Source organism: Crenobacter sp. CS_VA4 (assembly GCF_055597485.1).
Genome location: NZ_JBVMAE010000018.1, coordinates 1 through 55664 on the forward strand (window position 1 = coordinate 1; position 55664 = coordinate 55664).

General features: G+C 62.9%; 59 protein-coding genes (1 of these 59 running past the window's edge). 28 read left to right on the forward strand and 31 right to left on the reverse strand.

Features of this window, described 5'->3' with window-relative positions:
* The 3 genes from ACZ2IA_RS16140 to ACZ2IA_RS16150 all read left to right on the forward strand — a co-directional run.
* A partial coding sequence (locus ACZ2IA_RS16140) for a CsgG/HfaB family protein (RefSeq protein WP_470293616.1) occupies nt 1-1432 on the forward strand: 1432 nt, incomplete at its 5' end.
* A gap of 387 nt (nt 1433-1819) precedes the next feature.
* Complete coding sequence (locus ACZ2IA_RS16145; RefSeq protein ID WP_470293617.1) at nt 1820-2365, forward strand: SRPBCC family protein; 546 nt, start codon at nt 1820-1822, stop codon at nt 2363-2365.
* 197 nt (nt 2366-2562) lie between these two features.
* The gene (locus ACZ2IA_RS16150; RefSeq protein WP_470293618.1) at nt 2563-2877 is read left to right on the forward strand and encodes a hypothetical protein; all 315 of its coding nucleotides are present in this window, start codon (nt 2563-2565) and stop codon (nt 2875-2877) included.
* An 82-nt stretch (nt 2878-2959) separates the two neighbouring features.
* On the opposite strand, the gene ACZ2IA_RS16155 is transcribed toward ACZ2IA_RS16150, so the two are convergent.
* The 15 genes from ACZ2IA_RS16155 to ACZ2IA_RS16225 all read right to left on the reverse strand — a co-directional run bounded on the left by ACZ2IA_RS16155 (nt 2960) and on the right by ACZ2IA_RS16225 (nt 12956).
* Nucleotides 2960-3400, reverse strand: a complete 441-nt coding sequence (locus tag ACZ2IA_RS16155) for an anthrone oxygenase family protein (protein ID WP_470293619.1) — start codon at nt 3398-3400, stop codon at nt 2960-2962.
* 77 nt (nt 3401-3477) lie between these two features.
* Nucleotides 3478-4155 (reverse strand): glutathione S-transferase family protein, encoded by a 678-nt coding sequence (locus ACZ2IA_RS16160; RefSeq protein ID WP_470293620.1) that lies wholly within the window; start codon nt 4153-4155, stop codon nt 3478-3480.
* A gap of 541 nt (nt 4156-4696) precedes the next feature.
* Nucleotides 4697-5047, reverse strand: coding sequence for a hypothetical protein (locus ACZ2IA_RS16165; protein ID WP_470293621.1), 351 nt, complete (start codon nt 5045-5047; stop codon nt 4697-4699).
* Nucleotides 5048-5152: 105 nt separating this feature from the next.
* Nucleotides 5153-5596 (reverse strand): VOC family protein, encoded by a 444-nt coding sequence (locus tag ACZ2IA_RS16170; protein ID WP_470293622.1) that lies wholly within the window; start codon nt 5594-5596, stop codon nt 5153-5155.
* A 31-nt stretch (nt 5597-5627) separates the two neighbouring features.
* Nucleotides 5628-6011: a DUF6841 family protein gene (locus ACZ2IA_RS16175; protein ID WP_495849309.1), complete on the reverse strand. Its 384-nt coding sequence runs from the start codon at nt 6009-6011 to the stop codon at nt 5628-5630.
* 121 nt (nt 6012-6132) lie between these two features.
* The gene (locus ACZ2IA_RS16180; RefSeq protein WP_470293624.1) at nt 6133-6846 is read right to left on the reverse strand and encodes a DUF899 family protein; all 714 of its coding nucleotides are present in this window, start codon (nt 6844-6846) and stop codon (nt 6133-6135) included.
* A gap of 140 nt (nt 6847-6986) precedes the next feature.
* Nucleotides 6987-7727 (reverse strand): oxygen-binding di-iron domain-containing protein, encoded by a 741-nt coding sequence (locus tag ACZ2IA_RS16185; protein ID WP_470293625.1) that lies wholly within the window; start codon nt 7725-7727, stop codon nt 6987-6989.
* Nucleotides 7728-7889: 162 nt separating this feature from the next.
* Complete coding sequence (locus tag ACZ2IA_RS16190) at nt 7890-8159, reverse strand: hypothetical protein (protein ID WP_470293626.1); 270 nt, start codon at nt 8157-8159, stop codon at nt 7890-7892.
* Nucleotides 8160-8379: 220 nt separating this feature from the next.
* Entirely contained in the window at nt 8380-8943 is a 564-nt protein-coding gene (locus tag ACZ2IA_RS16195) for a dihydrofolate reductase family protein (protein ID WP_470293627.1), read from the reverse strand.
* A 92-nt stretch (nt 8944-9035) separates the two neighbouring features.
* Nucleotides 9036-9521: an adenosine-specific kinase gene (locus ACZ2IA_RS16200; protein ID WP_470293628.1), complete on the reverse strand. Its 486-nt coding sequence runs from the start codon at nt 9519-9521 to the stop codon at nt 9036-9038.
* A gap of 110 nt (nt 9522-9631) precedes the next feature.
* On the reverse strand, nt 9632-10036 hold the full coding sequence (locus ACZ2IA_RS16205) for a GFA family protein (protein WP_470293629.1): 405 nt from the start codon (nt 10034-10036) through the stop codon (nt 9632-9634).
* 118 nt (nt 10037-10154) lie between these two features.
* Nucleotides 10155-10604: a GNAT family N-acetyltransferase gene (locus ACZ2IA_RS16210; protein ID WP_470293630.1), complete on the reverse strand. Its 450-nt coding sequence runs from the start codon at nt 10602-10604 to the stop codon at nt 10155-10157.
* Between the two features lie 102 nt (nt 10605-10706).
* Nucleotides 10707-11177: a cupin domain-containing protein gene (locus ACZ2IA_RS16215; RefSeq protein ID WP_470293631.1), complete on the reverse strand. Its 471-nt coding sequence runs from the start codon at nt 11175-11177 to the stop codon at nt 10707-10709.
* 51 nt (nt 11178-11228) lie between these two features.
* Nucleotides 11229-11807, reverse strand: a complete 579-nt coding sequence (locus ACZ2IA_RS16220) for a fused DSP-PTPase phosphatase/NAD kinase-like protein (protein ID WP_470293632.1) — start codon at nt 11805-11807, stop codon at nt 11229-11231.
* Nucleotides 11808-11969: 162 nt separating this feature from the next.
* The gene (locus tag ACZ2IA_RS16225) at nt 11970-12956 is read right to left on the reverse strand and encodes an arginine deiminase-related protein (protein WP_470293633.1); all 987 of its coding nucleotides are present in this window, start codon (nt 12954-12956) and stop codon (nt 11970-11972) included.
* A 106-nt stretch (nt 12957-13062) separates the two neighbouring features.
* Here ACZ2IA_RS16225 and ACZ2IA_RS16230 point away from each other — a divergent pair, with 106 nt between their 5' ends.
* The 5 genes from ACZ2IA_RS16230 (at nt 13063) to ACZ2IA_RS16250 (ending at nt 17272) form a co-directional block, all read left to right on the forward strand.
* Complete coding sequence (locus ACZ2IA_RS16230) at nt 13063-13953, forward strand: LysR family transcriptional regulator (protein WP_470293634.1); 891 nt, start codon at nt 13063-13065, stop codon at nt 13951-13953.
* Between the two features lie 255 nt (nt 13954-14208).
* Nucleotides 14209-14970 (forward strand): dimethylarginine dimethylaminohydrolase family protein, encoded by a 762-nt coding sequence (locus ACZ2IA_RS16235; RefSeq protein WP_470293635.1) that lies wholly within the window; start codon nt 14209-14211, stop codon nt 14968-14970.
* A gap of 33 nt (nt 14971-15003) precedes the next feature.
* Complete coding sequence (locus ACZ2IA_RS16240) at nt 15004-15774, forward strand: ABC transporter substrate-binding protein (RefSeq protein ID WP_470293636.1); 771 nt, start codon at nt 15004-15006, stop codon at nt 15772-15774.
* Between the two features lie 87 nt (nt 15775-15861).
* The gene (locus ACZ2IA_RS16245) at nt 15862-16533 is read left to right on the forward strand and encodes an ABC transporter permease (RefSeq protein ID WP_470293637.1); all 672 of its coding nucleotides are present in this window, start codon (nt 15862-15864) and stop codon (nt 16531-16533) included.
* Between the two features lie 10 nt (nt 16534-16543).
* The gene (locus tag ACZ2IA_RS16250) at nt 16544-17272 is read left to right on the forward strand and encodes an ABC transporter permease (RefSeq protein WP_470293638.1); all 729 of its coding nucleotides are present in this window, start codon (nt 16544-16546) and stop codon (nt 17270-17272) included.
* An 11-nt stretch (nt 17273-17283) separates the two neighbouring features.
* On the opposite strand, the gene ACZ2IA_RS16255 is transcribed toward ACZ2IA_RS16250, so the two are convergent.
* A complete protein-coding gene (locus ACZ2IA_RS16255; protein ID WP_470293639.1) occupies nt 17284-17775 on the reverse strand; it encodes an Lrp/AsnC family transcriptional regulator in 492 nt (163 codons plus the stop codon).
* 145 nt (nt 17776-17920) lie between these two features.
* Here ACZ2IA_RS16255 and ACZ2IA_RS16260 point away from each other — a divergent pair, with 145 nt between their 5' ends.
* The 5 genes from ACZ2IA_RS16260 (at nt 17921) to ACZ2IA_RS16280 (ending at nt 21626) form a co-directional block, all read left to right on the forward strand.
* Entirely contained in the window at nt 17921-18073 is a 153-nt protein-coding gene (locus ACZ2IA_RS16260) for a hypothetical protein (RefSeq protein ID WP_470293640.1), read from the forward strand.
* Nucleotides 18064-19044, forward strand: coding sequence for a succinylglutamate desuccinylase/aspartoacylase family protein (locus ACZ2IA_RS16265; protein WP_470293641.1), 981 nt, complete (start codon nt 18064-18066; stop codon nt 19042-19044). The genes ACZ2IA_RS16260 and ACZ2IA_RS16265 overlap by 10 nt, the downstream gene beginning before the upstream one ends.
* 202 nt (nt 19045-19246) lie before the next feature.
* Nucleotides 19247-20062: an ABC transporter ATP-binding protein gene (locus tag ACZ2IA_RS16270; RefSeq protein WP_470293642.1), complete on the forward strand. Its 816-nt coding sequence runs from the start codon at nt 19247-19249 to the stop codon at nt 20060-20062.
* A gap of 1049 nt (nt 20063-21111) precedes the next feature.
* The gene (locus ACZ2IA_RS16275) at nt 21112-21237 is read left to right on the forward strand and encodes a hypothetical protein (protein ID WP_470293643.1); all 126 of its coding nucleotides are present in this window, start codon (nt 21112-21114) and stop codon (nt 21235-21237) included.
* Between the two features lie 77 nt (nt 21238-21314).
* Nucleotides 21315-21626, forward strand: coding sequence for an alpha/beta fold hydrolase (locus tag ACZ2IA_RS16280; protein WP_470293644.1), 312 nt, complete (start codon nt 21315-21317; stop codon nt 21624-21626).
* Between the two features lie 87 nt (nt 21627-21713).
* Here ACZ2IA_RS16280 and ACZ2IA_RS16285 read toward each other — a convergent pair whose 3' ends face one another.
* The 4 genes from ACZ2IA_RS16285 to ACZ2IA_RS16300 all read right to left on the reverse strand — a co-directional run bounded on the left by ACZ2IA_RS16285 (nt 21714) and on the right by ACZ2IA_RS16300 (nt 26648).
* A complete protein-coding gene (locus ACZ2IA_RS16285) occupies nt 21714-23120 on the reverse strand; it encodes a c-type cytochrome (RefSeq protein WP_470293645.1) in 1407 nt (468 codons plus the stop codon).
* Nucleotides 23121-23142: 22 nt separating this feature from the next.
* On the reverse strand, nt 23143-24759 hold the full coding sequence (locus tag ACZ2IA_RS16290; RefSeq protein ID WP_470293646.1) for a GMC family oxidoreductase: 1617 nt from the start codon (nt 24757-24759) through the stop codon (nt 23143-23145).
* Between the two features lie 8 nt (nt 24760-24767).
* Nucleotides 24768-25331, reverse strand: a complete 564-nt coding sequence (locus ACZ2IA_RS16295; protein ID WP_470293647.1) for a sorbitol dehydrogenase family protein — start codon at nt 25329-25331, stop codon at nt 24768-24770.
* Between the two features lie 369 nt (nt 25332-25700).
* Nucleotides 25701-26648, reverse strand: coding sequence for an aldo/keto reductase (locus ACZ2IA_RS16300; RefSeq protein WP_470293648.1), 948 nt, complete (start codon nt 26646-26648; stop codon nt 25701-25703).
* A 479-nt stretch (nt 26649-27127) separates the two neighbouring features.
* Between ACZ2IA_RS16300 and ACZ2IA_RS16305 the strand changes: the two genes are divergently transcribed.
* The 12 genes from ACZ2IA_RS16305 (at nt 27128) to ACZ2IA_RS16360 (ending at nt 41271) form a co-directional block, all read left to right on the forward strand.
* Nucleotides 27128-27703 (forward strand): ANTAR domain-containing response regulator, encoded by a 576-nt coding sequence (locus ACZ2IA_RS16305; protein WP_470293649.1) that lies wholly within the window; start codon nt 27128-27130, stop codon nt 27701-27703.
* An 18-nt stretch (nt 27704-27721) separates the two neighbouring features.
* Entirely contained in the window at nt 27722-28876 is a 1155-nt protein-coding gene (locus tag ACZ2IA_RS16310) for a CmpA/NrtA family ABC transporter substrate-binding protein (RefSeq protein ID WP_470293650.1), read from the forward strand.
* 333 nt (nt 28877-29209) lie between these two features.
* Complete coding sequence (locus tag ACZ2IA_RS16315; protein WP_470293651.1) at nt 29210-30412, forward strand: nitrate/nitrite transporter; 1203 nt, start codon at nt 29210-29212, stop codon at nt 30410-30412.
* Nucleotides 30413-30553: 141 nt separating this feature from the next.
* Nucleotides 30554-32992, forward strand: a complete 2439-nt coding sequence (gene nirB / locus ACZ2IA_RS16320; protein ID WP_470293652.1) for a nitrite reductase large subunit NirB — start codon at nt 30554-30556, stop codon at nt 32990-32992.
* Nucleotides 32993-33148: 156 nt separating this feature from the next.
* On the forward strand, nt 33149-33475 hold the full coding sequence (gene nirD / locus ACZ2IA_RS16325; RefSeq protein WP_470293653.1) for a nitrite reductase small subunit NirD: 327 nt from the start codon (nt 33149-33151) through the stop codon (nt 33473-33475).
* Between the two features lie 10 nt (nt 33476-33485).
* Nucleotides 33486-36197 carry a nitrate reductase gene (locus tag ACZ2IA_RS16330; protein WP_470293654.1) on the forward strand — a complete coding sequence of 904 codons (2712 nt, stop codon included), beginning with the start codon at nt 33486-33488 and terminating at the stop codon, nt 36195-36197.
* A gap of 14 nt (nt 36198-36211) precedes the next feature.
* Nucleotides 36212-36955 (forward strand): uroporphyrinogen-III C-methyltransferase, encoded by a 744-nt coding sequence (gene cobA, locus ACZ2IA_RS16335; protein WP_470293655.1) that lies wholly within the window; start codon nt 36212-36214, stop codon nt 36953-36955.
* 193 nt (nt 36956-37148) lie between these two features.
* A complete protein-coding gene (locus tag ACZ2IA_RS16340) occupies nt 37149-37901 on the forward strand; it encodes a helix-turn-helix domain-containing protein (protein ID WP_470293656.1) in 753 nt (250 codons plus the stop codon).
* 82 nt (nt 37902-37983) lie between these two features.
* Nucleotides 37984-38373 carry a cupin domain-containing protein gene (locus ACZ2IA_RS16345; protein ID WP_470293657.1) on the forward strand — a complete coding sequence of 130 codons (390 nt, stop codon included), beginning with the start codon at nt 37984-37986 and terminating at the stop codon, nt 38371-38373.
* Nucleotides 38370-39776, forward strand: a complete 1407-nt coding sequence (locus tag ACZ2IA_RS16350; protein WP_470293658.1) for an NAD(P)/FAD-dependent oxidoreductase — start codon at nt 38370-38372, stop codon at nt 39774-39776. Before ACZ2IA_RS16345 ends, ACZ2IA_RS16350 begins: the two co-directional genes overlap by 4 nt.
* Nucleotides 39777-40626: 850 nt before the next feature.
* Nucleotides 40627-40908 (forward strand): hypothetical protein, encoded by a 282-nt coding sequence (locus tag ACZ2IA_RS16355; protein ID WP_470293659.1) that lies wholly within the window; start codon nt 40627-40629, stop codon nt 40906-40908.
* 90 nt (nt 40909-40998) lie between these two features.
* On the forward strand, nt 40999-41271 hold the full coding sequence (locus ACZ2IA_RS16360) for a hypothetical protein (RefSeq protein WP_470293660.1): 273 nt from the start codon (nt 40999-41001) through the stop codon (nt 41269-41271).
* Nucleotides 41272-41528: 257 nt separating this feature from the next.
* Here the strand turns inward: ACZ2IA_RS16360 and ACZ2IA_RS16365 are convergent, their stop codons facing one another.
* The 9 genes from ACZ2IA_RS16365 to ACZ2IA_RS16405 all read right to left on the reverse strand — a co-directional run bounded on the left by ACZ2IA_RS16365 (nt 41529) and on the right by ACZ2IA_RS16405 (nt 50777).
* Nucleotides 41529-42062, reverse strand: coding sequence for an NUDIX hydrolase (locus ACZ2IA_RS16365; RefSeq protein ID WP_470293661.1), 534 nt, complete (start codon nt 42060-42062; stop codon nt 41529-41531).
* A gap of 58 nt (nt 42063-42120) precedes the next feature.
* A complete protein-coding gene (locus ACZ2IA_RS16370) occupies nt 42121-42462 on the reverse strand; it encodes a hypothetical protein (RefSeq protein WP_470293662.1) in 342 nt (113 codons plus the stop codon).
* 339 nt (nt 42463-42801) lie between these two features.
* The gene (locus ACZ2IA_RS16375) at nt 42802-43395 is read right to left on the reverse strand and encodes a YdeI/OmpD-associated family protein (protein ID WP_470293663.1); all 594 of its coding nucleotides are present in this window, start codon (nt 43393-43395) and stop codon (nt 42802-42804) included.
* Nucleotides 43396-43506: 111 nt separating this feature from the next.
* Nucleotides 43507-44211: an Abi-alpha family protein gene (locus ACZ2IA_RS16380; RefSeq protein WP_470293664.1), complete on the reverse strand. Its 705-nt coding sequence runs from the start codon at nt 44209-44211 to the stop codon at nt 43507-43509.
* An 82-nt stretch (nt 44212-44293) separates the two neighbouring features.
* The gene (locus ACZ2IA_RS16385; protein ID WP_470293665.1) at nt 44294-44560 is read right to left on the reverse strand and encodes a hypothetical protein; all 267 of its coding nucleotides are present in this window, start codon (nt 44558-44560) and stop codon (nt 44294-44296) included.
* Nucleotides 44561-44751: 191 nt separating this feature from the next.
* Nucleotides 44752-44934 carry a hypothetical protein gene (locus tag ACZ2IA_RS16390; RefSeq protein ID WP_470293666.1) on the reverse strand — a complete coding sequence of 61 codons (183 nt, stop codon included), beginning with the start codon at nt 44932-44934 and terminating at the stop codon, nt 44752-44754.
* Between the two features lie 388 nt (nt 44935-45322).
* A complete protein-coding gene (locus ACZ2IA_RS16395) occupies nt 45323-49636 on the reverse strand; it encodes a DEAD/DEAH box helicase (protein ID WP_470293667.1) in 4314 nt (1437 codons plus the stop codon).
* A gap of 381 nt (nt 49637-50017) precedes the next feature.
* The gene (locus tag ACZ2IA_RS16400; RefSeq protein ID WP_470293668.1) at nt 50018-50305 is read right to left on the reverse strand and encodes a GYD domain-containing protein; all 288 of its coding nucleotides are present in this window, start codon (nt 50303-50305) and stop codon (nt 50018-50020) included.
* Between the two features lie 193 nt (nt 50306-50498).
* Nucleotides 50499-50777, reverse strand: a complete 279-nt coding sequence (locus ACZ2IA_RS16405) for a type II toxin-antitoxin system HicA family toxin (protein WP_470293669.1) — start codon at nt 50775-50777, stop codon at nt 50499-50501.
* Nucleotides 50778-50923: 146 nt separating this feature from the next.
* On the opposite strand from ACZ2IA_RS16405, the gene ACZ2IA_RS16410 reads away from it, so the two are divergent.
* From ACZ2IA_RS16410 to ACZ2IA_RS16420, 3 genes are all read left to right on the forward strand, one after another.
* A complete protein-coding gene (locus tag ACZ2IA_RS16410) occupies nt 50924-52360 on the forward strand; it encodes an IS1182 family transposase (protein ID WP_470293670.1) in 1437 nt (478 codons plus the stop codon).
* Between the two features lie 268 nt (nt 52361-52628).
* Nucleotides 52629-52865 carry an integrase core domain-containing protein gene (locus ACZ2IA_RS16415; protein ID WP_470293671.1) on the forward strand — a complete coding sequence of 79 codons (237 nt, stop codon included), beginning with the start codon at nt 52629-52631 and terminating at the stop codon, nt 52863-52865.
* A 300-nt stretch (nt 52866-53165) separates the two neighbouring features.
* Entirely contained in the window at nt 53166-53999 is an 834-nt protein-coding gene (locus ACZ2IA_RS16420; protein ID WP_470293672.1) for a class II glutamine amidotransferase, read from the forward strand.
* A gap of 172 nt (nt 54000-54171) precedes the next feature.
* Here ACZ2IA_RS16420 and gorA read toward each other — a convergent pair whose 3' ends face one another.
* A complete protein-coding gene (gene gorA / locus ACZ2IA_RS16425) occupies nt 54172-55530 on the reverse strand; it encodes a glutathione-disulfide reductase (protein WP_470293673.1) in 1359 nt (452 codons plus the stop codon).
* Nucleotides 55531-55562: 32 nt separating this feature from the next.
* A protein-coding gene (locus ACZ2IA_RS16430; protein ID WP_470293674.1) for a hypothetical protein crosses the window boundary here: on the reverse strand, nt 55563-55664 show its 3' portion. It continues 30 nt past the right edge of the window; 102 of the gene's 132 nt are visible here — the last part of the coding sequence; its start codon lies beyond the right edge, outside the window; its stop codon occupies nt 55563-55565.

The following is a 55664-nucleotide window of genomic DNA, read 5'->3' on the forward strand; positions in this document are numbered from 1 at the left end:
GATGGTTAGTCACCCTGGTCAATTTTCAATGAGCAAACCCTCGGTTATCTGGTCAATTTTCAGTGAGCGCCAACACTGTATGAAGTTCAGTCGTATTGTTGGGGCTGCCATTACTGTACTGGCAGTCGTTGCCTGCACGAAAAAAGATGATGTGACGAAAAAGGATGCGGCCCCCTCGGTCTCGCAAGCCAGTGCTCCAACGGCAGCACTGCCGGATGCGGGCAAGCTGACCACCGTCAGCACCACCGCGACCGGGATGGGCGGCAGTGCCGCCGAAGCCGTCGACGACGCGATCAAGGTGGCGATCAAACAAGTGAATGGTGTGGCCATCGATATGAGTTCCGAGCAGTTCAAATCGGTACTCAGCGTCGCCGTCGGTCGTGATGCCGCGCAGTTGCAGGCTCAGGAATTTTCCGAATACGTGGCCAAGCAGTCGGGCGGGGTTGTGACCAGTTTCAAAGTGTTGAAACTGGATGGGCCGGATGGCAACGTCTTCAAGGCGAGCATCGAAGCCAATATCGCCAAGTTCAACGCTCCGGCTGACAGTCGAAAGCTGAAGATCGTCGTCGGTCCGATCCGATTCGATAATGCGTCGTTTCAAGTTGCCGGCGTAGCGGTTCCGTCAGAGAAGGTCGCCGAAGAGGTCCGTCAACAAATTCTCGATGCCTTGACTAACACCGGGCGCTTTTCGGTACTCGACCGCGACCTCGGCGACGATGTGCAGCAGGAGCTCGACATGATCAGTTCGGGACAAGCCCCGGCTGCCGAACGCTCGAAAATGAGCCAGGCGATCAGCGCGGATCTGATCTGGACCGGGCAGATCAACGCCTTCTCGTACCACAAGTCCAAAGGTAGCTGGGCCATTTCGCAGCGGGTTATCAATGTGGCGACTCGACAGGTACAACTGTCGAACATCCTCAAGAACGAGGCGGCCAGCATCGGTCAGGTGCAGTACGACAGCCCGGTGGACGCCGATAAGGCAAGGCAAGGGCTGGAGAGCCAACTGGTTCGCAGCGTAGTGAGTGCGATTCTGGCCCGCACCTTCCCGATCACGGTAGCGTCTCGAGATGGCAATAACGTAGTGCTGAGCCAAGGCGGCCAATCGGTGCGGGAAGGCGGCCGCTATCTACTGGTTTCGATGGGGCAGGAAATTAAGGATCCCCAGACTGGCCAGTCGCTGGGGCGAACTGAGTACGATTGCTGCGAAGTAGTCGTCGACCGGGTCGGTCCAACGATCTCGCAAGGCCATCTCGAGAATATCCGGATGCCACTGGAACAGATTCAGCCCGGCGGACTACAGTTGCGGGAGTTGCGAAGCGGCACCAAAGCGAGCGAGGCCTCCGGCGCGTCGGGCACCGTCGCGAAGAACACCCACGCAAAAAAGGCTAAGCCGGTAACCGACGTCTTCGCCAGTGATAAGGATAAATGGTAGCAGCCATTTCTCACTAACTGGTGGCTCAACAAGTACCCATTGCCGGAACTGATGAGCAATGTTTCAAGCCAGTCTGGCAATCGAGTAAAAAGCCCCGAGGAACTCTCGGGGCTTTTCATTTCACGGCAGCGCTTCTACCCCCTTGGCGGGGCCCAGCGTTTTGCTGTCACTCAGTCCTGCATGCTCGGCCCCCTCCCCCGAAGTGTGGAGTGCCTGATCATGCCTACAGCACCGATGCACGGCTGGAGCGCTTTCTCGCCCACGAATTGCAAACGGCCTCAGCATGAGGCCGGCACACTAGGGGATGATAACGACCCTTGCCGGTGCGATGAATCACGGGTGACTACACTGAATCGGCGGGCCGTCCGCCTCTGAGTGTCAATCATCATGAAAAAATGGAAATGGCTGATCACCGTGCTGCTGGTCGTGGCCGGCCTCACCGCCGTGCTGCAGCTCCCCTTGCCGTTCCTGGGCAGCACCCGCATCGACAACGTGGTGTCGATCGAGCAGCCCAACGCGGTCGTGTTCGACTATGTGACGACACCGGCCAACTGGCCACGCTGGCACCCGTCTTCACTGGCGGTGAGCGGCGCGACGGACCATCCACTGGCCGTTGGCGAGCGGGTCACCGAGGAATACCGTGTGGCCGGCCGGCACGGACACGTGCAGTGGACGGTCATCACCCGGAATAGACCCCATGAGTGGGCGATCGAAGGGACGATCGACGGGCGCAAGGCCGGGACGGTGACCTATACCCTGACCGCGACCGCGCACGGGACCCGGTTCGAGCGAGTATTCGTCTACGGGGCGCCGACGCTGTATTTCGCGCTGTTGAACCGGCTCTTGCTGCGCCGACGGGTTGAGGCCGAGTCGGAAGAGGCGCTCGGGCGCCTCAAAGCCGTTCTGGAAGCCAGACCCGCCGCTCTCCCATAACGGATTTCTTGCTGCCGTGGCATCCCGACTGGTCGCTCGGCGTGGCAACGGACCGGACGTGGAGATGACAGAACGGCCGAAGCGCATCGGGCCTAGCGGCGGCCGGGACGCGGACCGGATTCTAGGGAAAAGCGGACTGCCGTGCGGCAGCCATGGTCTAGGCTTCTAGGACGTTATGCACGCGAGGAGGATCGATAATGATCATCGCACGCTGGAGTATCGAATCACGGTTTGGCTACAAACCGATAGTTATCGAGCACATGAAACACTGGCTTCGAGAGATCGGCTCGCAAGTCGGCTGGACAGAGGAGAATGTGAAACTGCTCACCGGCTCGGTAGGCGCCCACGAATCCACCGTTCAATCAGAAATTCAGCTCAAGGACCTCGCCGACCTTAGCGCCGCCTGGGAAAAGCTGGCCAAAATCGACGCGCATAAGGATTGGAGCAAGGAACTGGAGCCCTACATCGTTTCGGGCACGCCCAAGTGGGAAATATTTAGAATTATTGAGTAAGCACCTACACCGTTATTCTTTGGATAACGGTTAACTTGAGAGGGATGCGGCGCATTTTCGCGCATCCCTCTCGAGGGCAAGATCAGATTTTAAGCAACAGGCTCAGATAAATCACCGCCGCCACCAGGCTCAGCACACTACGAACAGCGTGCAGCCGGCCCCACTTCTCCAGTAATGCACGGGTTTGCGCCGACGCAAGGTCCCGCCCCGGGGCCAACAGTTGCTTGTTGGTCGGCATGATCACTATGAACGTGAAGGGCACGACCAAGCCGATCAGCACGGCCCCGACCAGCCACAGGATGCCCCCACCCAGCAGCCAAGCAGACACACCGGCGAGGAAGCTCACGATGGCCAGTGGCGCTTGCATCGCCGTCGCCCGCTTGTAGCTCGGCACCCACACCGTTGCCGCGGTCTTCGTGTCGCACCCCATCCGTGCCGGATGCTCGACCAGATTGATGTAGATCGCCGCCCCGGCAAACAGGCTGCAGCACAGGGTGGCGACAAACTGGGCGACGTCGAGCATGTAAAACCTCCCCGGTGCCTAACGTTGAAGGTGAACTGTGACTAGGTTGCGACGCGCATGCCGGCACAGCCTTTAGATTAGAGGTGCCGGGTCTCGGCCGGTGGCGATTGCCAGTGGCCGGACGGCGCGAGAGCGGACAAAAAGTCCGGGAGCGGACGGCCTTGGGAAACGAGATAGGCCGCCATCGGGCCGACTACCTGTTTCACGGCGGGTCTCGATGTCATCCTGTCCCGCCATTGGAGGAGCCTCGGGGTGGCCTCGGTCATCGCCGCGCTCATCCGGGCGCCAAATAGTTGCGCCATGTAAAAGGCAATATCGGCGAAGGAGTAGGCCCCGGCGAGAAACTCACGATCGGCCAGGAGCTGTTCCATTTCCCGATAGTAGCGGGCGGCCCCGTTGCGTGCGGCAATCGCCACCGGGTCTTCCGGTGTCGCCTGAAGCCCCATCAGTCGAATGATATGGGGAAAGAACACTTCATCGGACTTGAGTTCGAGCAGGCGCGCCTGGGCCCGGGCAAATGAGCCGGTAGGCCACAGCGCCGGATGGGGCCTCAAATCCTCGAAATACTCGAAGATCTGCGTTGAATCGAAGATCTCCAGGCTTCCATCGATCAGAATCGGCACTTGCTGCTTCGGATTGACCCGAACAACCTCGGGGGTGCTTCGGGTCGTAGCCGCGCGTCCCGTCGAAGGGAACCATGACGAGTTCGAAATCCAGCCCTTTCTCGAGAGCGGCGATCTGCGCCTTGGCGCCAAACATGCTCAAAGGACTGGAGAACAAGCGCATCTTGACGGGGCCGGCGCTCATTCCGCTTTCTCCGCCAAGCCCCGCATCCTGACAAGTAGCGGCGACAGGGAGAAAATGCGGCCGAGTGGATCGAAACGTGTTTGCTTCATGATTGCCCTAACTCCTGGGTTAAGGGGCTACCAAAGCGCCAGCTGTTGGCAACCCCGCTTGAACGAACGGTGAGACACATTCCTACGACCGGATGCCGAACAAGACCTGGAACCGCGCTTTTCCGCCAAACAACCTGAACCGTCAGAACCCTGAAACCCCCGCCGGAGCAAACCGCTCAACGCCTGCCCCACCTTCCGCTTAGCAGGCGGATAGCTCCGACGAAAAGCATCAAAACAAGCAATGACAGCTTCGGCCAAGCTGCGGAAACAGCCAAAACACTAAGGTTGGCCGAACCCCATTCTTCCAACCCAAAACCACTTTTTGGCTTAAACGCTAATTGTTGAAGCTAACCGGCCGCCCGCTTTTGGACGATCCGCGTTGAGCGAAATGTTAGCTTGCTCATGTAAGTAATCTGTTCAGCAAATCACCGAAGCCCCAGATGAGTGTGCCAATAAAGCTAACGAGCGGTCCCCACATTCCGACCGCTGTTCTAGTTCGCCGGTCTTCGTGTACCCACTCCGGGATTGGCTCGCCGATCTGTTTGTAGTGCTCGGGATTCAGGTGACTGAGCCCAGTTTCGGCCTCAAAAACATGGGCTCTGATGTCCTCGCGGATCACGCTTGCTCTCGAAAGAAGGGTTATCCCGACAGCCACCACGAGAGCACCAAAGCGAGCAAACCAAGTGAAGTCCTTGAGCAGGTAGCCAAGCAGCAAGCCGCTAAGGGCGAGCAGCATGGCGAGGGTCAACATGGCGCGGGTGTCTCCAAGTAATGTGCGCATCTCGGAGCGACCTAACGTTTGACATGAGCAGACTGACCACAGCGCCGCTGCTGGCCGATCCGCTCGATGGAAGGGTTAGCCCGGTAGTTGGTCCCACCCGTCATGGCGTTCTCGCCTTTCCTGTCGGTAGTTAGTGACTTCAAGACGAATGCCATCGGGATAGGTAAAGAACGTGGCCCAGTAGTCGGGGGCGTAGCCCGGGTGAAGTTTGGGGTCGGTGGCGGCGATGCCCGCGGCGCGCAGACCGGCGGCGACGGAGACAACGTCGGCTACCGAATCTACGCGAAGGCATAGGTGGTGCAACCCTGGCGAGTACGGGTCATGTGCGTTGCTGGACCTCGCCGGGCGCAGGACATACCCAAAATGACGATTGAAGTATTGGATGTGCTCATCACCCCCCAGGGCGAAGGTGTTCTTGCGGAACCCCAGCACCTCCATCGCACGGTCGTAAAACGCTTCGGATCGTGCCATGTCGGACACGGTGATGTAGATATGGTCGATGCCAATGATCTCGGTCATGGTGTGCTCAGCAGCGTTGTGGGTGGGGCGATCACTTGGTTCTGGTGAGCGCGACGCGAATGTAAGGCTGCTCGTCCTCTCCGAACTGCAGGAGATAAAGCGAGCGTTCGCTGGACTTCTCCGCGCCGGATGCGTCGAACGCCGGCCAACGCACGTCAACCGAGGCAAGTTTCTCGCTCAACGCCTCGACGTGCTGAACATCGGGTCTGGTTGAGACGAGCCCTTGCGATCGATACCACGCGGTGGCTTGCGCGAAGAGCTGCTCAATCTGCTGGGTATCGGCGAGCACCGTTGCCCCGTCATCGGAAAGGAACAAGGCGGGGACCGCAAAGCAGTCCGCTGCTCCTTGCAAGTCACCCGTGCTCAACGCCTTGCCGAGGCGATCCAGCAACTGACCAATCTCCGCCGTATTCATCGTCACGCCTTCCTTTCGTGGGATTGCGCGGCACCCGCCAAGGTAACGGGTGCCTGTTGGGCGCCCCACTTGACCGCGAGGTTAGGCTACCGATGAAGCCCCCATGCCGAAGCCGCGACCCTTACGTTTGGTCGTAGGCCAAGCTCGGGTGCCAGTCTGTCCCCCGCCCCTCCGGCGTGAGGTCGAACAGGTTCCACAGCGGCCATATCAAGTCGACATGTCGGGGATCCTCGCCAGGATTGCGCTGCGCGTACAGAAGCTCGGTGCTGTAGAAGTGGTGGATCTGCCCCTGACGGCGCACGAACACATTGAGCGCGGGGATCTGCTGCCCGTCGGGCGTTTCGCCGTGATAGTCGGCGTTGAAGCTGTTGTGTACCGAAGATAAGAGACGGAGATTCTGCCATCCCCGCTGCCGAGCGAACTCGCGAATACGCTGAATCGGCGATTTGGCGATGACGGCAATGTTGACGCGCTGGAGCACGTGAGGCGCGCTGCCGTTCAGCCCGTCAAGAATGGATGTACACGACGGACACGGCCGTTGCATCTCCGGTCCGTACATAAAGCTATAGAGAATGAGGCTATCCTTCCCCTCGCGGAACAGCTCCGACAATCGAACCTGTTCCACGACCTCGAGATCGGCAAGGTCGGGGCCGCCTTCGTCGAAGACGTAGTCCTCCTTCAACGGGCCGCCCAGCGGCAGCTTCCGCCTCAATGTGGCAACCTGTTCCAGTTGCTTGCGCAGATCGAGTTCCGCTTGCAGCAGCTCGTCCCGCGCCGCCCGATACTGGCCACTCTCGCCCGGAAAGCGGATCGAATGTAATGCGTTCGCCATCATTCCTCCTCCTGTTGCTTGGAGCCGCTAGCAAAACGAGGCTTAGCCGAGTTTCTGCGCAGCTAAAACCCTCCCGGCGTTGTTGCTCTGCATTACCGTACGCCTTGTCAGAGGCGAGTTTCGAGGGTCGTCGTTCCCACGTGTCAAGGACCGCCCTCGGGTTTGCTCAGGAGCTCCTTGATCACGGCCGCCAGGTCGAGCATGGCCTTCCCGCCGTCGCCACGGAACGAGGAACCGTGCATCACCGCGAGGCTTTTTGGCTGCAAGGCGGCGAGCCGGTGCAAGGTGCTGTCCGTGTAAGGAGTGTAGGGCATATCCTTCGCCATCGGCCCCGCAATGCTGCCTTTGATGGCCTCTCTCGCACGCTCGACGATGTCGGACTCGATCACCGGCTCGGGATCGCCCGGCTGGAAGAAGAGATCCGAGCAAAACAGGGTCTGCTCGGTCTCGTCGAAGAACAGGCCCGCGTCCCAACAATGCGGTACATGCGGGGTCGACAGAAACCGAAGCCGGTGCCGGCCAATTTGCAGGACTTCGCCATCGGCGAGCGGGCGCGGTGCACGCTCGGCGAAGTCGCCGACATTGATCATCGCCCCCACAACGCTGCAAAGCGCCTGCGCGTGCGGTGCGATCCCCAGCCACTCGTTCAGGGCGCCACACTCGTCGGCTTCAAAGTGGCTGAATCCGATCCAGCGCAGGTTAGCGGGGTCGATGATCGACGCCACGCCCTCGAGCGTGGTTTGAAACATTCCCTTGAAACCCGTATGCATCAGGAAAGGCTCATCATCCTTAATGAGGAATTGGTTGAATTGGATCCCGTAATCTGGATGGAACGTGGAGATCCGATACGTATCGCGAGCGATTTCAGTCACTTTGCTTTGCATACCAATCCTCCTTCCCATAGCGCGGCCGTCTAACGATGCGGCTCACCGGCTGCGAACGTAGTGAGCGTTCCGGTGCAGCTACTTGTTATCCGGAAAATCGTCACCGTGACTTAAGGACCTGATGCTCTCCTGTTCCCCACCTGCCCTCCGCTCCTCGCGCAGCTAGCCGCGAACTGGTGATGGAGCCAAAAGACCCGCTAGAGCGCCTACCGCAGCAGATCCAATCGCAACGAGAACGTCTGGCACCGGCTTGCCGAGTGCAACGAGTAAAATCGCACCGATAAGAGTGATGAGCACTGCACCACCGAGGGAACCGACGACTATCCGATACAGGAACACGTCCGTTTGAAGCGGAGTCGCGAGATTCTGTAGTGCTTTGGCTGGATCCTTCTTGATCAGCTCTGCCAGATCTGGGTTCTCCGCAACCTTCACTGCTAGCTCTTGCACACTTCCGGAGCCAGTCCCGGATCCAGTTCCTGTCCCAAATGTTCGCGCCATTTTGCATACCTCCTTTGGTTCAATCACCAAGAGCAATTTGTTGCCGGATAGCATTGGAATTAAGCGACGGCGTAGCCGTCCGCTTGACTGACTTGTTAGGCGCAGTGCTCTACATTTCTTCCGCCTTTATTTGTCAAGCGCTAGGTTAGGATAGTTATTCTTTTTTGTTAGGCCGATAGTAAAGTATAACGTTACCTGAACTTAGTACCTTTGTTTTAAAAAGCTTCAAATTTAGCTGTTTGTTCAAGCCTTTGAATAAATGTTTACCGTTGCCCAAGACTACAGGATTCACGACAATCCGATATTCGTCAATCAAATCCATTTGGATAAACGTTACTGCCAAGTCGGAACTGCCGAACATGGCAAGGTCTTTGCCTGGCTGCTGCTTTAGTTTCGTGATTTCTTCCGCAATATTTTCTTTAATTAGCCTTGTATTATTCCATTCAGCCTTTTCAAGCGTTTTTGAAAAAACAATTTTTGGCAAGTTATTCATTTTGTCCGTGACGATTGGATCGTCCGTGGTCGCGGACTCGGATGGCCAGTAATCTGCCATGAGTTGGTAAGTCACGCGCCCAAACAAAAGAGTGTCCACCGAATTGAGAAGGTCAATGGCGTAGGCATTAAACTCGTCATCCACGACATGCCAATCTATTTCCTTGTTTGGCCCTTCAAAGAAACCATCAAGCGTGACCATCATTTGAAAAATGATTTTTCTCATTTATTGCTCCTTTCAGCCGAATGTTGATGGTTAATAGTGGATTGGGGATATGCTTCCTAGCACAGCCAAGCAAGGGGATGCCGGCCCCTCACTCATAGCTTGTAGCCGATCTGCCGCAGCAAATTCTTCCGCCACAGGATGTCGTCGTTGCCTTCGATGTCATTAGCACAGAAGCCGTCCACCACGCCAAGGACACCTCGCCCCTGTTCCGTCTCAGCGAGAATCACTTCAGTTGGATTGGCTGTTGCGCAGAAAATGCGGCACACCTCGGGGACCATTTTGACGGTGTTCAACACGTTCAGCGGATAGAAGCCGTCCCCGAGAAAAATGATGAAGCTATGGCCGGCGGCAATGGCTGTCGCATTCTTCTGGGCCAGTTCGATCATGGCGGGATCGGTGCCAGACCATCGCACCAGGCATTTGCCAGAGGCTTCACAAAAGGCCACGCCAAACTTGATACCTGGCACGGCTGCAACCAGCGCTTCGTGGATGTCCTCGACGGACTTGATGAAGTGCGTCTGACCAAAAATGAAGTTCGTCGCTTCCGGCTTATCGATTTTCACAGTGATGAGTTGCATCTCAAACTTCTCCTTTCCCGATATTGTTTAACGGTGCGGAAATCATGAAGTGCTATCACAGGGCTCGAATCAGACTCATCAGATGAGTCGAACAAACCCCCTAACTCTTGTTAGAGGTGGCGGATCTCGTCTGGCGTAGACTGCCAATTATTATTTCGCCCGTCGGCATAGCGAACCGGAGCATTGGCCAGTACAGCTGTATCGATATCATCGAGGCAGGCCAGGTTAACGGAATAGAAATCGCCCCCGAGGACATCGAGATGGCCCCGGCCAAATGACCGAACCCCGCAGCGCGTACAGAACAAATGGTGCATGCTGTGGCTACCGAACTGGTAGTTACTCAGGCTGTCATCCCCGGCGAGCAAACGGAAGGCTTGTGGTTTTACAATGACGTTCCAAGACCTCGTCTTGGTACAAATGGAGCAGTTACACTTCCCGGTGCCAGCACTCAAATCAATGTCTGCCTCAAAGCGAACATTTCCACAATGGCAGCTTCCACGGTATGTCTTATCCATTTCAACCTCCTGTGCTTTGACGAGTCCACTACATCAGAAAAGCATTTTCCATCTGCATGGGAAGGCTTTGTAGCCTGAAATAACTGGCCTGCGTCAGCAGGTCCAGTTGATTGATGTGTTAGATTTTTTTGCGTAGAGCTTTAACAAAAAAATACTCCACCTCATTTACACCTAGATCTAGCGCACCAATTTCGCGCAACCCGGCAGACCGATGCCTAGCTATTTCAATTTCACGGCATGCTGAAACAAGCAGTTGGTCAAAACCAAGAGATTCAAGGTAATGCTCAACTTCAGAAAACAACATAGAACCTACGCCAAGACCTCTGAAGTCTGGTTTGACATACCACCAGCTAAAAAGAGGGATACGAGAAGCATACAGAAAATTTAAAGAAGCATAACCTACTGGAGTTCCGCTGTGCTCTGCCAAAAACACGGAACCAATATCAATGTTAGATTTGATGACTTGCTCATCAATACGAGTAATGCGACCGAATTGATCCAATCGTTCGAATGCCAAACATACATGCAGATCATCTAGTATCGCTTGACGAATTACTAACTGGTGCATCAGTTCACCTGTTTGCATCGGATTGACATCTAACGACTCAAGGTAACCGGCGCATCCTGCACGAGCAGCCAACTACGTGGCAGCGGAAACCACGTGTCGGATTCACGGATGCGGGTGCATAGGATCGACCCAATAGACCTCTTCCGGTGGCTCGCCGGGCTCGACATCCAGATTAATGACAATCGGATCTTGACCGCTGCGGACGACCACGCAACTGAGAACCTCGGTCTTGCTCGCGTTGATCTCTTGATGGGGTACGAACGGCGGAACGTAAATGAAATCGCCAGGTCCTGCCTCTGCGACAAACTCTAGGTGTTCGCCCCATCGCATACGTGCCCGGCCGCTCACAACGTATATGACGCTTTCCAATTCTCCATGATGGTGAGCACCCGTTTTGGCGTTGGCATCGACGGTGACCGTGCCTGCCCAAAGTTTGCTGGCCCCCGTCCCGGCATGTGTGATCGCGGCCGCTCTCGTCATGCCAGGCGTTTGCGGCGTATTGAGATCGAGTTGCGAGCCCGGAATGATCTTGACTCCAAGATCGCGCCAATTTGGCTTTGATTCAGAACTCATTTCATCCTTCCTTAAAGCACTGGGTGTTAGGCGCCGAAGCCGAGTGACAAATCACGGCAAGGTCTTTCCGTCGAAGTCTTCCCAAACATCAACCAGGCCAGGGAACAACGCCCAGTGAAAGTTGTTCTCCCGCATTTCCTTGAACGCCTGTGATTTTGTGAAGTGATCATGCCGGACGCGAAAGAGCCCAACTATCAGACCGGTTCTATCCTGGCCGTGAAGACAATGTACATAGATGGGCCACCGGCTCTCATCTTCCAGTGTCTCAACAGCCAGCCTGATTCGCTCAGGATTCGGAGCCTCGAAGAAATCTTTTAGGTCGGATGGCGGACCTGACGCATCCACCACGGTCATTCCTAACCTTGTGGCCTCCTCGTCAGATCCCTCGGATGGTAAATCAAGCTTTACAACGGTCTTAACGCCTAGTGACTTCAGGTATGACCATCCCTTGGCAGTTGGCTGGCCACCTCGATACACTCCTATGTCCACTGGTTGGAAATTTGGAACCCCGGTTTCTGCACCCTGGCCTTGTGAGGCAGATGATCCTATTGCGCAGCCGACTTCGATTGCTGTTGCGCAAAGCGCCAGAATAACCTGGGCATAACGTATTCGCCTGTTAGCTGTGACCATCGAAATCCTCCTGATGGCGGTATCGCCTTGTTGCTCGATACCCGCCTCGTCACTCCCCCTTTAGGTTAGCCGAACCCGGATAAAACGAGAGCCGCGCAATGCGCGGCTCTCTGCTTAACGGTCTCCCGGACAGGTCCGTCCTGGGCCTACAGGCCTTGTACCCTACTGGCGAGGCAGGAACACCTCGGCCAGCATGCAGCGGCAGCTGCCGCCGCCGACCGCTTCGATGGTGGGGATGGGGTTCACCACCGGCTGACCGTGCTGCTCCAGGCGCCGCTGCTGTTCTGGTGTGAAGCCGTGCCAGGCCTGCTCCGACATCACCATCAGCGGCGTGCCGTCACGCGCGGCCAGCTGCAGGATGTTGCCGCAGAAGTGCTGCTCGACCTGCTCGAAGCTGATGTCGATCACCTCGTGGTGTTCGGCCAACTTGGCCAGCACCTGATCGCGCTCGTCGTCGCGGCACAGGCTCTGCCCGCAGATCACCGCGACCCGCTCGCCAACGCTCATCATCACGTTGGTGTGGTAGATCGGCACGCCGTGGCTGTCGGCGGTGTCGAACAGCACCACGTCGTCCAGACCGCGCAGCCGCGCATAGCGGTACAGGGCCCCCGGGTGGCAGCGGTGCGAGCGCGCAGCGTAGACGCGGCGGCGCGGGTGGTCGAAGATCATCACCCCGGTGCCCTCGAGGATCAGTTCCTCTTCGAGCGGGTGGCCGGCCCAGCTGAGCTGGTCGATGCGGAAGCCGTGGTCGAGCAGCAGCCGGGTCAGCTCGTCGACGCGGCGTTCGCGGCGGCGGTTCGGGGTGTGCATCGGGTAGACGTACACCGAGCCGTCGGGCGTGGTGGAAAACCAGTTGTTCGGGAACACCGCGTCTGGGGTCACATGCTCGTCGTGGCGCTTGTCGAACACCAGCACGTCTAAGCTGTGCGCCTGCAGCCGTTCGACCATCGCGTCGAATTCGGCGAGCGCGCGGCGCGTGACCTCGTGCGGCGCCAGGCCGAGCCGGTGCTGGAACACGTTGTCGGCACCGGTTTCTTCATTGAAGGCGAAGTCGACGGGGCGTACCATCACCACGGCGCGGGCCAGTTGTGGCAAGGGCGTGCGGGTACGCGCGAGTTCGTCTTCCCAAGGTATTTGCAGTTGTCCCATGGTGGGTGGCGGTTCGGTGGGTGGCAGAGCTGCTATAGTAGCGACGCCCCAGATCAAACAAAAAGTTGGATTTGTTTTCCCAAACCATAACAACTCGGAATGGATTGTGAACATCCCCGCCCTGCGCGCCTTCGTCTGCGCTGCCCGTGAATCGTCGTTCTCACGCGCGGCCGACCAACTGCACCTGACCCAGCCGGGTCTGAGCAAGCGGATCGCCGGCCTGGAAGACTCGCTCCGGGTCCAGCTGTTCGACCGCATCGGGCGACGCACCGTGCTGACCGAGGCGGGCCGCACCTTCCTGCCGTTCGCGCTGCGCATCCTCAACGAGGCCGACCAGGCCGGCCAGGCGCTCAAGGCGCTGCTGCCGGCGCAGACCGGCCGGCTGTATCTCGCGACCACCCAGCACATCGGCCTCTACTACCTCAAGCCGCTCTTGGCAGCGTTCGTGCGCCACTATCCCGGCATCGACATCGAGGTGGACTTCAAGACCTCGGTGGAGTCGCACCGGCTGCTGTGCGCCGGCGAGTTGGAGCTCGGCTTCATGTCCGAACCGCCGCTGCACGAGCAGTCGCTGGAATACATCCCGGTGCTCGACGAGCGACTGTGCTTCGCGGTGTCGGCCAACCATGTGCTAGCCCTCCAGCCCGAGGTGACGCTGCACGACCTGACGCTGTACCCGGCGCTGCTGCCCGGCCCGAACACCCGTTTCAGAAGGCTGATCGAGAACCTGTTCAGCGAACAGGGGCTGGCGCTCGACGTGCGCCAGCCGTCCAACTACCTCGAGGCGTTGCGCATGTTGGCCGAAACGGGCCTGGGCTGGAGCGCGCTGCCGCTGGTGATGATCACGCCGGAGCTGGTACGCCTGCCGCTGCAGCAGCACGAGCCGAGCCGCACCATCATGCTCGCCTACCACCGCAAGGTCAGCCTGTCCGGCCCGGCCAGGCTGTTCCTCGACTGGGTGCGCGAGCACGGCCTGGCCCAGCCCGCGGCCGACTGAGCCTCCCGCTTCCCCTCCTGTCCTTGTCCCCCGCCAGGCCCGGCCCGCCAGGGTCGGGACCGATTCGCGCTGTCAGCGCCGCCGATTTCAGCCGCACCTGGCTGTCACGAAACCGTCATACGACAGATGCCGACCGGCACGCCTCCCTAGAATGATTTGCAAGACGACGCTGGCGGCGCCGGTTCTGGCCACAAAACGCCGAGTCTTACCTGCCTCTTCATTGTTCGCTTTGTCTGAAACGGGAGTGTTTGCCGTATGTACTTTACCCATGCCATTACCCGCGTCCCGGCCGATACCGTCGCCCGTGGCCTGACCACTGCCAATGCCGGCGCACCGGACCCGGCACTGACCCGCGCGCAGTTTCGCGACTACGTCGACATCCTGCTGGGGCTCGGCCTGACCGTCACCACGCTGCCGCCGCAGCCGGACTATCCGGATGCGCACTTCGTCGAAGACACCGCGGTGCTGATGCCGGAACTCGCCGTCATCACCAACCCGGGCGCGCCGTCGCGCCGCGGCGAGGTGGACACCATCGCGCCGCTGGTCTCGCGCTTCCGCCACGCGGTGCGGATGGGCGAAGGCGCCCATATGGACGGCGGTGATGTGCTGATGATCGACAAGCGCTTCTTCGTCGGGCTGACCAGCCGCACCAACGAGGCGGGCTTGCGCGAATTCGCCGCCGCGGTCGAGAAGTTCGGCTACACCGTCACCGCGGTCGAGGTCGGCGCGGGCCTGCACCTGAAGTCGATCGTCAACTACGTTGGCCGAAACACCCTGATCCTGTCCGAGGACAGCGTCGACAACCCGGTGTTCAAGGGTTTCAACCAGATCGTTCTGGCCAAGGACGAGGAATACGCCGGCAACACGCTGTGGATCAACGACACGCTGATCACCCCGTCGGGCTACCCGGACACGCTGAAGAAGCTCAAGACGCTGGGCCTGCCGATCATCGAAACCGACACCAGCGAAATCCGCAAGATGGATGGCGGACTCACCTGCATGTCGCTGCGTTTCTGATACCGTGTTTCCCTTTAAGCAAAGGAATCCTGAATGAACAAGATCACCGCATTGTGGCTGGCCGGCGCTCTGGCGTCGGCGTCGGCCCCGCTGTTCGCCAAGGACATCAAGGAAATCCGCTGGGCTGTCGACGGCGGCTACCCGCCGTTCGACGTGCTGTCGCCCAACGGCGAAATCACCGGCTTCGACCCGGACATCGCCAAGGCGATCTGTGCCGACCTGAAGGCGCGCTGTGTGTTCGTGAAGCAGCCGTTCGACAGCATGATCGCGGCGCTCAACGCCAATAAGTACGACGCGGTGATCGCCTCGCTGAACGTCACCTCCGAGCGGCTGAAAGAGGTCGACTTCTCCGACAAGTACTACTCGTCCGCCCCGCGCCTGGTCGCGAAGAAGGGCAACCCGCTGCAGCCGACCGTCCAGTCGCTGGCCGGCAAGACCGTCGGCGTGCAGTCCGGCTCGATCCACGAGACCTACGCCAAGAGCCACTGGGCCGGCCACGGCGTGAAGATCGTCACCTATGCCAACCAGGACAACGTCTTCCTCGACCTGGCCTCGGGCCGGATCGACGCGGCGCTGCAGGACAACATCCAGGCCGAGACCAGCTTCCTGCGCACCGACAAGGGCAAGAACTTCGCCTTTGCCGGGCCGAAGCTCGGCGGCAACGGCACCCCGGTCGCGATCGCGCTGCGCAAGTCCGACCCGGAGCTGAAGGCCGCCATCAACAAGGCGATCGCCCACATCCGCGCCAACGGCACCTACGACAAGATCCAGAAGCAATACTTCGCGTTCGATATCTACAACTGATCGGTCCGAGCCGGTGCGGGCGCCTCTTCGGGGGCGTCCGTACCGAGTCTTTTTAGTCTGTTGTCCGTTTCGTGAGGCGAATCCGAGATGGTGTCCTCGTACTTACCACTGATCCTGTCCGGCGCGCTGCTAAGCTTGCGCGTCGCGCTGGTGTCGCTGCTGCTGGCGCTGCTGTTCGGGCTGCTAAACGCATCGATCAAGCTGTTCGGACCGCGCTGGCTGCGCGTGGTGTCGGTGTCCTACACCACGGTGATCCGCGGTATCCCGGAGCTGGTGATGATGCTGCTGCTGTTCTTCGGTGGCGAGCGGCTGTTCAACCTGGTGCTGACCGCGCTCGACCTGCCGAGCGTCGAGTTCAACAAGTTCATCGCCGGCGTCTTGACCATCGGCTTCATCTTCGGCGCCTATTACACCGAGACCTTCCGCGGCGCCTTCCTGGCGGTGCCGAAGGGCCAACTCGAGGCCGGCCTCGCCTTCGGCATGTCGCCGTGGCGCGTGTTCCGCTCGATCCTGTTCCCGCAGATGCTGCGTTACGCCCTGCCCGGCATCAACAACAACTGGCTGTCGCTGATGAAGTCGGCGGCGCTGGTCTCGCTGATCGGCCTGGAGGACATGGCCTGGTTGGCCGAACAGGCCGGCCGCGCCACACAGAAGCCGTTCCTGTTCTATTTCGTGGTGTGCCTGATCTACCTGGCGATCACCGCCGTCTCCGGCGGGACCTTCCGCTGGCTGAGCCGGCGCTACAACTACTGCGCCTGAGGAGGCCAAGATGGTGATGGATGAGGTGATCAAGGCGCTGCCGGCCTACCTATGGTCGGACGGCACGCAATGGACCGGGCTGGTGGTGACCGCCAAGCTGTTCCTGATGTCCGGGGCGCTCGGCATGCTGTTGGCGATGGGGCTGGCGCTGGCCAAGGTCTACGGGCCGCGGCCGCTGGCTTGGGCGATCGGCGCGTTCAGTTATTTCTTTCGCGGCACGCCGCTGTTTCTGCAGCTGATGCTGATCTATTACGGCGTGTCGCAGTTCGACTGGGTCAGCGACGGCTGGCAGGATGGCAACCGCTTCTGGCTGCTGTTTCGCGACGCGACCTTCTGTGCGGTGCTCGCCTACGTGCTGAACACCGCCGCGTACGCGCTGGAGATCCTGGCAGGTGCCTTGCAGACCTACCCGAAGGAGGAGATCGCCGCGGCCGAGGCGTTCGGCATGTCGCGCAGCCAGCTGATCCGCCGCATCGTGCTGCCCGGCGCGCTGCGCCGGGTGATCCCGGTGTTCAGCAACGAGATGGTGTTCCTGCTGCATGCCACCGCCTTGTCGTCGACGGTGACGCTGATGGACATGACCGGCGTCGCACGCGGGCTGTACGCCGACACCTACTCGCCGTTCTACCCGTTCCTGATGGCCGCGGCGCTGTACCTCTGCTGCACCTTCGCGCTGCTCTATCTGTTCCGCGGTGCCGAGCAGCGCTGGCTGGCGTTCCTTAGGCCGCGCGAATCCTGATCGCCGGCGCCTCAGGCCTCGAGGCTGGCCATACCGGGCAGCGACGAGGCACCGCGCTTGATCTCCTGCAGCTCGGTGGTGGTGATGATCTTGTCGATCTTGAAGGCGCTGCTACCGAGCCAGCGTTCGGCCAACTCGCGGTACTGGTTGATGTCCTTGCAGCCGATCCGTATCAGGAAGTCGAAGGTGCCGCTGACCAGCCAGCAGTCGAGCACCGCCGGAGTGTTGAGCAGTTCGCGGGTGAACGCCTGCTGCGAGACGACGTGATCGGCCAGTGCCACCTGCGCCAGCACCACCACCGCATGGCGCGGCTCGGGTAGCTCGACGATGGCGGTGTAGCCCTTGATGACCCCGGCCTTCTCCAGCCGCCGGACCCGCTCGAGACAGGGGCGCGGCGTCAGGTTGACCTGCTCGGACAGGCGCTGGAAGGGAATGCGGCCGTCCTGCTGCAGGGCCGCCAGGATCTTCAGATCGATCCGGTCGAGGGTAGCGTTCTTGTCCATTCGGTGGGGGTGGAAAGCCTTGGGCAATACGGGGTTGCAAGAGATTTTGATTGGAGCTTCCGCCCCTGCATTTGTCAAGGTGTCTGACAAATGGTGGCGAGCTCGCTTCAACTATTCAGATGGCTGTTTTTTGCAAGGAAACACTATGGTCTCGCAAGTACGACATCACTCGCTGCTGTCGCGCAGCATCGGCACCCATCGTGAGCTGATCAGCCTGCACTACGGGGAGGCGGAAAGCGGCCCGAAAGCCTATCTGCAGGCGACCTACACGCCGACGAACTGCCGGGCATGCTGGTGATGCATCATCTGCGCCAGCTGCTCGACCGGGCGGACGAGGAAGGCCGCATCCGCGGCGAAATCGTGCTGGTGCCGCTCGCCAATCCGATCGGCCTTGCACAGCGCTTGCTGCACGAGTCATCCGGCCGGTACGAGCTCGCCAGCGGCGAGAATTTCAATCGCACCTTCCCGGACTTCCACGCGCAGATCCGGCAAACGGTCGAACCGCAACTGGGCGACGACCCCGCCGGCAACCTCGCCATCGTTCGTGCGGCGATCAGGGAGGCACTCGCCACGGTGCAACCCTCGACCGAGCTCGGCTCCTTGCGCCACACGCTCAGCACGCTGGCGCAGGACAGCGATCTGGTGCTCGACCTGCACTGCGACCGTGAGGCGGTGCTGCATCTTTACACCGACGAGCCGTTCTGGCCGGACTGCGAGCCGCTGGCCCGCTACCTCGGCGTCGACGTGACCGTACTCGGGTGCGGCGTGGGTGGCACCACCTTCGAAGAGTCGTGCGGACAGGTCTGGTGGCGCTTGGCCGAAGAGTTCGCCGCCGACCGGCCGGTGCCGCTCGGCTGCGTCTCCGCCACCGTCGAGCTGCGCGGTCAGCGCGACCTGAACCATGCGCAGGCCAGCCGGGACGCGCTGGCGATCTACGCCTTCCTGCAACGGCGCGGCCATCTCGCTGGCACACCGCCCGAGCTGCCGCCCGCGGTCGGCGCCCCCCTGTATTGGGACGGCATGGCCAGCGTCACCGCCCCGCACGCCGGCCTGGTCGTCTACGCCCGCGAGGTCGGCGAGCGGGTCGAGGCCGGCGGCCTTGTCGCGGAAATCATCGACCCGTTCAGCAACCGGGCTACTCCCGTCTGCAGCGAGATCGCCGGCGTGATGTACGCCCGCCATCTGCAACGCTACGTCCAGCCGGGCAACGAGTTGTGCCGGGTCGTCGGCCAGGCGGTGACCGGCGCGGATCGCGTCGTGCTGCCGTAGCGCCACTAACAGAAACCCCCTGACGTTGTTGTACCGCCTTGCCGTACGCCTTGTACTGTCTGCGGCGGCACGCCTAGTCAGGGACGCTGCACTGATTTTTAGCTTCGCAGAAACTCGGCAAAGCCTCGTTTTGTTAGCGGCGCTTAAGCCAGCTTCGGCCAAGTTGCCGCAACAGAACGACATTAAGAAAGAAGGACAGAGGATGAAACTGAGCGAGCTCCCCACCGAACTGACCACCGGCAAAGCCGCCGCCGTGAAGCTGCGGGTCGAGGATATCCACAAGCGCTACGGCGACAATGAAGTCCTCAAGGGGGTATCGCTGACCGCGCACGCCGGCGACGTGATCAGCATCATCGGCTCCTCCGGCTCGGGCAAGAGCACCTTTCTGCGCTGTATCAACCTGCTCGAACAGCCGGACAGCGGGCGCATCCTCGTGGGCGAGGAAGAGCTGCGCCTGGTGCCCGACCGGAGGAACGGCGCCCTGCACGCCGCGGATCAGCGGCAGCTGGCACGCATCCGCACCAAGCTCGCGATGGTGTTCCAGCACTTCAACCTGTGGGCGCACCTGACCGCGCTCGAGAACATCATCGAGGCACCGGTGAAGGTGCTCGGGCTGTCGCGCGACGAGGCGGTCGTCCGAGCTCGCCATTATCTGGAAAAGGTCGGGCTGAAAGGGATGGAGGACAAGTTTCCGTCGCACCTGTCCGGCGGTCAGCAGCAGCGCGTCGCGATCGCCCGCGCACTGGCGATGGAGCCGGAAGTAATGCTGTTCGACGAGCCCACCTCGGCGCTCGACCCGGAGCTGGTCGGTGAAGTGCTGAAGGTGATGCGGGACCTGGCGCGGGAGGGACGAACGATGGTGGTCGTCACCCACGAAATGGGCTTCGCCCGCGAGGTATCCAACCACGTCATATTCCTGCATAAGGGCTGCATCGAAGAGGCGGGCGACCCGCAGGAGGTGCTGACCAGGTGCCGCAGCGAACGGCTGGCGCAGTTCCTGTCCGGCCGGCTCAAGTAAGCGTCGATCTGGCGGCTGGCCGAGCCTGTTCTCATCGCTCCCGTAGGAAAGGGAGGGGGTGTGCCATAGGACATGTTTCTGCTAGCGGGGGTTTTGTCGGTCTCGCCCGACCGGCGAGTTCCTTTTCTTGTCTCGCCAAGAAAAGGAACCAAAAGAAGGCGACCCCAATGCGCTGGCCTTCGGCTTCCCTCGCGCCTGCCAAGCGGCCAGGCGCCGCCGAACTCGCGGGCGGCTAACGTCCGCCCACTCGAACATGCGGCGGCTTAAGACCTGGCCGCTTGACGATCGCTCGGCAGCGCAAAGGGGGAATGGCAGGACGACTGTAGCCTATCTGGGAATTGAAGATTTAATGCTGTAGAGAGGGCTCGATTGAGCATTTCTCACGTTGGCCGATTCCTGTCATTCGGCCAACCCTTTACTGCAATCGGCAAGAGCAAGAGATGTCAGCTTACTGCTCTACTCCTCCCCCAGTCCCCGCTCATCACCGCTTTTCCTAACAGTTTCAACGTTTGTTACCAACGAGCCCCTTTCCCCATCGACGCCGCCGAGGACGGACGTGGACAATGGGGGTAGTCGGCGAGCACTGTCCGAGTGACGGCGTAGCCGGCGCGAGTTGCGCAGCCGCCCATTGGCCGCGTCCGCCCGCAGGGCAGCCCGCGATAGCGGGCCGGCGTCGTCGGGGTCGCCTTTCTTTGGGCCCTTTCTTTGGCGAGACAAAGAAAGGGCCTCGCCAGTCGGGCGAGACCGACAAAGCCCCACTCTCCTGCAACGTTGGCCGAAACCCTTCCCCCCGGCCGAGTAGCAAATAGATGGGTGAAGCGCAGCGCAACCCATCAAACCATCACACGACAGCGATTTGATGGGTTACGGCGTAAACGCCTTCCCCCATCCTACTTGCTGGTCGGTGCATTGGTGATCATCCCGATCATCCTGGCCTACACTACGTTGGGCTACTGGGTGTTCCGCGGCAAGGTGCGCGAGAGCGACTGCGGCTATCACTGACCCTCCCTGCCCGGCCCGTCGGGCAGTCAACGACGCGAGATCGCATCATGAGCACCGACAAGACGAGCAAATCCGGGCAATGGCGCTGGTTCATCGGCCTGTGGCTGGCCGGCGTGGCGGCGGTAGCGCTGGTTGCGTCACTGCTCCACCTGCTGATCGACCTGGTGCGCTAGCCCCCCGGGCGGTCGGCGTCCTCCGGTTTCATCGGGTGGCAGCCCTCGTCCTTGCTGCCGGGGAAAGGAGACTGGCCATGGCCAAGCTGAACATCGTGCTCGTGCACGGCGCCTGGGGCGATGCCTCGCACTGGCGGCACGTCATCCCCCTGCTGCACGCCAAGGGCTACCACGTCGCCGTGGTGCAGAACCCGCTCACCAGCCTGGCCGACGACGTCGAACGCACCAGCAAGCTCGCGCTGGCGCAAGGCGGCCCCACCCTGCTGGTCGGCCACTCCGACGGCGGTGCGGTGATCACCGGCGCGGGGCATGCGCCCAATGTGGTCGGACTGGTCTATATCGCCGCGTTCGCGCCCGACGAGGCCGCCCGCTCTCTGGCACAGGACTGATCCCGTTCGGCCAACGTTGGCCGAACACGGCCGCCAACAAAAATGCCGCACCCCGAGGGGAGCGGCATCGTCTTGTCGCACAGCGGATCAGGCCTTGCGGCGGCGGCCGATCAGCCAGCCAATCAGGCCGATGATCACCACCGCCGCGCCGACCAGCCACGGCAGCAGTTTGGGCAACTTGGCCAACAGCGGCGGCTCGCCGCCCTCGCGCGCCACCGCCACGTCGTGGGTGCTCACCTGCAGCGCCGGGTTGCCGTACTGCTTCAGCGTGTAGTTGGCCACCGCGGCGATCTGCTCGTCGGAGAGCGAGCTCACTTGGCTGTCGGCGCCGAAGCCCGGCATGAACACCTGCTTGCCGTCGGTATTGCGCGCGACCCCGTGCAGGATCACCGCGATCAGGTTGCTGGCGCTGCCGCGCCCGAGCGTGGTGTTATGGCTCAGCGACGGGTAGTACTGGTCGGCGGTGCCGCTGCCGGCCGGCTGGTGGCAGCTCGCGCACACCGCGCTGAACAGTTCGGCGCCGGCGGTGACATTGCCGGCCGACACGCCGGCCACGCCGCGCAGCGTCGCCTCGTCACTGTTGGCCGAACCGAAGGCGTGGCCCGGCCGCTGGTCGCCCGGGTCGCGGATCGCCGGGATGTCCTTCACGTACACCGCGATCGCTTTCAGGTCGGCATCGCTCAGGTGCTGCAGGCTGTGCTCGACCGCCTCGGCCATCGACCCGGCCGCCTGCGCCTTGCCGACCGCCCGGCCGGTCTTCAGGTATTGGATGATTTCCGCCTCGCTCCAGCCGCCCAGGCCACTGACCGGGTCGGAGGTGATGTTCGGCGCGTACCAGGCCCCGAGCGCGCCGCCGGCGTAGGCCTGGCCGCTTTTCTCGGCCATCAGCGCGTTGCGCGGCGTGTGGCAGGACGAGCAGTGCTCGAGCGCCTCGGCAAGATACGCGCCGCGGTTCCACTCGACGCTCTTGCCCGGGTCGGGCTGGAACGGCGCCTTGTCGAAGAACAACAGGTTCCAGCCGCCCATCGCCAGACGCACGTTGAACGGGAACGGCAGCTTCGTCGCCCTGGCCGCGCCATCCACCGGCACCACCGCCTGCATGAAGTAGCTATACAGCGCCTTCACGTCGTCCGGCACCAGCTTGACGTAGGCGGTATACGGCATCGCCGGATACAGGTGCGCGCCGTCGGCACGGATGCCATGACGCAACGCGCGGTCGAACTCCTCTTCGGTGTAGCCGCCGATGCCGCCGTTCTTCGACGGGGTGATATTGGTCGAGTAGATGGCGCCCAGCGGCGACTCGATGGCGTAGCCGCCGACAAACGGCTTGCCGCCCGGCGCGGTGTGGCAGGCGGCGCAGTCGGCGGCGCGGGCGAGGTACTCGCCGCGCTTGATCTGATCGGCACCGGCGTCTTGGGCGTGGGCGGCGCCGGCGCACAGCAGCGCCACTAGGGCGAGCGCGCGAACGCGGCTGAACAGGTAGGCAGGATTCATGGCGTCTGGGTCTCCGCTAGGCTCAGGACGCCTTGCCCAAGACGCGTTTCAGGGTGTCGGCGATGCGTAGCGACAGCGCGGCGATGGTCAGCGTGCAGTTGACGCTGCCGGCCGACGCCATCACGCCGCTGGTCGCCATATACAGGTTGGCGTGGTCGTGCGCACGGCACTGGCCGTCCACCACCGAGTCGCGCGGGTCGGTGCCCATGATCAGCGAGCCCATCAGGTGGTTGTTCGGCGCGAATTCGTCGCTGAACTCGATCTCCCGGCAGCCGAACAGCTCCGCGATCTTGGCGTAGGCTTCGCGGGTGTGCGCCGCGCTCTTCTTGGTGTAGTCGCCGATCTTGTAGGTGATCTCAGGCTGGGGCAGGCCCAGCGCGTCCTTCTGGTCGGACAGGCGCATGCGGTTGTCCGGGTCGGGCAGGATGTCGTGGAAGCTGTTGATGTTGACCGTGTGCGCGCTGCGGTAGCGGATTTCCCCTTCCAGCCCCTTGCCGGTCAGGCCCATCGCCAGCGCCCTCAGCGTGGCGTGACGGGTCTGCACCTGGTTGTTGAGGTGCAGCTTCTTCGACGCCCACTCGCGGCGGAACTCGCCGTCGCGGTGGTCGACGATCGAGGTCATCTCCATCGGGCCGCGGCCCGGCCAGAGCGGCTCGTCGGCGAGGAAGGTGACGCCGGTGCCCGGATGGTCCATCAGGTTTCGGCCGACCTGGTCGGAGCTATTCGCGAGACCGTTCTTCCACTTGTCGGTGACCGACATCAACAGGATCTTCACCGATTCGAGCGCGTTGGCGGCCAGCACGAAATACTGGCCGGTCACCCGGTGCGAGTTGCCGTCCGCCTCCTTGTAGTGGGCGGCAACGATGCGGTCCTGCGCGTCCACCTCGAGCCGGTACACCACCGCATTGCTCAGCAGCCTGGCGCCGGCGCGTTCGGCCTTGTCGACGTGGATGATGCCGCTGTACATCGCGGCGATCGGGCAGATCGGCATGCAGTTGTTGTTGCCGCAACAGGTCGGCCGCCGGTCGTAGGGGCGACTGTTACGGGCCACCGGCTCGGACACCAGCTTGAAGCCGTTGGCGTTGAGCACGTCGTAGAAGCGCCGGTCGTTGTACGAGAGCAGCAGCTGGTCCATCGGATACGGTTGCTTGCGCGGCGAACCGAGGTCGGTGCCGTCGTTCGGGCCGGACACGCCGAGCTCGACTTCGGCGCGGTAGTACCAGGGCTCCAGCTCGTCGTAGCCGATCCCCCAGTCGCGGCCGACCCCGTAGCTCGTCTTCATCGTGAAGTCGCTCGGCAGGTAGCGCCAGGCCGACGCGGCCCAGTGCCAGGTGGTGCCGCCGACCACGCGCAGGTATTGCGAGGAGTAGGACTTGGCGTCCGGCCCCTTCAGGATCAGGTAGTGGTTGTCCGGCGCGTATTCCGGATGCGGCGCGTGCCTGGCCGCCGGGTACGGGCGCTGGAAGTCGTCCTTGTCCGCCTGGTTGCGGAAGTTTTCGACGATGCGGCCGCGTTCCAGGCGCGGGCCGGCCTCGAGCATCAGCACCGAGGCGCCGGCCGTAGCCAACTGGTGGGCAACCAGCGCGCCGGCCACGCCGGAACCGATGACGACGACGTCGGCAGACAGGTTTTCGCTCATGGGAGACCTCAGGCCATCGGTGGTTTGGCGACCCAGTAATTGGGCGCGGCTTGGCAATAGCTGGGCGGCATCAGCACGTCACCGACCGGCCGGAACATCAGCGCGTCGGCGTAGGCGATCACCCCCCGGGCGTTCGGGCCGTCACCGACCACGCCGGTATACCAGGCGGTCACGATGCGGCGCAGCAGCTTGGCCTGCTCGACACCCTGCGCGTCCAGCACCGCGGTCAGCGCTTCCACGTCGGTGAAGCCGCGGTCCCTGGCGAAGGCGGCCAGCGACGCCATCTGCTCGGCAAAGCGGTGATCTTCGGCCGACAGCGCCGCGTACAGCCGTCCGCCGACGCGCGGGTCGAGCCGGGCCTTGCCGGTCAAGAAGTGGGACAGCGCCAGGAAGTTGGCGCTCTGCGCGGCATCGGCGCCGGCGGCGCTCTGCGCCAGCGCGGTACGCACCCATCTGCCCGACAGCGCCAGCGTGCCGGCGGCCAGCCCGGTGGCGATCAACCAGCGGCGGCGCTCCGGCAGCGAGGGCGACTGCCCTGTCACGCGGGCGTCGTCTCGACCATGAGTGGACATAGTGACTCCTTGACGGCGCGGCCCGATCACGCGGCGCGCGCCGTGACTGTAGGTGTGTCACGGGCAACTTCATTCGTTATAGGGATCGTGTTTTTGATTTGTCTTCCGGCTGCGTCGATGACGCCTCACTGCCCGGTACCGGCGGCGGCATTCGGCGATGAATGGCATGCCACCAGGCAGTAAAACCGCCTTGAAAATGGCAAGGTCCACCCTGCCCCGAGCGTGCGGCAAGACAGGGGGTACGGCATGGCGTTAACCGGCCATGGCCAGAAGGAAGCTGGGGAACGGGGAATGACGACAAGGGCAGATGGGCAATGCTCGGGTTTCGATGAGGGCGGCAGGACCCCGCCGCCCTCGCCTACCGTTCGGTCAGGCGCTCGCTTCGGTCAGATAGTCCATATCCGCTTGGGACAGCCTAAGCTCGGTGGCCGAGATCAACGCTTTCAACTGCGGGACCGATGTGGCGCTGGCGATCGGCGCGGTCACCCCCGGGCGGTTCATCAGCCAGGCCAGCGCGACACTGGCCGGCGTGCTGCTGATCGCGTGCGCCACGTTGTCGAGGGCGCCCAGGATACGCAGGCCACGCTCATCCAGATACCTGCCGACCATGCCGGCGCGGGCGCTGCCGGCAAGGTCGGCCGAAGAGCGGTACTTGCCGGTCAGGAAGCCACTGGCCAGGGAGAAGTAGCTGATCACCGCGATGCCTTTTTCCTGGCAGGTCTGCGCCAGATCCGTTTCAAACTCGGCACGGTCGTACAGGTTGTACAGCGGCTGGAGGGTGGCGTAGCTTGCCAGCGCGTTGGCCTCGCTGATCGCCAACGCCTCGCTCAGCCGGTCGGCGCTGTAATTCGACGCGCCGATGGCGCGGACCTTGCCGTCCCGGATCAAGCGATCGAAGGCGGACAGGCTCTCTTCCAGCGGCGTGTCGGCGTCGTCCACATGGGCCTGGTACAGATCGATGTAATCGGTCTGCAAGCGACGCAACGACGCCTCGACGGCTTTCATGATGTAGGCCTTCGACAAGCCTTTCTGATTGGGCCCCATCTCGGAGCCGACCTTGGTCGCCAGGATGACCTGCTTGCGCTTGCCGCCCTTCTTGAACCAGCGCCCGAGTATCGTCTCGGATTCGCCGCCACGGTTGCCGGGGACCCAGCTGGAGTAGACGTCGGCGGTGTCGATGAAGTTGAGCCCCTTCTCGGCCATCTCGTCCAGAAGACGGAACGACGCGGTTTCGTCCAGCGTCCAGCCAAACACATTTCCGCCGAAAGCCAGCGGCGCAACGTCCAGGCCGGTCTTGCCAAGTTTGCGATGATTCATCGTGCATTCCTCATCAGGTATGACAACTCGGTCCAGACCGACACTGGCCCCGACCGAATAATCCATGATCCGCCGCCCCCAGGCCGGGGCCGGCATTCATCCGCTCCCAGACGCAGCAGGGAGCCTCTAAAAACCGACGCGAGCGGCACGCAGGCGAGGCGGACGGAGCGCAGAAACCGGAATGGACTCAATGTCCATGAGGATTTCGAGCACCGCCCAACGAAGCATCCGTGCTACGCAGCAGGTTTTTAGAGATTCCCAGCAGGGCCAGTCAGTCCCATAGGGGCGCCTCGCCGCGGCTAGCATCGTCGATGTGATAAACAAAGCCCAGATCCCGGCGGATATCCAGCCTGTTTTTGAGGCGGCGAAGCGAATCAGCACGGCCGACCGGCACGCAACTTGCTTGAATTAAGAGGCGCCCCCTTGCCATCCTAGCGACGGCACGAGAGGGGTCAGCGACTCTTAACCTGGTTCGGCCCATGCTACGCATCCTTCTCGTCAACGATACCGACAAGCCCATCGGCGAACTGCGCGAGGCCTTGTCGTGCGCCGGCTATTCGGTGGTCGCCGAGGTCGACGGCGCCGCCGCGCTGCTGCGTGCGGTCGAAGAGCTGAGCCCAGACGTGGTGATCATCGATACTGAGTCGCCATCGCGCGATACGCTCGAGCAGCTCGCGGTGATGGGCCAGGCCGCGCCGCGGCCGGTGGTGATGTTCGCCGAGCGCAGCGAGCCGCAGGCGATCCGCGATGCGGTCGGCGCCGGCGTAACCGCCTACGTCGTCGATCATGTGACGGCGGAGAGGCTCGCGCCGATCATCGACGTGGCGCTAGCGCGTTTCGAGGAAGAGGCGCGCCTGAAGAAGCGGCTGGCCGACGCTGAGCAGCGGCTCGCCGACCGCAAGCTGATCGACCGCGCCAAGGGCATCCTGATGAACAAACGCGGCCTCACCGAGGCCGAGGCCTACGAGGCACTGCGCAGCCAGGCGATGCGACAGGGCGAACGGATCGCCGAGGTGGCACGGCAGTTGATCGCGATGGCGAACCTGCTCGGCTGAGTACGAGGAAAGAATCTTATGTCGCACCTGTTCACCCACCAGCCCGGCGACCGGATCACCGGCTCGGATGCGCCGGAAAAAACCACCCTCAGGCTCGGCTTCGTGTCCCTGACCGACTGCGCGCCGCTGGTCGTCGCCAAGCAGCTCGACCTCGGTCGCCGCCACGGCATCACGATCGAGCTTTATCGCCAGCCATCGTGGGCGGCGGTGCGCGACAAGCTGCTCTCGGGCGAGCTCGACGCGGCGCACGCGCTGTACGGCCTCGTCTACGGGGTCGAGCTCGGCCTCGGCGGCCCCAAGGCCCCGATGGCGCTGCTGATGACGCTCAACCGCAACGGCCAGGCGATCACGCTGTCCACCCGGCTCGCGGCGGAACTCGACGCCGGTCGCCCGCTGCGCGAGCTGTTGGCCGCCGAGCCGCGCCGGCCGGTGTTCGCGCAGACCTTTCCGACCGGCACACACGCGATGTGGCTGTACTACTGGCTGGCGGCGCAGGGCATCGATCCGCTCGCCGAGGTGAAGAGCGTGGTGATTCCGCCGCCGCAGATGAGCGACGCGCTGGCGTCGGGCGTGCTCGACGGCTTCTGCGCCGGCGAGCCTTGGAACGCGGTCGCCGAGGCCGACGGGGTTGGCCGAACGGTGATCCGCAGCGGCGAGATCTGGCCCGAGCACCCGGAGAAGGTGCTCGCCTGCCGGCGCGACTTCGTCACCCGCCATCCGAACGCCGCGCGGGCGCTGACGATGACGCTGCTCGAGGCGTGCCGCTGGCTCGACGACGCCGAGCACCGCTTTGACGCGGCCGGCTGGCTGGCCGGCCCGGCCTGCATCGGCCGCGCCCGGGCGCTGATCCTGCCGCGCCTGCTCGGCGACGACAGGCCGTCGATCCGCTTCTTCGGCGACGGCGAGGTCAACTACCCGTACCTGTCGGACGGCCTGTGGTTCCTGAGCCAGTACCGGCGCTGGGGGCTGCTCGACGATTCGGCCGACCTGCCGGCCGTCGCCGCCGCGATCAACCAGACCGTGCTGTACCGCGAGGTGGCGGAGGCGCTCGGCGTCGCGGTGCCGGCGAGCGAGTACCGCACGAGCGTGCTGATCGACGGCGTGGCCTGGGACGGCCGCGATCCGGAGGGCTACGCGGAGCGCTTCGCGATCCGCGCGAAGGTGCCGGCCTAGCGCTGCCCGGTTCGTGTTGCGACGCACAATGCTTGTGCGTACGCAGCAAAATCGCACCGATGCGGTGCGAAAAACCCGGCCTCAGCATCAACCACTCACCGTGAGAAGGCGCTTTCGCGTCGATATCCGCCCTGGCACAGCCCTTGCTAAACAATCAGTGACCGGCGCAACGGCGTGCCGGCCAGACGAAATACAGGGTGGAGGCCAACGGCGGCCTTCGCCCGCAAGGACAACGGCGTCCCCTCGTGCGACTAAAAGCGCGAGCGGACGCCGTTTTATTTTGGGCCGAGCACGCCCTACACCGCCCAGGTTGCGGCAACCAGGAGATGCAAGATGGACCGTTCGTTCTGGCAGGCAGGACACAAGCCCACGCTGTTTTCGGCCTTTCTCTATTTCGATCTCAGCTTCATGGTCTGGTACCTGCTCGGGCCGTTGCAGGTGCAGATCGCCGGCGACCTAGGCTTGAGCACCCAAGAGCGCGGCCTGATGGTCGCCACGCCCATCCTGGCCGGCGCGCTGCTGCGCCTGGCGATGGGCGTGCTGGTCGACCGCATCGGCGCCAAGCGCGCCGGGCTGATCGGCCAGGTTATCGTGATCGCCGCACTCTTGACCGCGTGGCGGGTCGGCTTCACCAGCCTCGCCGGCGCCCTGGCGCTCGGCGCCTTCCTCGGCGTGGCCGGCGCGTCGTTCGCGGTCGCGCTGCCGCTGGCGTCGCGCTGGTACCCGCCGCAGCACCAGGGCACCGCGATGGGCATCGCTGGCGCCGGCAACTCGGGCACCGTGCTCGCCGCCTTGTTCGCGCCGGCTCTCGCCATGGCGTTCGGCTGGCAGAACGTGTTCGGCCTCGCGTGCATTCCGCTCGTGCTCACGCTGCTGATCTACGCGAAGGCCGCGCAGGACGCGCCGGGCGCCGCGCCGAAGAAGCGCCTGGCCGACTACGCGGCGGTGCTCGGCGCGAAGGACGCCTGGCTGTTCATGTTCTTCTACGCGATCACCTTCGGCGGCTTCTCGGGCTTCGCCAGTTCCCTGCCCGGCTACTTCCACGACCAGTTCGGCTTCGACGCCAAGACCGCCGGCCTCTACACCGCCGCCTGCGTGTTCGCCGGTTCGGTAATGCGCCCGCTCGGCGGCGTGCTCGCCGACCGGATCGGCGGCACTCGCTCGCTGCTCGCCGTCTACGCCGCGACCGCCTGCCTGATCGCCGCGGCCGGCTTCGGCCTCGGCGGCGCAAGCGGCGCGGTGACGCTGTTCATCCTGGCGATGCTCTGCCTCGGCGCCGGCAACGGCGCGGTGTTCCAGCTGGTGCCGCAACGCTTCGGCCAGGAGATCGGCGTGATGACCGGCCTGATCGGCATGGCCGGCGGCGTCGGCGGCTTCGCGCTGGCGGCGAGCCTCGGAGCGATCAAGCAGGCGACCGGCGGCTACGCGAGCGGCCTGTGGCTGTTCGCCTGCCTGGCCGCCTTGGGCTGGGCGAGCCTCGCCGGGGTGAAGCAGCGGTGGCGCAGCAGCTGGTCCGCCGCGGCAGCACGAGTCTGAATCTGCTGCGCAGGCGATATGCGGCGTCACGCGCTCCTCGAGATCCTCATGGACTCCATGTCCATTCCGGTCTCTGCGGTGCGGGTTCCTTGCCTCTCGCCTGCTCGCGACGATTCACAAGGTTAATGAAGAGGTCTTGAGATGAAGAAGCTCAAACTGGTGGTGGTCGGCAACGGCATGGCCGGCATCCGCACCGTCGAGGAACTGCTGGCGCTGGCGCCGGAGCTGTACGAGATCACCGTGTTCGGCGCAGAGCCGCACCCGAACTACAACCGCATCCTGCTCTCGCCGGTGCTGGCGGGCGAGCAGGAGTTCGAGGACATCGTCCTCAACCCGCTCTCGTGGTATTCCGACAACGGCATCCGCCTGCACCTCGGAAAGGCGGTGACGCAGATCGACCGCGTGCGCCGCGTGGTGATCGCCGACGACGGGACTCCAGAAGGCATAACAGAACCGTACGACCGGCTGCTGCTCGCGACCGGCTCGACGCCGTTCATCCTGCCGGTGCCGGGCAAGGACCTCGCGGGCGTGATCAGCTACCGCGACATCTACGACACCGAGGCGATGATCGACGCCGCCAAGACCAAGAAAAGCGCGGTGGTGATCGGCGGCGGCCTGTTGGGGCTGGAAGCGGCCAACGGCCTGAAGCTGCGCGGCATGGACGTGACCGTCGTGCACCTGGGCGACTGGCTGCTCGAGCGCCAGCTCGACGAGACCGCCGGCCGGCTGCTGCAGAAGTCGCTGGAGGAACGCGGCCTCGCCTTCCTGCTCGGCAAGCAGACCGCCGAGCTCGTCGGCGACGACGCCGTCACCGCGGTGCGCTTCAAGGACGGCGGCGAGGTGAAGGCGGACCTGGTGGTGATGGCGGTCGGCATCCGCCCGAACAGCACGTTGGCCGAATCGGCCGGCCTCTACTGCAACCGCGGCATCGTCGTCAGCGACGCGCTGCAGTCGTTCGACCCGCGCATCTACGCGGTCGGCGAGTGCGTCAGCCACCGCGGCGTCGCCTACGGCCTGGTCGCCCCGCTGTTCGAGCAGGCCAAGGTCTGCGCCAATCACCTGGCGCAGCTGGGCATCGGCCAGTACAAGGGCTCGGTGCTGTCGACCAAACTCAAGGTCACCGGCATCGACCTGTTCTCCGCCGGCGACTTCATCGGCGGCGACGGCACCGAGGACATCGTGCTGTCCGACCCGGCCGGCGGCGTCTACAAGAAGCTGGTGATCAAGGACGACAAGCTGGTCGGCGCCTGCCTGTACGGCGACACCGCCGACGGCGCCTGGTACTTCAAGCTGCTGCGCGAGGGCCGCACGATCGCCGACCTGCGCGACACGCTGATGTTCGGCGAATCGGCGATCGGCGACGCCGGCGTGCAAGGCCAGAGCCGTGCCGCGGCGATGCAGGACAGCGACGAGGTGTGCGGCTGCAACGGCGTGTGCAAGGGCGCGATCGTCAAGGCGATCAAGGACAAGGGCCTGTTCACCGTCGACGACGTGAAGAAGCACACCAAGGCGGCGAGCTCGTGTGGCTCGTGCACCGGCCTCGTCGAGCAGATCCTGATGAGCACGGTGGGCTCGAGCTTCCAGGAGACGCCGAAGACCAAGGCGGTGTGCGGCTGTACCGACCACACGCACGCCGAGCTGCGCCGCGCGATCCGCGAGCACCACCTGCTGACCCACAAGGCGGTCTACGACTTCCTCGAATGGCGCACGCCGAACGGCTGTGCGACCTGTAGGCCGGCGGTGAACTACTACCTGCTGTCGACCTGGCCGCACGAGGCGGTCGACGACCCGCAGAGCCGCTTCGTCAACGAGCGCGTGCACGCCAACATCCAGAAGGACGGCACCTTCTCGGTGATCCCGCAGATGAAGGGCGGCGTCACCAACTCGGCCGAGCTGCGCCGCATCGCCGACGTCGCCGACAAGTACCACGTGCCGATGGTCAAGGTCACCGGCGGCCAGCGCATCGACCTGCTCGGGGTGAAGAAGGAGGACCTGGTCGACGTCTGGAAGGATCTGGGCATGCAGTCGGGCCACGCCTACGGCAAGTCGATCCGCACGGTGAAGACCTGCGTCGGCAGCGAGTTCTGCCGCTTCGGCACGCAGAACAGCACGCAGATGGGCATCGACCTCGAGACCATGCTGGCGAACATGTGGTCGCCCCACAAGGTGAAGCTCGCCGTGTCCGGCTGCCCGCGCAACTGCGCCGAGGCCGGCATCAAGGACGTCGGCGTGATCGCGGTCGACAGCGGCTGGGAGCTGTACGTCGGCGGCAACGGCGGCATCAAGACCGAGGTCGCGCAGTTCCTCTGCAAGGTGAAGACCGCCGACGAGGTGAAGGAATGCAGCGGCGCGTTCCTGCAGCTGTACCGCGAAGAGGCGTACTACCTCGACCGCACCGTCCACTACATCGCCCGCGTCGGCCTCGACTACATCAAGGCGAAGGTCGTCGACGACGCGGCCAACCGCCAGGCGCTGTACGAGCGACTGCTGTACTCGCTCGAAGGCCTGCCCGACCCGTGGGCGGCGCGCATCGCCGGCGCGCAGAAGAATGAATTTATCCCGATCAAGGTCATCGCATGAGCGCCGGTTCAGAGTCTTGCTGCGCAGCCCTGATCGGGGCTCATGCGCTGCTCGAAATCCTCATGGACATCAAGTCCATTCCGGTTTCTGCGCTGCTCTTCACCCCGCTGAGGGCCGCTCGCGACAGACTCTGAGCCGGCTAGAAGGAGAAACATGATGAATATGCCCGTAGAAAAACCCTGGCTGCGCGTCTGCGCGGTCGACGACATCCCGATGCTCGGCAGCCGCTTGATCGAACGCGACGCCGGCAATATCGCGGTGTTCCGCACCGCCGCCGACACGGTGTTCGCGCTGCTCGACCGCTGCCCGCACAAGGCGGGTCCCTTGAGCCAGGGCATCGTCCACGGCGAGACGGTGACCTGCCCGCTGCACAGCTGGAACATCGACCTTACGAGCGGCGAGGCGAAGGCGCCGGACGTCGGCTGTGCGAGGCGGTTCCCTGTCCGTGTAGAGAACGGCGACGTGTTTCTCGCCTTGAGCTGAGGGTCGGACCATGAGCAAAACCGTCACCAAGTCCACGTGTTGCTACTGCGGCGTAGGTTGCGGCGTGCTCATTGAAAGTGAGAACGGCCGCATCACCGGCATAGCGGGCGACCCGGACCACCCGGCCAATCACGGCCGGCTGTGCACCAAGGGCATGAACCTGCCGGCGACCGCCGCGAGCCTAACCGGCCGCGCGCTCTACCCCGAGATGCGGCTGACCCGCGACGCGGAACGGCGCCGCGTCGACTGGGACGCCGCGCTCGACACGGTCGCCGAGCGCTTCGCCGACATCGTCCGCCGCCACGGCCCGGATGCGGTGGCGTTCTACGTGTCGGGTCAGCTGTTGACCGAGGACTACTACGTGTTCAACAAGCTCGCGAAGGGGCTGATCGGCACCAACAACATCGACACCAACTCGCGGCTGTGCATGTCGAGCGCGGTGACCGCGTACAAGCTGGCGCTCGGCGCCGACGGCCCGCCAAACTGCTACGAGGACCTGGAGCTCGCCGACTGCGTGCTGTTCGCCGGCAGCAATATGGCGTACGCGCACCCGGTGCTGTTCCGCCGCCTCGAGGCCGCCCGTTCGGCCAACCCGGCGGTCAAGTGGATCGTCATCGACCCGCGCCGCACCGACACCGCGGCGATGGCCGACCTGCACCTGCAGATCCAGCCCGGCACCGACGTGGCGCTGTTCAACGGCATGCTGCACCACCTGATCTGGGAGGGGCTGATCGACCCGGACTACATCGCGGCGCATACCGACGGTTTCGCCGAACTGAAGGCGCTGGTGCGCGACTACACGCCGAAGATGGCGGCCGAGCTGTGCGGCATCCTCGAGGCCGACCTGATCACCGCCGCCGAATGGTTCGGCCGCGGTGGTGCCAACAAAGGCGGGGCCAGCCTGTCTCTCTATTGCATGGGCCTTAACCAGTCGAGCCGCGGCACCGACAAGAATCTGGCGCTGATCAATCTGCACCTGGCGACCCGCCAGATCGGTAAGCCCGGCGCCGGACCGTTCTCACTGACCGGCCAGCCGAACGCGATGGGCGGCCGCGAGGTCGGTGGTATGGCGACGATGCTCGCCGCGCACCGCGACATCGGCAATGCAGCGCACCGCAGCGAGGTCGCCGAAGCCTGGGGCGTGCCGGTAGAGCGGCTGTCGGCCGAAACGGGCCTGCCTGCTGTGGCGATGTTCGATGCGCTGCGCGACGGCCGGATCAAGGCGGTCTGGATCGCCTGCACCAACCCGGCGCACTCGCTGCCCGACCTAGGCAAGGTCGCCGAGGCGTTGCAGACCGCCGAGTTCGTCGTCGTGCAGGAGGCGTACACCAACACCGACACCGTGCCGTTCGCCGACGTGCTATTGCCGGCTTCTACCTGGGGCGAGAAGAGCGGCACGGTGACCAATTCCGAGCGGCGCATCTCGCGGGTGCGCGCCGCCGTCGCCGCGCCCGGCGAGGCGAAGCCGGACTGGTGGATCGCCACCGAGATCGCGCGCCGCATCGAGGAGAGGCTCTCCCCCGAATCCGCCTCGCTGTTCCCGTACCAGAGCCCGGCCGAGCTGTTCGACGAGCACGCTGGGCTGACCATCGGCCGCGACCTCGACATCGGTGGCCTCGACTACGCTCGGCTCGACGCAGACGGCCCGCAGCAATGGCCGCTACCGGCCGGGGCGAACACCGGCCAGGCTCGCCGCTACGTCGACGGTGTATTCGCGACACAAGACGGCCGGGCGCGCTTTCACGCGACGCCGTATAAGCCGGTCGCCGAGCCGACCAACGCGCACTACCCGTTCCATCTGCTGACCGGCCGGCTGCGCGACCAGTGGCACGGCATGAGCCGCACCGGCCGCGTGCCGCAGCTGTTTTCTCATACGCCGGAACCATCGCTGACGATGCACCCGAACGACACCGAACGGCGCGGCCTGAAAGCCGGCGAGTTGGTGCGCGTGACGAGCAAGCGTGGCGGCCTGGTGCTGCCGCTGGCGGTATCGGACGAGGTCCAAAGCGGTAGCGTATTCGCCGCGATGCACTGGAGCGGCCAGTTCCTCAACTCGGGCGGCATCAACGCGGCGAGCACCTCCAAGACCGACGGCCGCTCACACCAGCCGGAACTGAAGCACGCGGCGGTGCGCGTCGAACGCGCCGAGCTGCCGTGGCGCGCCCTCGCCGCCTGCCGTTCGGCCGACCTGCTCGCGCTGCACGCGGCGGTGCAGCCCTTGCTCGCCGACTGCGACTACGCCGCGATCAGCCTGCAGGGGGAAAACACGCTGGTGCTGCGCGCCGCGTGCAAGACGGCGCCGGAAGGCTGGCTAGCACGCCTGTTCGCCGCGCTCGACCTGCAGCCGGGGCCGGACGTGCTCGAATACCGCGACGCCCGGCGCGGCGTGGTCAAGCGGGTCGGCTGGAACGACGACGCGCTCTCCGGCTTCGTGTTCGCCGGTGACGCGGCCGGCGCCGACGCGCTGCTCGACAAGCTGCTCGCCGGCGATCCTTGGCAGGGCCCGCGGCTGGCGGTGTTCTCGCCGAAGTTAATAGCGGCCGCGCCGCGCGATCGCATCGTCTGCAACTGCAAGCAGGTCGGCGAAGCGCAGATCCGCGCCGCTGTTGAGCACGGCGCCGATGTAAACGAACTCAAGAGCACGCTCGGCTGCGGCACCGTCTGCGGCTCGTGCGTACCGGAACTGAAACGCTTGTGCGCAACCGTGCCGCAAGCAGCGTGATGGGGAGAGACACAATGAAAACAGGCAAAGTCATCCTGCTCGGCGCGGGTCCGGGCGATCTGGACCTGCTGACGCTGAAGGCGGTGAAGGCGCTGGCTGCGGCCGACGTGCTGCTGCTCGACGACCTGGCCAACCCCGAGATCGTCACGCTCGCGCCGCAGGCGCGGGTGATCGGCGTCGGCAAGCGCGGCGGCTGCAAATCGACGCCGCAGGCGTTCATCCAGCGGCTGATGCGCCGCTACGCGCTGCAGGGCAAGACGGTGGTGCGGGTGAAGGGCGGCGAGGTGCTGCTGTTCGGCCGCGCCGGCGAGGAGATCGCCTACCTCGAGGCAGCCGGCGTAACGGTCGAGATCGTCAACGGCATCAGCTCCGGCCTCGCCGCTGCTGCCAGCCTCGGCGTGTCGCTGACGCATCGCGAGCACTGCCGCGGCGTCACCTTCGTCACCGCGCACGCGCAGGACGACTCCGAGCCCGACTGGGATGCGCTCGCCGCGACCGGCACCACCTTGGTGATCTACATGGGCATGAGCCGGATCGCCAGCGTCGCCGCCGGACTCGGGCGCACCCTGCCCGCGTCCACCCCGGCCGCGGTGGTGCAGTGGGCGAGCACTTCTCGAGAGCAGCGGCTGGTGACGACGCTCGGGCGCCTGGCCACTGACGCGCACTCGGCCGGCTTGGGCAGCCCGGCGATCATCCTGGTCGGCGAGGCGCTCGGCGGCTTGCTCGATGCCAGCACTCGCCAGCCTATCGCCGCCTAGCGTCGCTCAGCAAGGTGCTCTCGATAGGAGCCCATCACCGCCCAATGCAAGCCAGCGGGCTCGGCCTGCCGCGTGAGACGCTGATCTCTCCACTCGGCATCAACGAGGCCGTTTCCCCAGCGACGGCCGATCTTGAAAGCCGGGAGCCCGGTGATAAGATCGACAGACATTTCATGCGCCCCCCGGGAAACAGATGGACGAGGTCAGTCGCCAGACGCTGGAAACGGTTCAGCGCTACCACCTTTGCTGGAAAGCCCTGGATATCGACGGTGTCATGGCCCTGTACCACCCGGATGTGGAGTACTTCGACTTCTACCGAAAACGGGTGTTGCGCCACGCCGACTTGCCGGCCTACCTGGCCGAAAGCATGCCCAGCGGCACCAACGAGTCGCTGCAGCATACCGACCGGATCCGCGTCGATGGCGATACCGCGTTCATCCAGTACTGCTACGTGGTCCGCCTGGCGTCCAGCGGCAAGCTGGTGAGCTTTCGCGGCAGCGAAGCCATTCGGGTGAGCGAGGGCAAGATCATCGCCGTCAACGAGTACTGCGCGCCGGTCAGCCTGTCGGGCCAGCAACCGGCGGATCGCATCGGCCTGTCGAGCCAGCGCCTGACACGCCTGATCGCCGACGTACAGGACTACTTCGCCGCGGGCCAGCCCTTTCTCGACAGCGAGCTCGACCTCGCCCAGGTGGCCCGGGATACCGGCTATACCCGCAACCAGATCTCCTTTGCCCTCAACCGCGAGCTGGGCATCACCTTCTACGCCTTCATCAACGAGCTGCGCATCCGTCACCTGCTGGCCATGCCGCCCGGCCAGCGCCCTGCCAGCATCGCCGACATGGCGCTGGCCGTGGGCTTCAATTCCACCTCCACCTTTTACAAGGCGTTTCGCCAGGTCACCGGCACCACACCGCAGAAGCACTTTGCCCGCCGAGATTCCTAACGGTCCCGCGCATACGACAGCGCCCTCCGCCGCCCATTAAGGTAGCGCCATGTTTTTATCCCATGCTTGCGGAAGGAAAATCATGGAGAACCTCCAGCATGTCGTCGTTCCCCGGGTGAACTACGAGGGCTATCGCGATGACCCGGCGCTGCAGCTGTCCGGCAATCCGCTCTTGCACCTCGCCCCGCTGTTCAGTGCGGCGGGTCTCGCGGCCGGACTATGGGCCTCGGAGAGCTACCGCAAGATCAAGCAGCTGGACCAGTACGAGTTCTGCCTGATCCTGAGCGGCCGGGTCCACCTGGTGGACCGGGACGGTGCGCAGGCCGAGTTCGGCCCGGGCGCGGCGTTTCTGATCGAACCCGGCTTCGACGGTGAATGGCACTCGGAAGGCAGCGTGCGCAAGTTCTACCTGATGCTGGATGCCGACCGCCAGGCCAGCGTCGCCGCACCCACCGCAGGAGGTGCCGCATGAACGCCTACCACGACGCGAGCTTCTGGTTCGACCGCCTGCCCGCCCCGCTCACGCCACGCCCCGCGCTGCACGGTTCGTCCGCCTGCGACGTGGCCATCATCGGTGGCGGCTACACCGGGCTGTGGACGGCCTACTACCTCAAGCGCGCCTGTCCGGCACTGGATATCGCCGTACTCGAAGCCGAGGTCTGCGGCTTTGGCGCCTCGGGCCGCAACGGCGGCTGGCTGGTCGGCGGCCTGGCCAACCAGGACCGTCTGCTGGCCCGCCTGGCCGAACCGGAGCGCAGCGCCGCCCGCCGCTTGCTGTACGGCATCGTCGACGAGGTCCGCTCGGTACTGGAGCGCGAGGGGATCGATTGCGAGCTGGCCCACGGCGGGGTGGTGTATGGCGCGGCCCGCTACCCGGAGCAGGAGCAACTGGCCCGCAGCTGGCTGGAACAGCTGCATGCCGTCGGCCACGGCGAAGGCGATTTCCGCTGGCTCGACAAGGCCGAACTCGACCGGGAAGTGCGGCTGGCCGGGGCCATGGGCGGGATCTACTCGCCCCACTGCGCCACCATCAACCCGGCGCGGCTGGTGCGCGGCCTGGCCGATGCGGTAGAGCGGCTGGGCGTCCGCGTCTACGAACAGACCCGCGCGCGGGACTTCGCCCCCGGGGCGGTGCGGCTGGACGACGGCGAGCTGAAGGCCAGGGTGATCGTACCGGCGGTGGAGGGTTCGGCCAACCTGCTGGCGCCGCTCAAGGGACAGCTCCTGCCGGTCCAGAGCCTGATCATCGCCACCGAACCGCTGTCCGACACCTGCTGGGCGGAGATCGGCCTGGCACGCCGTCCGGCGTTCGGCGACGTCAGCCGCATGGTGACCTACGGCCAGCGCAGCGCCGACGGGCGGCTGATCTTCGGCGCCCGCGGCGGCTACAGCTTTGCCGGCAAGGTACGCTGGCGTTTCGACCCGGACAGCGCCGAATTCCGCTTGCGTGAAACGCTGATGACCCAGCTCTTTCCCTGCTTGCAGGGCACACCGATCAGCCACCGCTGGGGCGGCACCCTGGGCGTCGCCCGCCGCTTTGCCCCGCATGCGCTCTACGACCGCGCCGCCGGCATCGCCATCGCGGGCGGCTACGGCGGCGAGGGCGTGGGTGCGGCCAACCTGATGGGGCGCACGCTGGCGGCCTTCATCCTGGAACAGGACAGCCCCCTGCTGGCGATGCCGTGGGTCATGCGCGAGGGAAGCCTGAGCGCGTTGCGGCACTGGGAACCGGAGCCGCTGCGCTGGCTGGGTTACCACGCGATCCGCGGCAGCTTCAGCCTGGAGGACCGGCTCTGCTCGAACCCACATACCCCCCGCTGGCGTCGCCGACTGGCCAGCCGGCTGGCCGGCTCGCTGGAAGGGCTGATGGGCTGACCTCCACTCGGCCCCTCACACCGATTCCGTCGCAACGCAAGCCGCGGCCATCACCCGCAAAGGAGCAACGCCGATGAAGTGGAAAACCTGGAGTGTGAATCACCCCGACGAAGGTAGACACTTCTGACCGGCCGCTGAGCAAGGTCTTGTTTGGCCCTAAATTTTAAAACCTGCTCTTTTGCAACTTTCAAATTTATTTTGAAAGGACCAGAATTAGCACCATGAGCTTGCAGTTTTACGATGAAGCCCTCTTTGTCCCATTCAAGAACAATTTCTGGAAAATTTGAGAACGTAAACAAATTTACACGTAAATCATGAAGTAAAGCGGAGGCTACAACCCACTAACCTCTCAACTGCTAATTTTCAGACTGGTGAAATAGGCACTTATTGCCAGGTCCTGTATTTTCTAACGCCTGAGTTAATGGGCCTGCGCCAGCAGGTCCCAGCGCCCGAAGGGCGCGCCTTCAACGACGGGTTCGACTGCCTGCCAAAAGCAAACAGCCCAAACATACTGCCAAAGCCAAAAACTACTTACCAGCAGTACCGAAGCCCTTACCACTTTTCCCACCGACCTAAGCTAAAACCACTCTCCAGCGGCACCACAAAATTTAATTTTTTGACCAAACCGCTGAATTACGAAACCATAAGAACTGAATGATGTAAAAGGTATTTACTGACGGTCATTCGGCACGCCGATTTAAGAGGCCTGCGGGGCTACGCAATTCGCCTTGAATCGCAAACTGGAGTACCTATACTTAGGTCCCAGTTGAGAGCCGGGATCAAAAAATACCGTTCCCGTTCCCCAGGGGATTGGTGTTTGATCTTTGATCAGGTAAGGAAGGAGATAGTTATGACAACGCAAACGACAAATGTTTCGGCTGAACCGCAACACAGAACGCGGCTGATGGAAGTGGCGTGGCAGGACATTCCTGAACCAGGCGCGTACGTGGAAATTGGATCGGGTGATTTGTATCGTTTTCCGAAGGAAGCGCTATTGCAAGGGGCGTCCCCGCTGATTCGCAAGGAAAGCTCCGGGGCGTCCGTTCTCGTGCAAGTCAGCAAGAACCCGTTCATCACGACGCTCGAGGCGCGCATGATCTGCTGTGAACACAATATCGTACCGAATTTCTAGTGACTCAACCGAGTCACGCGGAAGCGGGCCGAGGCAATAGTTCAGGAACTTTCAAGCAAGATTGATGTGTGGATATCCGAGGAGGACGTTATGTCCATCAATGTCTCGATCGAACCGCAACACAGAACACGCCTGCTCGAGGTGTGTTGGCAGGATGTGGACCAGCCGGGCGCGTACGTGGAACTTGGCTCCGGCGACTTGTATCGCGTGCCGAAGGAAGCACTGATGCAAGGGGCATCCCCCCTGATTCGCAAGGAAAGCTCAGGGGCCTCGATCCTGGTGCAAGTCAGTAAGAACCCCTTCGTGACGACGCTCGAAGCGCGCATGATCTGCGCCGAGCACAATATCGTGCCGAAATTCTGATGCCTGAAGCGGCCCGCTAACTATAGGGCCAGCCCTTCAGCGATTAGGCGCGCTTAGCAGAGTTGACGCCCCTTTATGAAGGGGCGTTTTTTGTGCAACGCAAGAGCATCGTCGTGAGGTGGGGTCTGAGGGAAGCGCATAGCAGCGCCATGACCTGGCACACAGAAACCAGATATGTAACGTCTAACGCCTGAGTTAAGGGGCGACCAAAAGCGCCAGCTTTTGGTGGTCCCGCTTAAATGAAATGTTAGGCTTCCCTATTCCGGCTTTCCGGTACCGGAGCTTTGCCCATCAGGAGAATTCGCCGCCAGTTTGGAATCCGGCGTGGTGTGGCCTACAAGCTTTTGCAACTCTTCCAGAAACGGACGCTGCCCCGGCAACAGCTTCTGCCACGCAGCAGGGATAGTGAACCATTCGCCTTTATCGACTTCTGGGAATTCTTGCGTGATACCAGAACGAGGCGGCCACTCGATGGAAAACAAATTGCTCTTCACCGTGGTCGCGTCGATGTCCCCCTCCGCGGCCCAAGCGTGAACCACTTTGCCACTGGGCTGTTTCAGCGGTGTGAGTGGACGAAACTCCGCCGCAATGGGTGAGCCAGTTTCCTCGAAGAACTCACGCTTCGCCGTTGCCAATGGATCGTCGCCCTGCTCGAACTCACCTTTCGGGATGGACCACGCGCCGTCGTCTTTCTTTGCCCAATAGGGCCCGCCCGGGTGAACAAGGAAAACCTCGAGCTCGCCTTGCCGGACACGGTACAACACTATTCCAGCGCTCGATTTCTTTGCCATGTCTCATCTCGTGAAAGTGCGGCGCTCTCGCCGGTAATGTGATACGCCCCGTTCCGACTCAGTGGCGTTGGCGCCGGAAGCGCGACACGGCTAGGCCAAATGCTACGCCCAAGAGCAGGCCTGCGCCGCCCATCAGAAGGCCGTCGGTCATGAAAGGTTGGTGTGGAAGTGCTGTTTCACGAGACATCAAGATACCCCTCCATTCGGCAGGCGTGATCTGCGTCATTTTTGTTGTGTCGTTCAGCCCGTAGACGCAAATCTCGCCTCCTGGCAACTTGCAGAACCGGTCGCTGGGGCAGGTGGTGAGTATCACCTGGGGCGCACCCTCCGCACACTTGGCACCCGAACTGCGCAGGACCTGCAGGGTAACCTCTGGATATTTGGTGAGTTGCTCAGGCATCGCAAGCTCCGTCGGATAAGGCACACGGGCCGTAGCGTAGGGTAAGAGCCGCTAACAAAACCCTCCCAGTTTTGTTGCTCTGCCTTGCCGTACTACCTGTACTGTCAGCGGCAGAGCGCCTAGCTGGAATCGCTCCACAGGGTTTTGTTAGCGGCTCTAAGACAGGATTGTCTTCATCGTCAGCGGTCCAACGCTTGAACTAAGAGTCGCTAACAAAACCCTCCCACCGTTGTTGCGCTGCCTTGCCGTACTACTTGTACTGTCTGCGGCAGCGCGGCGAGCTGGACCGCTTCGTTCGGGTTTTGTTAGCGACTCTTACCCCGCAGCGATGCAAGATGGCTACGGGTACAATTTTTCATGCTTCTCAAGCATGAGTATGAACTGAGTGATCCGTTTTTGGCGGGTGTCCGCCTTCTTGGCGGTTTGTATTCTGAATAGAATGGCGTACCGGTTTTGGCTATTCAACGTCGCAAAGAAGGCCTTCGCGCTGGGGCTTAGCTCCAGCGCTGCCTGAAAGTCGCTTGGCGGTGTTGCCGTGCTGTGTGAATCATAGGCGGTATCCCAACGCCCATTTTCCTTGGCTTGCCTGATTGCCGCGAGGCCGGACGGTTGCATTCGTCCTTGCTCGATCAGTGCTAGGGCTTTTTCTCGATTGATCTTGGACCAGATGCTTTTTGGTCCACGCGGTGTGAACTTCTGTAACCAAGATTCTTCGTCGAAGCTTTTCTTCTGGCCGTCTATCCATCCGTGGCATAGCGCGACGTCGATGGCTTCCTGATAGGAAAGGGATACAAGGTTGGCTGATTTCTTGGCCAACCTTAGCCATAGGCCTAGCGATGAGCCGGAATGCTCGACCAGCCAAGCGTCCCAAGCCTTATGGCTCTGGAACAGAATCACTGGTAGATCCTTGTCGGATTTTTCTGCTGCGTTCACTTGGTCTGCCGTCCTTTCTGTCCTGGCGCTCGATCGATGACTATAAGCCGCCTAACGTTGGAGTTCAGCGGCTGCCGTAGGCAGCCAGCTGGAACGAAAGGTTAGATTTGTTCACGTGACCTGAAGCGTGCATGCCTCGACAAAGCTCTTTCCAAGAAGCGTTGGATTCACCTCCTTAAAGATTTCCCCTCCACCCCACGACTTCTGAATTGAAATGCAACCAAGGCGTGCAAGATTCGCAAGAGCAAGCCTTACATCCTCTGACGGCTCAGAAAGACTATCCTCCTTTCCGTCGTCTTTCCCGATATCGACTGAGTCGGGCAAGTTAGCCACTACAACGCCATCATGACGCGTCCTTTCGTACGGGAGCGAATAGATCTTCTGGAGAATCACCGCCTCGAATGGTGTGAGTTGCTCTAGAACAGCGATATACGCTCTTTGCAAGCTCACGTGACTATTCCCATTTGCTGCATTGACAAGCAGCCGCGCCCACAAGTCCTGTAGGTAGTCATCGTCCTCCAAAGAAGCCGCTTCCAGCAGCGGAATGGCTAACTTGAGTGGAATTGCTCGTGTTGGCTTACTCAAGCCAGCTTCCTGAAGGAGCTGTTCCGCACGTTGCATCAGCCGAATCTGACGTTCCCATCGCATGTACTTGAGTTTGTCTTCAAATATTCCCATGCCCTGCTCAATGGAACCAGCGATGTAGCGCGATATGAAGCCGCCGAACCTCTGGCCGGCGTCAATAGCCTTCCCGGTCGCCTTAGCGACCTCTTGAACAGCCTTTGCCGTTTCAGAGACTGGGTCTTCGTTGCTCATAAATGCTCCAAGAATATAATGAATGAATTAATCTGCCGGCGTTAGCCAGTCTAGGTTGAACGAAGTATTAAGCGCAGTTTGTTTATCCATTTCGCACCCAATTAAATAATGGCTCTACTGTCTTGTGATAAGCAAACGAGAACAAAAAGCCGGGAAGCGCTAAATAGAAGCCAGCTATGATTGTAGGGTAACTAAAATCGGAAAATGTAATGTGCTCTATCACAATACCTATTAATCTAGTTGTTACCCAATACTCCAAACCTGTCTGAGTTACACCGACCAGGAAAATAAAAGTGCCAACACAAAATATGATGGCTGATGCCCTCATGAAAGGTTTATCTAATTTCATGCATGTTTCTCCAAGCCGCTGTAGCGCTGGTAAATCCTAACGCCCAAGTTAAGCCGCCGCTTTGACGCCCGAAGGGCGGCAAAGATGTCAGCTTGAACGCCTTGTTGGGTGGCTGTTGAAACCCCCATTGTTCGACGCGCTTCTAAAAAACTACAGCTGATAAAGGCGATTTGAACACCTCAACTCGACGCTCACTGTCCGGCTTTTTTGTACCGAAAACCGATTAGCGTTACAGAGGCTGTACCCAGGGTGCCGGCATCCTGCGCCTGTATGTAAACGTTGTTTTCCCCACATTCACAAGCTTTGTCTTTGTGTTTTTGCACTGCAGTTGCCACGGTGTGGGAGAAGCTGCCGGAACTGGTACCTGTGATCATGCACAGTTCCTCAATATCTCCATTCGCCTTGGCTGCCTCCAAGGAGCTAAAGACCTTTGCATTGCAATTTTGCAATGGCGCCGCCGAGCTGCTGCCAAGTGGCTGTACCGATGCGCATGCCGAGACCAAAAGAACGCCGCTAAGTAGAGCAACATATCGCATGACTATCCCCCCATTTTTATGGCGTACAAATAGAATTAGAAGTCCTAAAAGACGTATTTTTGCGTTACTGACCCAATGGTCACTGCCAAGCCTTGTGCTGCCTAGCATCCCAGTGCCAAATATTCATCAATCATAAACAATATACATCACCTCCCACCAGAGTCGGGGAGCGGTTGAAAGCCCGCTTCAGGACGTCCTGAGACATCGATCGGGCTGCCCGCAGGCTTCAGGAAAAATCGACCAGCATCGGCGGCACGTGGCGGCGCAGCAGCGCGTTGCGCGCGCTCCATTGCTCCTGCGCTTCCAGCGTCTCGAGAAAGCGCACCTCGCCGGCGGCGAACAAGGCGATCGGCAGGCCGTCGCGGTAGAGCACGCGGTTGCCGGTGAGCGCCGCGAGCTTAGCCCCCGGGGTGAGGATGCCGACCAGGTTCAGCGGGTCGGCGCCGGACAGCGACAGCCATGCGCCCGTGTGCGGTTTGCGCCGGACCTCGCGCAGCAGCCCGACCGCCTCGGGCAGCGCGAACTGTTCGCCGGAAAAGCCGACGACGAAGCGGCCACCGCGGATTTCGCCGCGCGCTTCGAGCCGGCGGTAGACGCGCAGCAGATCGCGCCACGGCGGCAACCAGTCGGCCTCGCGTTCGAGCAGGCGCCAGAACACCACGCCGTAGCGGCGCAGCAGCGTGCGCGCGACGTGCTCGAGCGCTTCCGTCTCGTTGGCCGAAGCGCCGGCGCGGCGCGCCAGCGCCCAGCGCCCGGCGTCTTCCATGCCGAACATCGCGGTGCGGTGGTGTCGTCGGCGGGGGCCGCCGCTGGGCCGTCGTCGGTCGGACGGCACCAAGAGCGCGCGCAGGCCGCCGAAGCTGTCGGAGTTCACTAAGCCCACCGCCACCAGTTCGGCCAGCGCCTCTTCGACCTGGACGCCCAACAGTCGGCTGCCGTCGACCAGTTCGTCGAAGAACGAGGCGCCGTGCTGGCGGATGCAGTCGGCCACCGCTTGCGCGCGTACGCTGAGATGCACCGGCTCTGGCGAGGCCGCGAGCAGCGTCCACAGCTGGGCGTTGCGGCGGGCGAACAGGGTGATCGGCGTGGTGCGAATCGGCCCCGCGCCCTTGCTTGGCTTATCTGGGTTAACGGTGCGCGGCGTCAGGCGCGCCCAGGAGAGGCGCCCGGCCAGGCACAGGTCATCGAGCCAGGACGGCTCGTAGGCGGGGATGCGCAAGGGCAGGATCTCGGTCTCCCAGGCGCCGGCCGGCGCCTCGTAGCCTTCGAGCTGGGCGGCCACCGCCGCCACCGCGTCCGGCCCCTCCATGCGTGCATCGGGCGCGGCGTGTTGCCAGTCGAACAGGAAGCGCAGGAAATCGCGCGCCGCCACCGGCTCGATCTGTTCGCGCAGCTGCTTGACCGTGTAGCGATGGATGCGCGCCAAGAGGCGCCGTTCGCACCATTCGTCCTCTGGAGCGTCGTCGCTGAAGCGGCCGCGCAGCGCGAAGCCTTCGTTCTCGAGCGCAGCGAGCGCGAACTCTATTTCGCCCGCTTCAGCGCCGAGCGCCGTGGCACACGCTTGCAAGGTGACCGGGCCGAGGCCTTCGAGCCGGCCGCGTACGATCTCGACCAGGGCGGCTTCGCTCGACCAGTCCCGCGTCGCCTCGTTTTCCGGCGCGGCGATCATGGGTACCGGCTTGAGCTGCGGCCACAGCGCCCGGAACTGGCTCAGCCGCTCGACGGCGATCCACAGCATCGCGCCCCGGTTTTGCACCCGCGCCACCCGCCGTTGCTTGGCGAGCGCCGAGAGCCACTCGCCCCAGTTCGGCTGCGCCGCGACTTCCGCCTCGGTCACAAAGCTCAGCCAGACCAGCGCGTCGTGCAGCTCGTCGGCGTTGGCCGCGTCCGGCCAGGCTTCCTCGCGGACCCGCGCGATCGCGGCGGGATCGAGCCGCCCGAGGTCGGCGGCGGTTTCCGGGTCCAGCCAGCGCCGGCTCATCACCGCCTGGGTGCGGCGCTCCTCCAGCGGCGCGTCGTCGAGGAAGGCGTAGGGCTTGGCGGTCAACACCTCAAGCGCCAGCGGCGACGGCTCGGTCAGGTCGCGCGTCACGACGCGGATAGCGCCCGATTCCAGGCCGGCCAGCAGCCGCTCGAAACCGGCCATGTCCATCGCGTCGGTCAGGCAATCGGTGAGGGTCTGCTGAACCAGCGGGTGGTCCGGGATCTCGCGCTCGCCGACCAGGTTCTCGGCGCAGGCGAGCTGGTCCGGAAAGATCGCCGCGATCAGATCCTCCGCGTCCATCCGCATCAGCTGCGGCGGCACCTTCTTGCCGCTGCGAAAACGCGGCAGCGCGAGCGCGACCGACGCGACCCAGCGCCAGCGCGTGATGAACATCGGCGCGTCGAGCAGCGCCTGGATCAACACCAGCCGCGCGTTGGCCGAATGGAGATAGTTCTGCACCTCGGTGAGATCAAAGCTGTGCGCTGTGGTCAGCGACAGCACGATGTTGTCCTCGGTCGCGGCGGCCTGCAGCTCGAAGTTGAACTTGCGACAGAAGCGCTTGCGCAAGCTGAGCCCCCACGCGCGGTTGATGCGGCTGCCGTACGGCGAATGGATCACCAATTGCATGCCGCCGATCGCATCGAAGAAGCGTTCAAATATCAGGATATCCAGCGTCGGCAGGCCGCCGAGCGCCGCATGCGCCGCCGCCAGGTAGTCGACCAATTGGCGCGCGGCCGGCTCGGCGACGCCGATCTCGTCGGCCAACCAGCGCAACGCGCCCTCCCCGGCCGGATCTTGCTCGAGCCGCGCGGCGATCTCGGCGCGCAGCCGCGCGACCGATAGCGACAGCTCGTCGCTGCGGCCGGGTGCCTCGCCGAACCAGAACGGAATCGAGGGCGGCAGGCCGTGTGCGTCTTCGACCCGCACCGTGCCGCGCTCGATGCGCAGGATGCGGTACGAGTTGTTGCCGAGCTGGAAGATGTCGCCGGCGGTGCTCTCGACCGCGAAGTCCTCGTTCACGGTGCCGATGAACTGGTTCTCCGGCTCCAGCACCACCTGGTAGTCGGCGTTGTCCGGGATGGTGCCGCCGCTGGTGAGCGCGGTCAGCCTGGCGCCGCGCCGGCCGTGCAGCAGCTTGTTGATTGTGTCGTGGTGGATCAGCGCACCGTGGCGGCCACGCCGGGTGCTGTAGCCTTCGGCCAACATCGCGAGCACGGCGGCGAAATCGTCGCGCGCCAGCGCGCGGTATGGCCACGCGCGGCGCAGGCGTTGATACAGCTCGTCCTCGCCCCAGTCGCGCGCGGTGACCTCGGCGACGATCTGCTGCGCCAGCACGTCGAGCGGCTGAGGCGGGATGGTTAGTCTATCCAGCTCGCCGCGGTGCACGCTGTCGAGCAGCGCCGTACATTCCACTAAATCATCGCGCGACAGCGGAAACAGCCTGCCCTTCGGCGTGCCGCTGACCGCATGGCCGGAGCGGCCTACTCTTTGTAAAAAGGCCGCGATCGAGCGCGGCGAGCCGAGCTGGCACACCAGATCGACGTCGCCGATGTCGATGCCGAGCTCGAGCGAGGCGGTCGCGACCAGCGCGCGCAGTTCGCCGCGCTTGAGCCGCTGTTCGGCATTGAGCCGCGCCTCCTTCGCGAGGCTGCCGTGGTGCGCGGCCACCTCGGTCTCGCCGAGGCGGTCGGACAGGTGGCGCGTCACCCGTTCGGCCAACCTACGCGTATTGACGAAGATCAGCGTGGTGCGATGAAGCAGGATCAGCTCGGCGAGCCGCCCATAGCTCTGTTCCCACACCTCGTTCGACATCACCGCCTCGAGCGGCGAGGCCGGCACCTCGAGCGCGAGGTCGCGCTCGCGCACATGGCCGGTGTCGATGACGGTGCAGTCGGCGTCCGGGCCGACCAGGAAGCGCGCCACCTCGGCGATCGGCTTCTGCGTCGCCGACAGGCCGACCCGCACCAGCCGGTCGCCGGTCAGCGCCGCCAGCCGTTCGAGCGACAGCGCAAGGTGCGAGCCGCGCTTGTTCGGCGCCAGCGCATGGATCTCGTCGACAATCACGGTGCGGGTGGTCGCCAGCATCTTGCGGCCGGATTCGGAGCCGAGCAGCACATAGAGCGACTCCGGCGTGGTGACCACGATGTGCGGCGGGCGGCGGCGCATGCGCTCGCGTTCCGCCTGCGGCGTGTCGCCGGTGCGCACCAGCGTGCGGATGTCCACATCGGGCAGCCCCAGTGCCTTCAACTCGTCGCGGATGCCGGCGAGCGGCGCCTCCAGGTTGCGCTGGATGTCGTTGGACAGCGCCTTGAGCGGCGAGACGTAGACGATCTGGGTTTCATCCGGCAGCCCGCCGCTCAGCCCCTCCCGCACCAGCATATCGATCGCCGCGAGGAAGGCCGCCAGCGTCTTGCCGGAACCGGTCGGCGCGGCGATCAGCACATGCCGGCCGGACTGGATTTGCGGCCAGGCCTGGGCCTGCGCTGCGGTGGGGGTGGCGAAGGTATCGACGAACCACTGCGCCACCGCCGGATGGAAGAAGGGAACCGGATTCACTAGTCAAATCGATGCACGGGGATGATGCATTCACAATAGTGCAGCCGGTTGAGGGATTAGCGCCCAAGGCGCCCCGGCATTCGGCCGATCCGAGACAGTTGGCGACGCGCGGTATCGTACCGAGTGGCGGATTTCGATTGGAAAGGCGGGTGGGTTTGGCTCGGGAATCACCGGCGATTTTGATCGGAATACGCCGGCGGCAAGGGTCGGACGCCGGGTTTCACCCGGCGTCGCCTCAGGATACGGGGTAGGGGTCCGGCCCTGCCGTGGAAGGCGATCACGGTTGGTGCTCCGGCGTACTTCTTGCGCTCCAAGCGGGGGCACGACATGCCCCCTCCCTCAAGCGCCGCTACCGTGTTGTGGAAGACGGATCACTGCCTACTACAAGGTAGCCAGAAACTCCTTCCATGGTGTGCCTGGCAGGGTTTCGGTCGTCGAATGCCCGTAAGCGCGGATGAGCATGGCCGCTTTCTCGACCTGCTTGACGTCACCCGCCTCCACGATATCGACCACATCGAACCGCCCGAGCGTGGCGTAACTTTCCTTCCAAGTGACCTCGGGGCATTCGCTCCTGATCTTTTCCGCCACGGTGGCGGCCAGTTGTTTGAAGTCGTTTGGATCTCGGAATGCGTCGGGGGAAAAACGGCTGAGAATCACGTACGTTGCCATGGAACACCTCCATTCGGCTAAGGAACGTGGGAACGTGCATCGTCGGGACCGAGCGCACGGAAGGGGCGAATCTGCTGGCGAAGGGCGATGCCTTCCCACCTCACATTTTATTGTAACCGTTGCGGGAATGATGCACCGCACACCCCTTTCAGCCGCCAACCTCGCCGAGCCTTGCTTGCAAGCAGACGAGTCCTCATCCGTTCTTCTCGTCGTAGCTCGACGGGGTCACTCCAGCGACGGCGAGACACTCTCGGAGGTGCTTGATTTCCTGTTTGGTGCACACGTTACTGTGGTGCGGATGGTGTACATAGAACTCGCGTTGATTCAACACGACACGGAAACGGGCGCCCTGGGTCGGTTCGACCGTTGCGCCGAGGTGATGCAGCAACGATTCGACCTCGCGCCAGTGGATGTTGCTGCTCAATGGGTCCTGGAAAATCGTGTACAGGAGACTCTGGTGTTTGTGGCTCATGGCTCGGTTTCTTATCGACGGTCGCAATATTTATAGGATAACCCTCGCTGCGGGTGTCCATCCGTCAATGGCCGCTTACGCCCCAGGCTGTGTGGAAACGCGATCGCTGACTACACTGATGCCATCGGGGTAAGCAGGGCCACGGCATGAAACGCTTTATCGAAGGCGAAGATCGAACGCAGATCACCTTGCTACCTGAGTGCTTGGATGACTACGTTGCCGAAGATAATCCGGTTCGTGTCGTCGAGGTCTTCGTCGAAGGGCTCGAGCTGGGCCCCCTTGGCTTCACAGGGGTTGCGCCTGCGGCGACGGGGCGACCGTCGTATCACCCGTCGGTGCTGCTAAAGATTTACCTCTATGGCTACCTCAACCGCCTCCAGTCCAGCCGGCGGCTGGAACGCGAGAGCCAGCGCAACGTCGAACTGATGTGGCTCACCGGCCGCCTGACGCCGGACTTCAAGACCATTGCCGACTTCCGCCGTGACAACGGCCCGGCAATCCGCAACGTGTGTCGTCAGTTCGTGGTCCTGTGTCGCCAGCTCGATCTGTTCTCGCAGGCCATCGTGGCCATCGACGGCAGCAAGTTCAAGGCGGTGAACAACCGCGACCGCAACTTCACCAGCGGCAAGCTCCGGGCGCGCATGGAGCAAATCGAGCAAAGCATCGACCGCTATCTGGCGGCGATGGACACCGCCGATCGTACCCAGCCTGAGGTGGCTGAAGCCAAGACAGTTCGGCTCAAGGACAAGATCGAAATCCTGAAGCAGCAGATGCAAGCGCTCAAGGAGATGGAGACGCGGCTGCGTGACGCGCCGGATGGCCAAGTCTCCCTGACCGATCCGGATGCACGTTCCATGGCCACCAGTGGCCGTGGCACCGGCCTCGTTGGTTACAACGTGCAGACTGCAGTCGACCACAAGCACCATCTGATCGTCGCGCACGAGGTAACCAATGTTGGCAATGATCGTAGTCAGCTATTCACGATGGCGCAGCAAGCGCGCGATGCCACAGGGATCGAAGAGCTTACCGTCGTTGCGGACCGTGGTTACTTCAAGGGCGAAGAGATCCTGGCCTGTGAGCAGGCCGGCATTACCGCCTACGTGCCCAAGCCACTGACCTCAGGCAGCAAGGCTGAGGGACGTTTCGGCAAGCAGGACTTCATCTACCTGGCCAACGTTGACGAGTTCCGCTGCCCGGCAGGACAGCGGCTGATCAAGCACTACTCAACCATTGAGCATGGCATGCTGCTGCACGGCTACTGGTGCTCGGTCTGCCAGACCTGTCCTATGAAGGAGCAATGCACCACCGGCACCGAACGGCGTGTCAAACGCTGGGAGCACGAGGCTGTGCTTGATCAGATGCAGCGGCGACTGGATCGTGAACCTGACAAGATGCGCCTACGACGGCAGACGGTTGAGCACCCGTTCGGCACGATCAAGTCCTGGATGGGGTCGACGCACTTCTTGACGAAGACGCTCGCGCGGGTGAGTACGGAGATGAGCCTTCACGTGCTTGCCTACAACCTCAAGCGATTGATTGCGCTGCTGGGTGTTGCAGGAGCGGTAGAAGCGATGATGGCCTGAGGGGGTACCCTCTTGCGCGCCCCAATGCTCGAATCACGCCGCTTGGAGCATCTGGATCAATGGCTAAGTTGGACGCCTTCTGGATCGGGTAAGCAGCCTCAACAGCAATGTTGGCTACTTCACCTCAACGATGTGCAACTGAGCACAGCGCCCAAATGGTTTCCACACAGCCCGGCCCCTTTTCAGCCACGAGAAAATGGCCAACGGCTGACCGTGGTGGATCGGTTCAGCGGGAGTCACCGGCCATCGTCTGGGCGCGGAGCATGCCGTGTCGACGCTGAATCAGCATGGCTCGTTCCGGGATGAATGCCTGAACCTGCACGGGTCCGCCTCATTGGCCGAGGCCAGGCAACTCATCGAGGCGTGGCGGCAGGACTACAATGAGAGTCGACCTCACAGGGCCTTGGGCAATCAGGCAGCGGCCGCCTATGCCCGCCAGTCGGCCCTTCGGAGGGCATCCGATTGGGCCGGCTTACGCCGAAGACTAACGCTGAACCCTGTCTAGAAAATCAAAGCAGATCACGGTGGCGGTTACCACACCGACTCGCCGGTCGCGCTGGCACCAGCGCTGCGCGCAGCAAGGGTTCGTGGAGAGCAGTTCGCTGGCGGTCGACGTGCTCGGGATTGCAGATCCATCAGATCCATCCCGATGCGGCGTGTGTTTCAAGCGGTGAGTGCGCATGCGGGCAGCGGGATCAAGGCCGCGCATCGCGGTGTGTCGCGATACGCGGGTCGCACTGACGCCCGCAGAGCATGGCATCCGCTTTGTCACGCCGGCGAAAGCGCGCATATCAGGAGGCGGATCATGTGTCGTTGGCTTGCTTACACGGGAAATCCCATTCAACTCGAAGCGGTCCTGTTCCGGGCCGAACACTCGCTGATCGATCAGAGTCTGCATTCGCGAATGGGACACACGACAACCAACGGCGACGGTTTCGGCATAGGTTGGTATGGGGCGTCGACGGATATCCCGTTTCGGTTTCGCAGCGTGCAACCCGCCTGGAGCGACAGAAACCTGCGCGAAGCGGCCCGAGCCGTCAAAGCGCCGCTGTTTCTGGCCCATATTCGTGCGGCGACAGACACGCCGGCACAGGAAACGAATTGCCATCCGTTTCGCTACGGACGCTGGCTGTTCGTTCATAACGGCCTGGTGCGGGACTATCACACCATCAGACGCGACTTGATGATCGCCGTCGACCCGGAGCTGTTTTCTTCGATCGAAGGTTCCACTGACTCGGAAGTGATGTTTTTTCTCGCGCTGACGTTCGGACTCGAACACGAGCCGGTGAAAGCGCTGGAACGGATGGCGGCCGTTGTCGAGGAGACCGGCCGGCGTCGCAACGTCGCGCAGCCCCTGAACATGACCGTCTGTGCGACAGACGGCGAGCAGATCGTCGCCGTGCGTTATTCCAGCGAGACGCAGTCGCGGTCGCTGTTTCACAGCACCTCTTTCCGTCACTTGCGCGAACTTTACCCCGACGACGCCCGCATCGAGGCGGTCGGAGATGATGCCTATCTGGTGCTGTCCGAACCGCTAGTGGACCTCCCCGGCGTATGGGAGGAAGTGCCGGAGCGAACAGCCATTGTCACCAGAGGCGCCGTTATTGAACGATACCCGTTTAATCCGACCTTGCCTTGACCGCTGTCATCGACAGGCGACACTTGGCGGAGCAGAGCCAACGCATCGTTAGCGCTCATGCCCACCGTGCCCCTGAACGCGTCGGCACCAACCCTCGTGCTGCGGTTCGGAATCGACCTGAAGCCGGCGGGGAGTCCGGGTTCGGTGGTCAGCTTGCCGACTGGGCCGAGATTCACCTGTCGACGGGTGCCCTCAAAGTGACGAACTCTTCCGCCGCGGTGGGATGGATACCGAGGGTGTCGTCGAACACCGCCTTGGTGGCGCCCGCTTTCAAGGCCACGGCGATGCCCTGCAGGATCTCCCCCGCATCGGGGCCGACCATGTGACAGCCGAGCACCTTGTCGGTGTCGGCGTCCACCACCAATTTGATCAGGGTCTTCTCCTGGGATTCGGTCAGGGCCAGCTTCATCGGGCGGAAGCGGCTTTCAAACACCTTGACCCTGTGCCCGGCGCTGAGCGCTCCCTCCTCGGAGAGGCCGACCGTGCCGATGTTCGGCAGGCTGAACACGGCGGTGGGAATCAGCGCGTAATCCAGCGGACGGTATTCTTCCGGGCGGAACAGCCGGCGAGCCACCGCCATGCCTTCGGCCAGCGCCACCGGGGTGAGCTGCACCCGGCCGATCACATCGCCGAGGGCGAGGATCGACGGCTCGGTAGTGCGGTATTCGTCATCCACCTTGATGAAGCCGTGCTCATCCAGTTCGACGGCGGTGTTCTCCAGGCCCAGCTTGTCCAGCATGGGCCGGCGCCCGGTGGCGTAGAACACACAGTCGGCTTCCAACACGCGGCCATCCTTCAGCGTGGCCGCCAGGCTGCCGTCAGCCTGCTTGTCGAGGCGGGCGATGTCGGCGTTGAACTGCAAGTCCAGGCCCTTCTTCAGCAGCTCCTCACGCAGATGTTCTCGCACGCTACGGTCGAAGCCGCGCAGGAACAGCTCCCGACGGTACAGCTGGGTCGTCTGCGCGCCCAGTCCATGGAAGATCGAGGCGAATTCGACGGCGATGTAGCCGCCGCCGACCACCAGCACGCGGCGGGGCAGCTCCTTGAGGAAAAACGCCTCGTTGGAGGTGATCGCCAGTTCCTTGCCCGGGATGTCCGGCACCTGCGGCCAGCTGCCGGTGGCCAGCAGGATGTGCGCGGCGCGAAAACGCTGCCCGTCGACCTCCACGGTATGCGCATCGCAGAGCCTGGCGTGTCCTTCCAGCAGGGTCACGCCGCTATTCACCAGCAGGTTGCGGTAGATGCCGTTGAGGCGATGAATTTCCCAGTTCTTGTTGGCGATCAGGGTGGGCCAGTCAAACTTCGGCTGACCGGCCGCCCAGCCGAAACCGGAGGCCTGCTCGAAGTCGTCGTTGAAATGCGCCCCGTAGACCAGCAGCTTCTTGGGCACGCAGCCGACATTGACGCAGGTGCCCCCCAGATAGCGGCTCTCGGCCACCGCCACGCGGGCACCGAAACCGGCGGCGAAACGCGCGGCACGCACGCCGCCGGACCCCGCGCCGATCACGAATAAGTCGAAATCGAAAGACATCGTTGCCCTCCAGGGCCATGGCTAGGCACCGATTACAGCCCGGTGAATACGTCAATATAGTCGCGGCGCTCTGCCATGACGTTGTGCATCCCGGAACTGACAAGGCTGTCGCTTTCAGGGGTTACGCGACCGAA

Bases quoted from the DNA above. Each gene is read 5' to 3' on its own strand.
- ACZ2IA_RS16170 (WP_470293622.1), bottom strand. From the start codon at position 5,596: ATGACCGAGATCATTGGCATCGACCATATCTACATCACCGTGTCCGAC.
- ACZ2IA_RS16180 (WP_470293624.1), bottom strand. From the start codon at position 6,846: ATGATGGCGAACGCATTACATTCGATCCGCTTTCCGGGCGAGAGTGGC.
- ACZ2IA_RS16215 (WP_470293631.1), bottom strand. From the start codon at position 11,177: ATGAGTTCTGAATCAAAGCCAAATTGGCGCGATCTTGGAGTCAAGATC.
- ACZ2IA_RS16270 (WP_470293642.1), top strand. From the start codon at position 19,247: ATGAAACTGAGCGAGCTCCCCACCGAACTGACCACCGGCAAAGCCGCC.
- ACZ2IA_RS16345 (WP_470293657.1), top strand. From the start codon at position 37,984: ATGGAGAACCTCCAGCATGTCGTCGTTCCCCGGGTGAACTACGAGGGC.
- ACZ2IA_RS16235 (WP_470293635.1), top strand. From the start codon at position 14,209: ATGTACTTTACCCATGCCATTACCCGCGTCCCGGCCGATACCGTCGCC.
- ACZ2IA_RS16210 (WP_470293630.1), bottom strand. From the start codon at position 10,604: ATGCACCAGTTAGTAATTCGTCAAGCGATACTAGATGATCTGCATGTA.
- ACZ2IA_RS16400 (WP_470293668.1), bottom strand. From the start codon at position 50,305: ATGGCAACGTACGTGATTCTCAGCCGTTTTTCCCCCGACGCATTCCGA.
- ACZ2IA_RS16255 (WP_470293639.1), bottom strand. From the start codon at position 17,775: ATGGACAAGAACGCTACCCTCGACCGGATCGATCTGAAGATCCTGGCG.
- ACZ2IA_RS16220 (WP_470293632.1), bottom strand. From the start codon at position 11,807: ATGGTCACAGCTAACAGGCGAATACGTTATGCCCAGGTTATTCTGGCG.
- ACZ2IA_RS16360 (WP_470293660.1), top strand. From the start codon at position 40,999: ATGTCCATCAATGTCTCGATCGAACCGCAACACAGAACACGCCTGCTC.
- ACZ2IA_RS16295 (WP_470293647.1), bottom strand. From the start codon at position 25,331: ATGTCCACTCATGGTCGAGACGACGCCCGCGTGACAGGGCAGTCGCCC.
- ACZ2IA_RS16265 (WP_470293641.1), top strand. From the start codon at position 18,064: ATGCTGGTGATGCATCATCTGCGCCAGCTGCTCGACCGGGCGGACGAG.
- ACZ2IA_RS16245 (WP_470293637.1), top strand. From the start codon at position 15,862: ATGGTGTCCTCGTACTTACCACTGATCCTGTCCGGCGCGCTGCTAAGC.
- ACZ2IA_RS16355 (WP_470293659.1), top strand. From the start codon at position 40,627: ATGACAACGCAAACGACAAATGTTTCGGCTGAACCGCAACACAGAACG.
- ACZ2IA_RS16370 (WP_470293662.1), bottom strand. From the start codon at position 42,462: ATGCCTGAGCAACTCACCAAATATCCAGAGGTTACCCTGCAGGTCCTG.
- ACZ2IA_RS16330 (WP_470293654.1), top strand. From the start codon at position 33,486: ATGAGCAAAACCGTCACCAAGTCCACGTGTTGCTACTGCGGCGTAGGT.
- ACZ2IA_RS16350 (WP_470293658.1), top strand. From the start codon at position 38,370: ATGAACGCCTACCACGACGCGAGCTTCTGGTTCGACCGCCTGCCCGCC.
- ACZ2IA_RS16290 (WP_470293646.1), bottom strand. From the start codon at position 24,759: ATGAGCGAAAACCTGTCTGCCGACGTCGTCGTCATCGGTTCCGGCGTG.
- nirB (WP_470293652.1), top strand. From the start codon at position 30,554: ATGAAGAAGCTCAAACTGGTGGTGGTCGGCAACGGCATGGCCGGCATC.
- cobA (WP_470293655.1), top strand. From the start codon at position 36,212: ATGAAAACAGGCAAAGTCATCCTGCTCGGCGCGGGTCCGGGCGATCTG.
- ACZ2IA_RS16205 (WP_470293629.1), bottom strand. From the start codon at position 10,036: ATGGATAAGACATACCGTGGAAGCTGCCATTGTGGAAATGTTCGCTTT.
- ACZ2IA_RS16225 (WP_470293633.1), bottom strand. From the start codon at position 12,956: ATGGGACAACTGCAAATACCTTGGGAAGACGAACTCGCGCGTACCCGC.
- ACZ2IA_RS16340 (WP_470293656.1), top strand. From the start codon at position 37,149: ATGGACGAGGTCAGTCGCCAGACGCTGGAAACGGTTCAGCGCTACCAC.
- ACZ2IA_RS16300 (WP_470293648.1), bottom strand. From the start codon at position 26,648: ATGAATCATCGCAAACTTGGCAAGACCGGCCTGGACGTTGCGCCGCTG.
- ACZ2IA_RS16365 (WP_470293661.1), bottom strand. From the start codon at position 42,062: ATGGCAAAGAAATCGAGCGCTGGAATAGTGTTGTACCGTGTCCGGCAA.
- ACZ2IA_RS16275 (WP_470293643.1), top strand. From the start codon at position 21,112: ATGAGCACCGACAAGACGAGCAAATCCGGGCAATGGCGCTGGTTCATC.
- ACZ2IA_RS16310 (WP_470293650.1), top strand. From the start codon at position 27,722: ATGTCGCACCTGTTCACCCACCAGCCCGGCGACCGGATCACCGGCTCG.
- ACZ2IA_RS16185 (WP_470293625.1), bottom strand. From the start codon at position 7,727: ATGCAAAGCAAAGTGACTGAAATCGCTCGCGATACGTATCGGATCTCC.
- ACZ2IA_RS16175 (WP_495849309.1), bottom strand. From the start codon at position 6,011: ATGAATACGGCGGAGATTGGTCAGTTGCTGGATCGCCTCGGCAAGGCG.
- ACZ2IA_RS16155 (WP_470293619.1), bottom strand. From the start codon at position 3,400: ATGCTCGACGTCGCCCAGTTTGTCGCCACCCTGTGCTGCAGCCTGTTT.
- ACZ2IA_RS16285 (WP_470293645.1), bottom strand. From the start codon at position 23,120: ATGAATCCTGCCTACCTGTTCAGCCGCGTTCGCGCGCTCGCCCTAGTG.
- ACZ2IA_RS16240 (WP_470293636.1), top strand. From the start codon at position 15,004: ATGAACAAGATCACCGCATTGTGGCTGGCCGGCGCTCTGGCGTCGGCG.
- ACZ2IA_RS16410 (WP_470293670.1), top strand. From the start codon at position 50,924: ATGAAACGCTTTATCGAAGGCGAAGATCGAACGCAGATCACCTTGCTA.
- ACZ2IA_RS16405 (WP_470293669.1), bottom strand. From the start codon at position 50,777: ATGAGCCACAAACACCAGAGTCTCCTGTACACGATTTTCCAGGACCCA.
- ACZ2IA_RS16280 (WP_470293644.1), top strand. From the start codon at position 21,315: ATGGCCAAGCTGAACATCGTGCTCGTGCACGGCGCCTGGGGCGATGCC.
- ACZ2IA_RS16250 (WP_470293638.1), top strand. From the start codon at position 16,544: ATGGTGATGGATGAGGTGATCAAGGCGCTGCCGGCCTACCTATGGTCG.
- gorA (WP_470293673.1), bottom strand. From the start codon at position 55,530: ATGTCTTTCGATTTCGACTTATTCGTGATCGGCGCGGGGTCCGGCGGC.
- ACZ2IA_RS16385 (WP_470293665.1), bottom strand. From the start codon at position 44,560: ATGAAATTAGATAAACCTTTCATGAGGGCATCAGCCATCATATTTTGT.
- ACZ2IA_RS16390 (WP_470293666.1), bottom strand. From the start codon at position 44,934: ATGATCACAGGTACCAGTTCCGGCAGCTTCTCCCACACCGTGGCAACT.
- ACZ2IA_RS16165 (WP_470293621.1), bottom strand. From the start codon at position 5,047: ATGTTGACCCTCGCCATGCTGCTCGCCCTTAGCGGCTTGCTGCTTGGC.
- ACZ2IA_RS16200 (WP_470293628.1), bottom strand. From the start codon at position 9,521: ATGCAACTCATCACTGTGAAAATCGATAAGCCGGAAGCGACGAACTTC.
- ACZ2IA_RS16380 (WP_470293664.1), bottom strand. From the start codon at position 44,211: ATGAGCAACGAAGACCCAGTCTCTGAAACGGCAAAGGCTGTTCAAGAG.
- ACZ2IA_RS16305 (WP_470293649.1), top strand. From the start codon at position 27,128: ATGCTACGCATCCTTCTCGTCAACGATACCGACAAGCCCATCGGCGAA.
- ACZ2IA_RS16260 (WP_470293640.1), top strand. From the start codon at position 17,921: ATGGTCTCGCAAGTACGACATCACTCGCTGCTGTCGCGCAGCATCGGC.
- ACZ2IA_RS16315 (WP_470293651.1), top strand. From the start codon at position 29,210: ATGGACCGTTCGTTCTGGCAGGCAGGACACAAGCCCACGCTGTTTTCG.
- ACZ2IA_RS16150 (WP_470293618.1), top strand. From the start codon at position 2,563: ATGATCATCGCACGCTGGAGTATCGAATCACGGTTTGGCTACAAACCG.
- ACZ2IA_RS16420 (WP_470293672.1), top strand. From the start codon at position 53,166: ATGTGTCGTTGGCTTGCTTACACGGGAAATCCCATTCAACTCGAAGCG.
- nirD (WP_470293653.1), top strand. From the start codon at position 33,149: ATGAATATGCCCGTAGAAAAACCCTGGCTGCGCGTCTGCGCGGTCGAC.
- ACZ2IA_RS16195 (WP_470293627.1), bottom strand. From the start codon at position 8,943: ATGAGAAAAATCATTTTTCAAATGATGGTCACGCTTGATGGTTTCTTT.
- ACZ2IA_RS16145 (WP_470293617.1), top strand. From the start codon at position 1,820: ATGAAAAAATGGAAATGGCTGATCACCGTGCTGCTGGTCGTGGCCGGC.